This is a genomic window from Ilumatobacter fluminis (assembly GCF_004364865.1).
Classification (GTDB): Bacteria; Actinomycetota; Acidimicrobiia; order Acidimicrobiales; family Ilumatobacteraceae; genus Ilumatobacter; species Ilumatobacter fluminis.
The window spans coordinates 2,195,701-2,253,371 of the sequence record NZ_SOAU01000001.1 but is presented as its reverse complement, the minus strand read 5'-3'; the positions used below and the strand labels follow the sequence as shown (position 1 = coordinate 2,253,371).

Sequence of the window (57,671 nt, the reverse complement as noted above, 5' to 3'; positions counted from 1 at the left end):
TCACCAACATCCGTGCCAGCCAGAACCGCCGCATGGGTGACCCTGGTCCGGAGGGCTCGATCGGAAAGATGGAGTCGGCCAACCTCAACAAGGCCGTGTACGAGGCGATGATCGACCTGATGGGCGCCGAGGGCATGCTGTACGGCGAGTACGCGATGACCCGACCGGAAACGGCCATGGGCGGCTCGAGCCGTCAGCAGCGCTTCCTGCGGTCACGCGCCAACTCGATCGAGGGCGGCACGACCGAGGTCATGCTCAACATCCTCGGCGAGCGCGTGCTGGGCCTGCCGGGCGACGTCCGCGTCGACCGCGACGTCCCCTGGAGCGAAGTCCCCCGCAACTGACCTGCGAAGGCGTGAACAAACTGCGGAATAGTTCCGCAGTTTGTTCACGCATTCGGCGTTTTGGGGTGTCAGCGGCCGGTGGTGAGGATGAAGCCGACGTACATGGCGGCGAGGGCGGCGAGGAAGCCGACGGCGCCACCGACGGCGAGCGCCACCTTGGAGCGGCCGAACTGGTGGACGGCGACGGCCACGCCCGACGTGGCCACGAGCATGATCTTCACGCCGAGGGTGACCTGGTAGGCGGCCCAGCCGCCGGCGTCGACCTCGAACATGTTCCAGATGCCGGTCACCACGGCGACGACGAACGCCGGCCAGGCGATCTTGCCGAAGCCATTGGCGATCGCCTTGACGGCGTCGGGGTTCGTCTTGCGGATCTGGGGCACGAGCCCCACCATCACGACCTGCCCGCCGACCCAGACGGATGCGGCGATGACGTGCAGGAACAGGCGGATGGTCTCAGCGGTGGGGGAGAGCACGGTGATTCTTTCTCGTGGGGGCGCGGCGGACGACCGCAGGGTGATGACTCGGGGATGACTATTCGGTGAGGGCGGCGAGCACGTCGCTCGCCGGGAGGCTGCGATCGTCCATCGCCGGCCGCTCGAGCAGCGCACCGCCGAGCAGGGCCGTGCTGGCCATCTCGATCGAGCCCTGGAGCTCCCGGATCGCCCGTGGCGGCGGGAAGTACTCGTCCTCGTCAGTGATCGAGACGACGTCGATGCCGTTCTGCGGGGCCAGCCGGGCCAACACGGCCTCGACGAGTTCCTCCGGGGCCGACGCGCCGGCGGTCACGCCGACGATGCCCTCGAGATCGTCGGGCACCTGATCGGCGACGTTGATGCGGTACACGCGCTCGCACCCGGCCTCACGGGCCAGCTTCTCGAGCGCCCGGGTGTTCGACGAGTTCGACGACCCGATCACGACGATCGCGTCGCACTCGGGGGCCATCGCCAGCAGCGACGACTGTCGATTGGTGGTGGCGAAGCAGAGGTCGGAGCGCCCGGGCGTCCAGACGTCGGGGAATCGCTCGCGCACCCGCACGGCGACACCTTCCCAGTCGCGGTGGGAGAGGGTGGTCTGGGCGAGCAGGGCGACCGGCTGGTCGAACTCGGGCAGGGCGTCGACCTCGGCCACGCTCTCGACCCGGTTGATCGAGTCGGGGGCGACCGCCATCGTGCCGACCGCTTCCTCATGTCCGTCGTGGCCGACGTAGACGATGCGGTAGCCCTTGCCGGAACGGACCTTCACCTCGTGGTGCACCTTGGTCACCAGCGGGCACACCGAGTCGACGACGAAGCTGCCGCGCTCGGCGGCGGCCGACACGACTTCGGGCGCAGAACCGTGGGCCGACAGCATGATCGGGCGTCCCTCGGGCACCTCGGCGATGTCGTCGACGAAGACGACGCCCTGGCGCTCGAAGCGCTCCACCACGATCTTGTTGTGGACGATCTCGTGGTAGCAGTACACGGGCGGTTCGAACGTGCGAACCATCCACGCCAAGGCCTTGATCGCCATCTCGACGCCGGCGCAGAAGCCCCTCGGCTCGGCCAGCAGTACCCGGTCGACATTCATCGTGCCGGTCAGCGTACCGAGCACGGGTCGCCGGACGGGCTCACACGGCGGCGGGAGGTGTCCGACCCGTCGGCTCGTAGCCTGGTACAGCCATGTCCGCACCTGTCGTCGTCTCGATCGCGCCCGATTCTCCGGCCGCTCGCGCCGGGCTCCAGCCCGGCGACGAGATCGCGCGCGTCGACGGCATCGCACCGCGCGACGTGATCGAGTGGCAGATGGCGACCGACGTCGCCGACCCCGCCCTCGAGGTGATGCGCCACGGGATCGAAGTCGATCTCGTCGTCGACAAGCGTGAGGGCGAACCGCTGGGGGTCGAGGTGCAGTCCGCCGTGTTCGATCGGGTTCGCACCTGCGACAATCACTGCGAGTTCTGCTTCATCTACCAGTTGCCGAAGGGCATGCGCCGCAGCCTGTATCTGAAGGACGACGACTACCGACTCTCGTTCCTGTACGGCAACTTCACGACACTGACCCGCTTCACCGAATCGGATCTCGAGCGGGTCGTCACCGAGCGGTTGTCGCCGCTCCACGTGTCGATCCACGCCACCGATCCCGACGTCCGCAACCGGATGCTCAAGAACCAGCGCGGGGCGATGAGCCTGCGTTGGTTGCGGGCGCTGCTCGATCACGGCATCCAGGTGCGCGGCCAGATCGTCGTCTGCCCCGGACTGAACGACGGTGACGTGCTCGACGACACTCTCGCCGGCGTCCTCGATCGGTTCCCCGAACTCGAATCGGTCGCCGTCGTCCCGCTCGGCCTGTCGAAGTTCAACAAGGAGGACGCCATGCGCCTCCACACCCTCGACGAGGCCAACCGGGTGGTCGACCTGATCGACGAGTGGCAGCAGATCTTCCATTCCGTCCTCGGACGCCGGATGGTGTTCGCCGCCGACGAGTACTACCTGATGGCGAACCGCCCGTTCCCGGCCGCGGAGACCTACGAGGGATTCCCGATGCACGAGGACGGCATCGGGATGGCCCGCACTTTCGAAGCGGAGTTCCACGGCGAGGCAGAGGAGGCGACCGGCGTGCGCAGCGGCTTCTTCGCCGCTGTCGACCTGCCTGCCAACCCCGCCGCCTACACGGGCCTGCGCCAGCGCGATCACCACGCCGACCACACGGGGCAGCCCGAGCCGGTGCCCGTCACCCTCGGTGCCCGACGGACCAAGCAGGTTCCTACGGCCGTGTTGAGCGGCGAGTTCGGCGCCAGGGTGATCACCCCACTGATCGACGAGCTCGGACGCGACGACGTCCGGGTCGTGCCGGTCGCCAACGAGTTCTTCGGCGGCAACACCGGCGTGACCGGCTTGATGACCGGCGCCGACCTCACCCGCGTCCTGTCCGACCAGCCGGTCGGACACCGCTACCTCGTGCCCGACGTGTGCCTCTCCGACGACGGCCGCTTCCTCGACGGGGTCACCGTCGACGAGCTGCCGCGCCCCGTCGAGATCATCGCCACCGACGGCATCGCCCTGCGAACCGCATTGGAGACGGCATCATGAGTGCCATGGAAACCCAGCTCCCCACCCTCGTCATCGTGGGTCGCCCCAACGTGGGCAAGAGCACCCTGTTCAACCGAGTGCTCGGCGAGCAGCAGGCCATCGTCGAAGACCGACCCGGCGTCACCCGTGACCGCAAGGAACTCGAAGCCGAGTGGCTCGGTGTCCCGTTCCGGGTGATCGACACCGGCGGCTGGATGCCGCGGGGCAGCGACCTCGACGACAAGGTCAGCCGGCAGGTCGAGGCGGCGGTCCAGGAAGCCGACCTCGTGCTGTTCGTCGTCGATGCCAGCGTCGGCATCCTCGAGGAGGACGAGGCGGTCGCCAACTGGCTGCGTCGTGGCGACCACGAGGTGATCGTCGTCGCGAACAAGGCCGACAACAACCAGCGCGAAGAGCAGCTCTGGCAGTTCCTGTCGCTCGGTCTCGGCGAAGCGATCCCGGTCAGCGCACTGCACGGCCGTCGGGCCGGCGATCTGCTCGACGTCGTGCTCGAGCGTTTCGGCGACAAGGCCGTCGCCAACGAGCCGACCGAGGGCGCCTGGACGGGCGACGTCGAGATCGAGGCACCCGACGCGCCACGTGTCGCGATCGTCGGTCGCCCGAACGTCGGCAAGAGCACCCTGTTCAACCGGCTGGTCGGCGAAGACCGTTCGGTCGTCCACGACATGGCCGGCACGACCCGCGACGCGATCGACACGATCGTCGAGACCGAGGACGGCCCGATCGTCTTCGTCGACACCGCAGGCATGCGCCGCCGGTCTCGCATCGACGACTCGGCCGAGTACTACTCGATGGTCCGTGCCCTGCGCGCGATCGACGACGCCGACGTGGCGCTCCTCGTGATCGACGCCACCGAAGGCGTCACCGGTCAGGACCAGCGCCTCGCCGAACGCGTCGACGCGTCGGGTTGCCCGATCGTGGTCCTGCTCAACAAGTGGGAGCTGATCGACGATCCCGATCACCGGATCGAGATCGAGGCCGGCGTGAAGCGCAAGCTCGCCTTCCTCGGCGACGTGCCGGTGCTCAAGATCTCGGCGCTCACCGGCAAGAACGTGCACAAGCTGCGGCCACGGCTGCAGGAGGCGATCACCCAGTACCACCGCCGGGTGCCGACGAAAGACGTCAACAAGGTCATCGCCGACGCCCAGCAGCAGTCACCCGCCGGCGGTGGCGCCAAGGTGCTGTTCGCGGTGCAGGGTGCCACCGATCCGCCGACGTTCACGCTCTTCGTGAACCGTGAGCTCCCGCAACATCACGTGCGGTACCTGGAGCGGCGCATCCGCGAGGAGTTCGAGTTCGGCTCGACGCCGATCAAGCTCCGCATCCGCAAGAAGAGCGATTGACCAATCCACGAGCGGCGGCGGTACCGTGCCTCGCCGTGCCGTGGTGCGAAGACTGCTCGAAGTACCTGACGCCGTCTTCGCTGAACGACGACGGCTCGTGCCCGACGTGCGGCCGTCAGGTCGGTGAGATCGAGGCCCGTGCCGCCGACGAGTCGGTCGACGAGAGCACCCCGTGGCACTTCAAGCTCTTGGTGGTCGGCCTCGTCGTCTATCTCGGCTGGCGCTTCGTCGAGATCTTCGTCTGAGCCCACCGGGTCGTCCGCCTGAGGTGGCTGTTACCCCGCTGTTACCGCGGGTTGCGAAGGTCGCCGGATGTTCCTGCGACGAATCACGGCGGCCGTCGCCTTGACGGCCACCCTCTCACTCGCCGCCGACAACGCCTCGGCGGGCATCCAACCGATCGACGACCCACCCACGTTCGTCACGACGACCTCGTTCGAGGCGGTGTGGCACGCCACGGGCGCCTACAACCCCGATCGTGACGAGTTCCTGTACGTCGCCTCGAACAACGCGCTCATCTCGGCGGTGATCTTCCGCGCTGACGGCACGGTCCGGGTGCCCGAGTTCCCGATCGTCACCACCGTCTTCGGTTCGACGAGCGGCCTCGACGCGACCGGGCTCCAACTCCACGCCGTGTACAACGAGACCGAGCAGGAGTATCTCGTCACCTATCAACGCTTCGGACCACGATCGGCAGCGGTCCCCACGACCGGACGCGTCTACGGCCAGACGGTCGACGCGACGAGTGGCGCCGTCGGCGCCGCCGCAGCGCTCGACCGTGTGAACAGCGGCGACGCCCGGTGCGACGCAAGGAGCCACGACGTCACCTACGACCCGGCGACCGGCGGCTACGTGCTGGCCTATTCGATCGGGATGCTGTTCGCCACGACCGATGCGTGCGAGAACCTCAGCGGAGGTCACAAGACGACGGTCGTGCCGGTGAGCGCTGCGCTCGCGCCGGGCGCACGCGTCGACCTGCCGGGCACGATGCCGAACAGCAACGACACCTTCGCCAGCATCGACCGGCACCCCGACACCGGCCAGTTCCTGGTCGGTCGCCTCGGTGACGACGGTGGCCGCTACACCTTGATCACGCCGTCGTTCGACGTCGTGCGTGAGCATCACGTCGACAACCGGAACGTCACCAACGGTAGTTTCCCGGCGTACGTCTTCGTCGACGTCGACCCGGTCACCCGAAACTGGGTCGCCGTCACGCGAGGCTCGCAACGCGCCCAGATCATGACCCTGGCCCCGAACGGTTCAGTCGTGACACCGTCGGCGATCAGGTTCGACACCACGTTCCTCGGCATCGGGATCACCGATGACGGCGCCATCTTGGGCACGGAGTACACCAACATCGGGGAGTACACCATGTCCGGCACCAAGGTGTCGACCTACGGGCCCCTCGTCTCGTCTCTCGGCACGTTCCGGTCGTACGACGTCGTTCCGGGCGCCGACGGCCGGGTCATGGTCGCCGGGAAGCACCTCAACGGCAACTCGACCGCCGGCGCAGCGACGTTTCTCGACGTGTCCCGCACCCGGAGCATCGAGTCGTTCGCACCCGCCCGCTTCCTCGAGACCCGCCCCGGCCAGCCCGACTTCGACGGCCAGGGAAGGCCCGGTCGCCGTCTCGCCGCCGGCGAGATCCTCCGGTTGAACGTCGCCGGTCGTGGCAACGTGCCGACGGGAGCGGCGGGCGTCGTGGCCAACATCACCGCCGTCGCACCGTCGGGTCCCGGTCACGTCACCGTGTGGGACTGCATCGGTGGGGCACCGACGGCCTCGAGCCTCAACTACACCGCCGGCGCCGTGATCGCCAACGAGGTCATCGCAAAGCTGTCGGCGTCGGGCCAGTTGTGCATCCAGTCGTTCGCCGAGACACATCTGATCGTCGACGTGGTGGGCGCGATCCCGAGTGGTTCCCCGGTCGAGTCGCTCGCCCCGGCGCGGTTCTACGAGTCGCGCCCCGGCCAGCCCGACTTCGACGGGCAGGGTCGTCCCGGCGCTCGGGTCAAGGCGGGTGCGACCGTGCGGGTGAAGATCGCAGGCCGTGGTGACGTCCCGTCCGACGCCAAGGGCGTGATCGCCAACGTGACTGCGATCAACCCGTCGGGTCCCGGCCACGTCACGGTGTGGGATTGCGCCGGCAAGGCGCCGACTGCGTCGAGCCTCAACTACGCAGCGGGCACGGTCGTGCCGAACGAGATCATCGCCAAGCTGTCGTCCAAGGGTGAGATCTGCCTGACCTCGTTCGCCGACACCCACCTCGCGATCGACGTCGTCGGGGCGATCCCCGACGGTTCCGACGTCGAATCGCTCGTGCCCGCCCGCTTCTTCGAGTCGAGGCCGGGCCAGCCCGACTTCGACGGCAAGGGCCGCCCCGGTGCTCGCCTACAGGCCGGCAAGACCGTGCGGGTCCAGATCGGTGGTCGAGGTGACGTGCCCGCCGACGCAGCCGGCGTCGTCGTCAACGTGACGGCGATCGCGCCGGCGGGTGCCGGCCACGTCACCATCTGGGACTGCGCCGGCAAGGCCCCCACCGCGTCGAGCCTCAACTATGCGGCCGGTGCCGTCGTCGCCAACGAGGTGATCGTAAAGCTCTCGGCGAAGGGCGAGATCTGCCTGGTGTCGTTCGCCGACACACACCTCGCCGTCGACGTCGTCGGCGCCATCGAATAGACCCGCCCGGCAACGTCGGCGTCGTCCTGCGGTGCCGATGTTGCCGGCCGACCGGGGGTCGATATCGAGACCCTTCAGGCTGTCATTCTGTGCTCGCGATCCGGTAGCGTGATCCGCCGTCACGGGCTGTGGCGCAGTTTGGTTAGCGCACTTGTCTGGGGGACAAGGGGCCGGAGGTTCAAATCCTCTCAGCCCGACACGAAGCGGAGGCCTCGGCAGCACTGCCGGGGCCTTCGTCGTTTTCCGGTGACCGCGTCCCCGACGGCCGAAACGCCTAACAGCCGATGGTCTGGATGCCACCGGCACCGACGAGGTGGGCGATGTCGCCGTCGTTGTTCCAGACATTCTGGCGTTTCCAGACGACACGGCTCTCGGCCTCGCTCGCCTGATCACCCGTGACGATCGTCAGGGTGGCGCCCGGCTGGAGCGGCCCCCACTGTCCGAGCGGGGTCGAGTGCTTGTCGCCCTCGTCGTGCAGGCGGTAGCCCGACAGGTCACCCGGTTGGCCGCCCCGGTTGGCGATCGTGACCGTCTCGTCGTACCGGTCGCACCGGACGAGCACGATCTCGGCCGGGCCGGCGACGGGGACGATCGTGGTGGTGGTCGTCGTGGTGGGCACGGTGACGTTCACGCTCGCCGGCTGAGAGAACGGAGCGCTCGGCGCCGTTTCTGCGGTGCACGAAGCAACGACGAACCGGAGCGCGTCGTGCTCGGCCCTGGTCACCGTCAGTCCCCAGCGTGCCTTCTTGTCGATCCAGTTGATGGCGTACCCGCAGCGCGACGCCTCGAGTGGAGGCATCCATTGATCCGGCGCCTTGTCGGCCTTGCTCTGATTGGTGGCGCCCGACACGACGACGAGCGCACCGGGGGAGAGGTCGTTCGTGAAGCGGACCTTCGAGTCGATGTCCCAGGCCCATGCGCCCGCCCGATGGCCTTCGGCGAGCGGGATGAGGTGGTCGATCGTCGCCTCGTCAGCGGTGGTGAGGACTTCGCCCGAGTACGGGTCGGTCCACTGCCCGGTCTCGACGAAGCAGCCGTCGGCGCTCCAGGTCACCGCCACGGCCGACTGCTCGGCGAGGACCTGGTGCCTGGTCGAGACGCAGTCGCCGTCGAGATCGGGCCAGCCGCCCGGCTGGTACTCGTCGCGGATGTACGGCGGCCGCGCCGGGTCGGGGTCGCCGATCGGCACGGTGTCGAGCAGCGCAATCGCCTCGACCGCCACGGCCGGCGGACCGCTCACGACCGTGGTCACTGGTGGTGGGTCCGTCACCGGCGAGCCCATCGGTGGCTCCGTCGAGGGCGGCAGGGTGACGACGATGACGGTGTTCGCATCGGTGGTGGCCACGACGTCGTCACCAGTGCCGGTCGGCGGTTCGTCGCTCACTGAGACGTTCGTTGTCGTGTCGGTCACCACGTCGCCGGCAGTGTCGGTCGCCACCTCTGCTGCGTCGTCGGCCTCGGTGCAGCCGGAGCCGATGATCACTCCGACGATCACCGCCGTTGCAGCGACTCGCCGGCGCCGTTGCTCGCGGCGCGGCGAAGCGCCTCCCGTCCTCGAGGTTCCCACCATGCGCGCATCGTCGCGCACGGCGTGGCACCCGTCCAGCCGGACGAGGTGCGCTCGGGTACACCTGCCTGCTCGGCGCCTCGTCAGGGATCGAGGCCGACGGCGGCGTCGTACAGCTCGGCGACGGACTCGGCGGGGACGGCGTCGGGGATCTCGATCGTGCGCTCACCGTGAGCGAACAGGTCCGCGACGAGCGGGCGGTCGTTCGAGAGGCTCTCGAAGCGCCACATGGTGGTGCCGTCCTGCTCGAGCCACAGGATCGTCCCGGTTCCGTACCGGAACACGTCGACGGCGACGCCCTGGCTCGCCACCTCGTCGGTGCGGAGATGCGCCGTGCCGGGTTCCTGCTGGATGAGCACTGCGTTGTCGACGTCCTGAGCCGACAGCCCCAGCAGCACCTCGATCATGGCGTCGATGTCACGACCGTCAGGGTCGGGTCGCCTCGACACCCAGTCGATGTCGTCGCCCACCTGCGCGGCGAGATCGGTCAAATCGGGAATCCGCTCGTAGACGTCGGTCTCGGTCCAGACCACCTCGGCGACCGCCGCCGGGCCGGCCGAGGTGGTCACGGTCCCCCGACCCGACAGGTCGGCCCAGTCGACCTCACCCTCGAGCGTGGCCGTGTCGCCGTTCGGCAACCGGGAGGTGATCTGGAAGTCGGCACCGCCGAGCTCGCGGTTGGTCACGAGCGTCTCGGCCAACCGCGCCGCCTCGTCGTCGGTGATCTCGCGCTCGTCGTCGTCGAGCTCGATCTGGTCCTCGGGCTGATCGCCACCACAGGCGGCGAGCACGACCAGCGTCGCAGCGGCGAGCCAGCGTCTCACGGTGCCCCCGGAACGGTGATGGCAGTGAGGTCGGGCAACTCGGGGCTCGCAGCTGCCGCTACCGGTACTGCCATGACGTCGCCCGGCATCGAGGGCTGAGCCAGCGGCAGCGGGATCGTCCGGTGGTCGACGTCGGGTGCGGGGTCGGCGATGTCGAGCTCCGTCGCGTCGAACGCGATGGCGTCGCCGTCGCAGGGGAGTACCGACTCGATCGACGATGGCCGTGACGTACCGAAGGTGTTGCCGCTGAAGCAGTTGTCGTACGTGGCGACGTCGCCGCTGCCGAACTCGAAGTACAGGTCGACGCCGTTGCCGGACAGCACGTTTCCCTCCACACGGTTCCCGATCGGGTCGAACCCGTTGAGCTGCACGAGACCGATGCCGTATACGTCGTGGCCCTCGACACGATTGCGCAGCACCAGGTTCTGCGTGCCGCCGCCGATCGCGATGCCGCCGCCGGAGAAGCCGGACGTGATCGCCGGGGCCGCCGGGTCGTCGTTGTCGTGCACCAGGTTGCCGGCGAGCACCGTCTCGACCTGGGGTGCGAGCAGTTCCATGTCCTGCGAGTTCGGAGCCATCCCGAGACGATTGTGCCGGAAGACGCTGTCGACCACGTACACGTCGCCGCTGGCGTTGGTGCCGTAGTAGCCGATCGCGTTGTACTCGGCCACCGAGTCCCGGATCACGACGTTGCACGGCTTGCACTGGCCGACATAGATCCCGGAGTCGGGGCTGCCCGACGCGAGCGAGTGCTCGATCAGGCCGCCACGGGACGCGAACGCGTAGATGCCGTACAGACCGTTGTTCGCCGTGGTCACGTACGAGACGCGGTAACCGACGAGGGCGTCGTCACCGGCGCCGTACGCGCCTCCGTCGGCCGGATCGTCGCCGGTCGCCCCGTTGACGAGCACTCCGTTCTGTCGGTACGAGTGCACCGTGAGGTTCTCGACCGCGACACCGTCACTGCGCACCGATACGCCGTTGACGAGTTCGTGCTCACCGTCGAGGACGACCGCGTTGCGGTCGACACCGCGGATCGTGATGCCGTCCGTCGCCACGGTCACCGCCTCGTGGTAGGTGCCCTCGTCGATCAGCACGACATCACCCGAGCGAGCGGCGTCGACCGCCGCCTGGATCGTGGCGTGGTCGCCCGGCACCCGCAGCACATCGCCACCCGCCCCGTCATCGGCGCATCCGACGACGGCACACGCGGCGAGCAGGGCCAGCGGTGCGAGCGGTCGACGGGTCACGAATCCGTACTCTGGCACGCCTCGCCCGAGTGGTCCGGGACCACGCATCGGCGTTGCTACGGTGACGGCACCACAGGCCCGACCACCGTCACGAGGAGCACCATGGCCGGCAAGTTCGAGATCTTCCAGGACCAGGGCGGCAAGTACCGCTTCCGGCTCAAGGCCGGCAACGGTCAGGTGATCGCCACGAGCCAGGGGTACTCGACGAAGAAGGCGTGCAACAACGGCATCGAGTCGGTGCGCAAGAACGCTCCGGTCGCACCGGTCGACGACGCGACCACGAATCCGGCCTGATCATGTGCGGCCGGTTCGTCTCGTCGTCGTCGCCTGAACGGATCGCCGCCTACTTCGGCGCGGACACCGCCGTCGAGACCCTCGGCCAGAACTTCAACGTCGCGCCCACGAACGACATCTACGGCGTCGTCGACACGCCGGACGGACGCGAGGTGCAGGCGTTCATGTGGGGTCTCCTGCCGGTCTGGGCGAAGGAACGCAAGCTCGGCCAGAAGATGATCAACGCCCGCTCGGAGACGATCGCCGAGAAGCCGGCGTTCAAGGGTGTGTTCAAGAAGCATCGCTGCATCATCCCGATGGACGGCTTCTACGAATGGGCGCCCGGCGTCGAGGGAGGACCGGTCACCAAGGCCGGCAAGCTCGCCAAGCGGCCGTACTTCATCCACCGCCAGGACGACGAACCACTGGCCGTCGCGGGCTTGTGGTCGGCGTGGCGCGACAAGGCCGAGGGGTCGGACGCTCCCTGGCTCCACACCGCCAGCGTGATCACGACGAGCGCCAACGCGACGATGGAGCCGATCCACAACCGGATGCCGGTCATCCTTCCCAAGGCGATGTGGGATCAGTGGCTCGACCCGACGAACCAGAACATCGACATGCTGGCGAGCCTGCTGGTGCCGGCGCCCGACAACCTGCTGACCATGCACGAGGTGTCGACCGACGTGAACAACGTCCGCAACAAGGGCGACCACCTCGTCACCCCGGTCTGACCCGGGTCGGGTGATCTCCGGAATTGTCGACTCCGTCGCCGTTCCCTGCGACACCCGACCCGTTGGTGGCGTCGCCGTCCTTCCGTCAGTCGACGAGGGCTTGGTAGACGAGTTGCTTGAGTTGGGTGCGGATGGGGTGGGTGCTGCTCGGGAGGAGCTGGGTGAGGAACACGACCGAGATGTCCTCGACCGGGTCGCACCAGAACGCCGTGCTCGCAGCGCCGCCCCAGGCGTACTCGCCGGGTGAACCGAGCACCTTGTTCGCCACCGGGTCGAGCGACACCGAGAAGCCCAGACCGAACCCGACACCGTCGAACTGGGTCTCGGCGAACAGGGGGCGACCGTACGCCTCGAGGTCGACACCGCCGGGCAGGTGGTTCTGGGTCATGTAGTCGACGGTGCGGGTCCCGAGCAGGCGCACGCCGTCGAGCTCACCCTTGTTCAGCAGGAACCGGGTGAAGCGGACATAGTCGGCAGCCGTGCCGACCAGACCACCACCGCCCGACAGGAACATGCGCGCACCGGCCGCAGCCTCGAGCGGGCTGATGACCGCCCGACCGTTGGCGGGGTTGGGGGAGTAGAGGCGGGCGAACCGGTCACGCTGCTCGTCGGTCGGGGCGAACCCCGTCTCGGTCATCTTCAGCGGCTGGAAGATCCGCTGCTCGAAGAACTCGTCGAGCGCCATGCCCGACGCGACCTCGACGACCCGGCCGAGCACGTCGGTCGACACGCTGTAGTTCCATTCGGCGCCCGGCTGGAAGGCGAGCGGCATCGCCGCCCAGCGATCGCAGGTCTCGGCGAGATCGATGCCGTCAGGGGCACCCCACTCGAAACCACGAGCTCGGTAGATCGCGTCGGTGACGTGCTGATGGTGGAAGCCGTAGGTCAGGCCCGACGTGTGGGTGAGGAGGTGCCAGATCTTCATCTCCTCGGCGAGCCCCTCGGTGACCGGCTTCATGTGGTTGCCGCTGCGGTACACCCTCGACTCACCGAACGACGGGATGAACTTCGAGACCGGGTCCTTCAGCTCGAATGCGCCCTCCTCGTAGAGCATCATCGCGGCGACCGAGGTGATCGGCTTCGTCATCGAGTACATCCGCACGACCGTGTCGTCCGACCAGCCGATGTCGGCCTCGACGTCGCGGCGGCCATAAGTGGAGGCGTGGACGGTCTCGCCGCCGCGGTTCACGACCACCTGCCAGCCCGGCAGACGGCCGTCGTCGACGTAGTGGGCGAAGTGCCGGTCGATCCGTGCCAGACGGTCGGCGTCGAACCCCAGTGCGGACGGATCAGCGGTCTGCATGCTCATGGCCGCCAGTGTTGCAAACCGGTGCGACTCGATCCGGGTCGGGTGATCTCCCGACACACCTCGGCTGCGCCTCGGCGTTCCGTACGACACCCGACCCGGGGCTCGACTACTCGGCGGGGGTGTGGCCCATGTCGCGGAGGGCTCGGCGGATCGACGCTGCGGCGGCGGTCAACTCGTCGCGGTCGAAGGTCGCGGCGGCGTTGGCGAACGACAGTTCACTCATCTCGTTGGTGGGCACGACGTGGATGTGGGTGTGGGGCACCTCGTAGCCGGCGATGATCACGCCCACCCGTTCGGGTGAAAACGCCCGACGTTGCGCCTCGCCGATGATGCGGGTCACCTCGAACAGGTGCGCCGTCAACTCGGGCGAGGCATCGACCCAGTGGTCGACCTCCTCGATCGGGACCACCAGCGTGTGGCCGGTCGCCATCGGGTTGATCGACATGAACGCCACGCACCGATCGTCCCGCCACACGAAGGTGCCGGGAATCTCGCCGTCGATGATGCGGGTGAAGATCGTCGCCATGAGCCTCACAGTACCGACGGCCAGCTCCTAGGCTCGACCCGATGAGCGAGGGACTCCCCGACGCGAAGGCCGACACGATCGAGGTGCGCGAGGTCGACACCTTGTGGACGATCCCGAACCTGTTCACCCTGCTGCGCCTGCTCTGCCTCCCGCTGTTCGTCTGGTTGCTCTTCGGCCCGGAGAACCGTCAGGCGGCTGCCTGGTTGCTCGGCGCACTGGGAGCGACCGACTGGGTCGACGGCTACCTCGCCCGGCGCCTCGGCCAGACGAGCGAGTTCGGCAAGAAGTTCGACCCGACCGTCGACCGGCTCCTGTTCCTCGTCGCGATCGTCGCGATCATGATCGACGGGTCGATGCCGATCTGGTTCGGCGTCGCCGTGCTGTTCCGCGAGATCCTCGTCGGTGGTGCGGTCGCGATCGCGACCGTGTTCTTCGGGATGGAACGATTCGACGTCACCTGGTGGGGCAAGACCGCCACGTTCCTGCTGATGTTCGCCGTACCCGGCTTCTTGATGGGGCAGAGCTCGATCCCGATCGCCGATGCGTTCACCGTGGCGGCGTGGGTCCTCGGCATTCCGGGGCTGATCCTGAGCTACTACACCGGCGTCATGTACATCCCGATGATCCGCGACAGCATCGCATCCGGGCGCGCCAAGCGAACGTGACGATTCGCCGCCGGTCGCTGTCGTGGCGAGGGGTCCCGAAGCGGTACGGTTACGGGCCATGAACGTCCCCGAGGATCTTCGCTACAGCGCCGAGCACGAGTGGGCCCGACGTCTCGACCAGTCGTCGAGGGTGAGGGTTGGGGTCACCGACTTCGCACAAGATGCGCTGGGCGACGTGGTGTTCGTCGATCTGCCCGACGTCGGTGCCACCGTCTCCTCGGGCGACTCGGTCGGCGAACTCGAATCGACCAAGTCGGTGTCGGAGATGTACGCCCCCGTCGGTGGGACGGTCGCCGCCGTGAACGAGGCGCTCGCCGATTCACCGGGGCTGATCAACGAAGATCCCTACGGCGACGGCTGGCTGATCGAGGTCGACATCGCCGACGAGTCGGCGCTCGACGCCCTCATGGACGCCGCTGCCTATCGCGAACTCACGGAGGGCTGAACGTGTCGTACACCTTCTGCAACCAGTGCGGGCATCGCAACCCGCCCGAGAGCAACTTCTGCTCGAGCTGTGGTTCACCGCTCGACGTGCTCGACGATCGCACGATCACCCTGACCGCCGTCGATCCGCTGCAGGACGCGCCCGGCCCCGACGACGACATCATCGTTCCGGTCAACGAACTCCAGCACGGCATCGGCACCCTCATCGTCCGGGCCGGTGGCCAGGCAGGGGAGCGGTACGCGCTCGACACCGATCTGACCCGTCTCGGTCGTCACCCCGAGAGCGAGATCATGCTCGACGACATCACGGTCTCGCGCCGCCACGCAGAGATCCAGCGCACGGCCGAGGGCTACATGGTGGCCGACTCCGGATCGCTCAACGGCACCTACGTCAACCAGGAACGCGTCGAGCGCGCCCAGCTCCGCCACGGCGACGAGCTCCAGGTCGGCAAGTTCCGCCTGGTCTTCTTCGAGCGCGCCGATGGCTGACACCAGCGGCGAGGGCTATCTCTCCATCGGTGAAGTGCTCGGGCTGCTGCTCGAGGAGTTCCCCGATGTCACGATCTCCAAGATCCGCTTCCTCGAGAGCCAGGGACTGATCTCGCCGGAGCGCACGCCGTCGGGCTACCGGAAGTTCTACGACGACGACGTCGAGTTGCTGCGCGTGATCCTCACCGAGCAGCGCGAGAACTTCCTGCCGCTGCGGGTCATCAAGAACCGGCTCGAGACCGGCGAGATCGATCCGACGGGCGAGCACCTCCGACCCGACGACGATCAGCTGCCGCCCGACCCGGATGCGGCGAGCCCGTCTCACGACTCGTCCTCGGACGCCGACGAGTACGCCGACCCCGACCCCACACCGGCAGAGGTGCCGGCGTCGGCGGTGTCGTCGCACCCGGCCGCCCGCCATCAGCCCGCCCCCGAGCCGACCCGAGCAGAGCCGGCAGCCGACGTCGTCGAGCACGACGATGCAGCGGCTGACGCTCCCGAGGCCGACGACGATGCGAACGAACCGGCACCGGCCCAGCTGTTGCCGGGTGTCCTGCTCGACCGGACGGAGCTGTGCGCGATGATCGGCATGACCGACGCCGAGCTCGAGCAACTGGAGAGCTTCGGCATCGTGCAGCGCCAGGAAGGCGCCGGCGGTGTCGCCGTCTACGGCGACGACGCGGTCGAGATCGCCGCACCGGCCTGTGCGTTCCTGCGCGCCGGCGTCGATGCCCGCCACCTGCGCACGTTCCGGACGGCAGCGGAGCGTGAGGCATCGCTCTACGAGCAGCTCGTCACGCCCCGTTTCCGACAGCGGAACCCCGAGGCCCGCGCCGAGGCGCTCAGCCAGCTCCGGCAGCTCGACGCCCTGGGCAGCAAGCTCCGCTCAGCGCTCACGAAGCACGCACTGAGCCACCATTTCCGCCCCTGACCGACATCGGCGCCGACACGGGCTGACGCGTTCGGACTTCGCGGGTACGCTCGCGGTATGACGCCTCTGGAGCTCGTGGGAGTACGGATCGAAGTCCCGGCCAACACCCCGATGATGCTGCTCCAGGAGTCGAGCGGCGACCGCCGGCTCCTGCCGATCTACATCGGTACGCCCGAGGCGCAGTCGATCCACACCGCCATCGAAGGCATCGAACCGCTGCGTCCGCTCACCCACGATCTGTTCGTGACGGTGCTCGGCCAGATCGGGGCGACGCTCGACCGGGTGATCATCACCGAGGTCCGTGAGCACACGTTCTACGCCGAGCTGCAGTACACCCTGGGCGACGACGAACACACAGTCTCGGCTCGGCCGTCCGACGCGGTCGCACTCGCCGTGCGCTCGGGCACCCCGATCTTCGCCAACGAAGCGTTGCTCGACGAGGCCGGCCAGCCTGCCGAAGTCGTCGAGGACGACGAGGAAGAAGAGGCCGAGATCATCGACGAGTTCAAGGACTTCATCGAACACGTCAATCCCGACGATTTCGCCACCTGAGCCGTCGTCGCCCGTCCTTCAATTCACCGCTCTGACCGGTGCGCGTCCGGTTGACCGCGCTACGCGGTCGGGTGTTGACGCGTCGCGCGACGATCGGTAGGGTTGCAAGTCCGTAGTTACACGGCTGTGCAACGACGGGCTGGTTGGGGCAGACCGGCGCCCTGCTCGCACAGGCGCCGCGAACGAGACGGAGACAGCACGAACATGAGCGAAGGATTCAGCGGCACGCAGGCGGCCAAGGTCGTCGGCATCACCTATCGACAGCTCGACTATTGGGCACGCACCGACCTCATCAGGCCGTCGCTGTCCGACGCCGCCGGCAGCGGCAGTCGCCGTCGCTACAGCTACACCGACCTGCTCGAACTGCGCGTCATCAAGACGCTGCTCGATGCGGGCCTCAAGCTCGAGTCGGTGCGTGAGGTCTTCGAGTACCTCCGCGAGCACGTCGAGGGCGACATCTCGTCGGCTCACCTCGTGATCAACGGCAGCTCGGTCGTGCTCGCCAAGGGCGACGAACTGATCGACGTGCTGCAGAAGGGACAGGGCGTCCTGAACGTGCTGTCGCTCGCCGGCGTCAAGGACGAGGTCGACTCGCAGCTCGTCCCGCTCGGCGACGAGGGCCTCGACGACAGCCCGATCGCCGCCGCACGCTGACCCGATGAAGCGGTCACCGCTCGACGCCGTCCATCGCGAACTCGGCGCCAAGATGGTGCCGTTCGGCGGCTGGGAGATGCCGCTCGAGTACACCGGCACGATCGACGAGCACCTGGTCTGCCGCAACGGCAGCGTCGTGTTCGACGTGTCGCACCTCGGCACGATGCGAGTGTCCGGACCGCAGGCGTTCGACGCACTCCAAGCGGCGCTGTCGAACGACCTCGGCAAGGTGGCTCCGGGCAAGGCCCAGTACACCCATCTCCTCGACGACGCCGACGGTTCGGTGCTCGACGACATCATCGTCTGGTGGCACCCCGACGACGAGCAGACGTTCGACGTGATGCCGAATGCCTCGAACACCGAGCGGGTCGTCGACGCGATCGGAGGCATCGACGTCACCGAGACACGAGCGGTGCTCGCCGTCCAAGGCCCGGAAGCCAACCAGCGCGTCGCCGACATCTGGCCCGAGGCCGGTGCGGTCGGACGCTTCCGCGTGATCCGGTGCGACTGGAACGGCACCTCGTGCCTCGTCGCCGGCACCGGATACACAGGGGAGCCCGGCCTCGAGATCGCCGTCCCCGTCGACGCGGCCGCCGACCTGTGGCGTGCGATCACCGATGCGGGCGTCCGACCCGCCGGACTCGGTGCCCGAGACACCCTCCGCCTCGAGGCCGGTCTGCCGCTGCACGGCAACGAGCTCGGCCCCGGTATCACCCCGCTCCAGGCCGGTCTCGGCTGGGTCGTCGGCTGGGACAAGCCGACGTTCCGCGGCAAGCAGGCGCTCGAACAAGAACGCGAGCGAGGCGTCAGCCGAGCGCTCGTCGGGATCTCGACCGAGGGTCGTCGTCCACCCCGGGCGGCGAGCGCCGTGCTCGTCGGTGACGACGTCGTCGGTGCCGTCACGTCGGGCAACTACTCACCGGTGCTCGAACACGGGGTGGCGATGGCCTACGTCCGCCCCGATCTCGCCGTCGACAGCGAGGTCGAGATCGACGTCCGCGGCAAGCGTCTCGCCGGCCGCGTCGTCGACATGCCCTTCGTCCGCTGACGAGAACCCAACCCGTTCGTCGGGTTACGAGGTCTTCTTGGCGGCGGACTTCTTCGCCGCCGACTTCTTGGCGGCTCGCTTCTTGGCCGGCGCCTTCTTGGTGCTGACCTTCTTCGCCGCCCGCTTCTTGACGGCCGGCTTGGTGTCCGCCGGTTCCGGTGACGGCGCCGCCGCCTTGGCCGGAGCATCGGCCGGCTTCGGAGCGCCCGGCATACCGGGGAGCCGCAGGCCGCCGAACAGCCCGCCGGCGTTCTCGGCGAAGGCGGTGAGGGGAGCGAGACGCTTCGAGACGTCACCGACCGAGGTGAGCACCTCGCTCAGCTGCGCCGGCAGGTTCGCGAACCCGGGAGCGCTCAACGTCTGCGCGATCTGTTCGATGTTGGGCGCCGCTGCCCGAACGGGGCCCTCGAGCTTCTGGGTAATCTCGTCGGCGGTCTTGATGGTGCGGGTGAGCTGCGGGATCATCGCCCGGATCGGCTCCTCGAGTTCTTCGAGCAGCACATTGATGCGGGTCGCTGTCTCGTTGAGACTCTCCATCGTCGTGTTGAGATTGTCGACCGCACGCCACATCTCGTCGACACCACGCTTCATCTGCTCGACCTGACGGATACCGCCTGCGACCGGGGCCGCCAGCAGGTTGATGATCTCGGCGAACGGGTCGGAGTCGCGGGCGTCACTCATGTCTGCCGACGTTACCCCTCGTCGGCCGCCGGTGGGGCGCTGGTCGTCGTCGTCGAACTGGTCGTCGTGGGCGGCACCGTCGTGGTCGTGGTCGCCGGACGCGTGGTCGTCGTGGGCGGCACCGTCGTGGTCGTGGTCGTCGTCGGACGAGTCGTCGTGGTCGTGGTCGCGGGACGAGTCGTCGTGGTCGCCGGACGAGTCGTCGTGGTGGGCGCCACCGTGGTCGTCGTCGCCGGACGGGTGGTCGTCGTGGTGGAAGTGGTCGTCGGCACCACCGTCGTGGTGGTGGTCGTGGACGTCGTGGTCGTGGTCGGCACCGGCGTGTAGGCGTAGTGGACGAACGTCGGACGGTAGCGATGGGGGCTGTACCAGGCGTCTCGCAGCATGTTGCGAGCATTGTTCGACACCGACACGAGCACCGACCCGTACCCGTCGCGCCACGGCAGGACGTGGGCGTGGTACGTGTTCATCTTCGGGTCGCGACCACGGGGATACAGCGGGGTGTAGTGCACCGTGTACCACGGACCCCACGGCTGCTCGGCGACGTCGATCGCGATCTGCTCACCCCAGTATCCGTCGACCGCCGTCGCGCTGACCCACTGGCCGTCGAGGTAGCGGGGCTGCATCGGGTTCTCGACGTAGAACCGGTCGACGACGGGTACGGCCTCCGCGCGGTCGAACGACCATCCGTCGGCCGTGCGGTACTCGGGATCCGCCCACACGAGGCCGCGTGGGACCCGAGCGAGCCACATCGCCGTGGCCGAGTGACTGCCCGACCAGAAGCCGCCCTCACGGACGAGGTTCTGCTCGAAGGTGTTCCCGAACAGGTAGGTGTGCGTCTCGTCGGAGCTGACGGCGTAGCCGTAGATGGGAGTCGCGCCCTCGTTCGGCGCTGGAGCGAATGACCGTCGCTCCATCGTGTCGGCGTCGTAGCTCGCCAGCCAGGTTCGCACCGGGTGCCACCCGAGGCCGTCCGGCGGCTCCGGGTCGTACGGGTCTTTGAGCATCTCGACCCAGAAGACGAACAGCTCGTCGCCGACGAGTTCGCCACCCATCGGCCACCACCAGGTCTTGCGCGTCTCCGATCGGCCGTCGCCGATCTCGAACGGTTGCGGCCTGTTGGTGGTGCCACGGTGGAGGAGCCGGAAGCAGGTGCCTTCCTGGATCAGCGCCGCGTTGTGGACGAACCGAGACGAGGCAAGGGAGTTCACTGTGCCCGTGTGGTCGAGGAAGGCATCCTGGAACAACCACAGGTAGCGGTCGCCGCCGAGCGGGTACACGTGCTGGTAGTCCCACCCGGTCACGGGCCCGACCCGCTGGGCGAAGAACTGGTCGAGCGCCTGCACGCCGTCGTTGGCGGCGCAGCCGACATCGGTGCTGACATGGCCGCCGTCGGTCACGTAGGTCGACGCCGCCCACGGTGGGGGAGCGATCGTCGACGGCGGCGGTTCGTCCTCGTCGGGCTCCTCGGGAATCGGGCGCGCAGCAACCGGCGGGTTGTCCTCGTCGATCTCGATCGTGTCGTCGTACTCGTCCTCGAGATCGACCGTCACGAACGGCACGGTCGAGAGCACCGACGTGGTCGACCGCTGGATCGTCGTCGACGACGACGTGGCGGGGACGTCGTCGGTCGAGGTGGTGACCGACGTTCCCGTCGGGGGTGTGGTCGAGGTGAGATCGACCCGGTCGATCGAGTCGTCGGAGGCCACCCCGTCGCCGCCACCACCCGACACGGCGACGAGCACGAGCACGACGACCACGAGCACGGCCACGCCGCCGACGCCCCACCACAGGCGCGGCACGGCAGGCCCCGCCTGGGTGTCCGGCTTCTCGGTGTCCGGCATCTCCGCCGACTCGCTCTCGGACATCACGACGAGGCTACGGCCCCGAGGGCCGGCCGCGGCGGCACCGTCACCGCGAGGTCGGGGTCAGGAGCAGGTCGGACGCGTACGACTCGAGCGGTTCGCAGCTGCAGACGAGATGGCGGTCGCCGTAGGCGCCGTCGATCCGTGACACCGGCGGGAAGTACTTCGTCTGGCGCAGCGACGGGAGGGGATAGGCCGCGCTCTCGCGTGAGTACGGGCGCTCCCATTCGCCGATCAGGTCGTCGGCGGTGTGCGGCGCCATCCGCAGTGCGCTCGATTCGAGCTGTTCGGCTCCGTCGGCGATGCGGTCGATCTCACCGCGAATGGCGACCATGGCGTCGCAGAACCGATCGAGTTCGACCCGCTCCTCGCTCTCGGTCGGCTCGATCATGAGCGTGCCGGCCACCGGGAAGCTCATCGTCGGCGCATGGAACCCATAGTCGATCAGGCGCTTCGCGACGTCGTCGACGGTGACCCCGGTCGTCTTGGTGATCTCCCGTAGGTCGATGATGCACTCGTGGGCGACACGGCCGGACGCACCGGTGTAGAGCACCGGGAAGTGGGCGTCGAGTCGGGTGGCGACGTAGTTCGCAGCGACGATCGCGTGCTCGGTCGCCCGTCGGAGACCGTCGGCGCCCATCATGGCGATGTACATCCACGGGATCGGCAGGATGCCGGCCGACCCGAATCGAGCCGCCGAGACCGGTCCGACCGCGCCGGCACCGTCGCCGAGCGGATCGCCGGGAAGGAACGGCACCAGGTGTTCACGCACCCCGACCGGCCCGACGCCCGGTCCACCGCCACCGTGGGGGATGCAGAAGGTCTTGTGCAGATTGAGATGCGACACGTCGGCCCCGAACCGCCCCGGCCGGGCGAGGCCGACCATGGCGTTGAGGTTCGCGCCGTCGACGTACACCTGGCCGCCGGCGTCGTGGACCTTGGCGCAGATCGCCTGCACCTCGGTTTCGAACACGCCGTGCGTCGACGGGTAGGTGATCATGATCCCGGCGAGCCGGTCGCCGGATGCGTCGATCTTGGCGTCGAGATCGGCGAGGTCGACGTTGCCGTCGGCGTCGCAGGCGACCACCACGACGTCGAGCCCGGCCATCACCGCGCTCGCTGCGTTCGTGCCGTGGGCGCTCGACGGGATCAGGCAGATCGTGCGCTGGTCATCGCCTCGGTCTCGGTGGTAGGCCCGGATCGCGAGGAGGCCGGCGAACTCGCCCTGGCTCCCGGCGTTGGGCTGCACCGACACCGCTGCGTAGCCGGTGATCTCGGCGAGCCAGGCCTCGAGTTCGGCGATCATCTCCCGATAGCCGACGGTCTGGTCGTCCGGAGCAGCCGGATGGATCGACCCGAACTCGGGCCACGTGATCGGCTCCATCTCGCTCGTGGCGTTCAGCTTCATCGTGCACGACCCCAGCGGGATCATCGTGCGGTCGAGGGCCAGGTCGCGGTCGGCGAGACGACGGAGGTAGCGGAGCATCTCGTGCTCGCTGTGGTACGAGTTGAACGCCGCCTGGGGGAGCAGGGGAGCGGTGCGCTCCAGTCCGGCCGGAACGGCGCCGGCGAGATCGGCGGTGGCGACGTCGGCGCGGTCGACGCCGAACGACACCAGCAGTCGCTCGACGACATCGGGCGTGGTCGTCTCGTCGAGCGTGAAGCCGACCGACGAGCCGTCGACGCGTCGGAGATTCAGGCCGTGGTCGAGCGCAGCGGCGACGACGGCGTCCGCGGCGCACTCGTCGGCGAGGTCGACGGTGACGGTGTCGAACCACGTGCCGTGACGCACCGACCGGCCGGCGTCACGCAGTGCCTCGGCGGCGACGACGGTGAGACCGTGGACGCGGGTGGCGATGCGACGCAGACCGTCGGGGCCGTGCCACGACGCATACAGCCCCGCCATGTTCGCGAGGAGTACCTGTGCGGTGCAGATGTTGGAAGTGGCCTTCTCACGGCGGATGTGCTGCTCGCGTGTCTGGAGCGCCAGTCGGAGGGCCGGACGGCCACCGGTGTCGGTGCTGACGCCGACGAGTCGGCCGGGCAACGCCCGGGCTGCCGACGTCTTGACCGCCATGAAGCCGGCGTGCGGTCCGCCGAACCCGAGCGGTACGCCGAACCGCTGGGCCGAGCCGATGGCGACGTCGGCGCCGAGCTCGCCGGGGGAGCGGAGGAGCACGCACGCGAGGAGGTCGGTGGCCACGACGGCGAGCGCGCCGAGTTCGTGCACCCGCTCGATCGACGCCGACCAGTCGGTGACCGCGCCGGTGGAGGTCGGGTAGCTGAACAGGGCACCGAACAGATCGCCGGCGAGATCGACATCCTGATCGTCGCGTTCGAGGTCGTCGAGGTCGCCGACGAGCAGCCGGATCCCTGTCGGCTCTGCACGGGTTCGCAGAACCGCCAGTGTCTGGGGGTGGACGTCGTGGTGGACGAAGAAGGTGCTCCGGTCGCCTCGAACCGTTCGGCGCGCCAGCGCCATGGCCTCGGCGGCGGCTGTGGCCTCGTCGAGCAGCGACGAGTTCGCCAGATCGAGTCCGGTGAGGTCGCACACCATCGTCTGGTAGTTGACGAGCGTCTCCAGGCGTCCCTGGCTGATCTCGGGCTGGTACGGCGTGTACGCCGTGTACCACGCCGGGTTCTCGAGCACGTTGCGGAGCACGACGGGCGGCACGACGGTGTCGGCGTACCCGAGCCCGATCAGGCTGGTGACGACCTGGTTGCGATCGGCGTACGAGCGGAGCCGCTCGAGAGCGGCGCCTTCTCCGAGGGCATCGGGCAGGTCGAGGGCGTCGTCACGGATGGACGCCGGGATCGTCTCGTCGATCAGTTGCTCGACGCTGTCGACGCCGATCGCGTCGAGCATCGCCGCCAGGTCGTCGGGTCGCGGACCGATGTGGCGGTCGGCGAACTGCTCGGTGAGGTCGTGGAAGGTCGACATGGGGCTCCTCGTCGTCGGATTGTCGACCCCACGCTGTCATCGTGCCTGAGAGCTTCACCCGGGGGGCTTGCACCTTCGGCGAGGTGGCGAACACCTGCTTTCCAGCGTCGTCTCGCCCCTCCGGTCCGTTTGCCTGAGAGATTCCGGGGCGGTTGCTCCTTCGGCGCCGGCACCGCCGGCTGCGGTGACGACTCTCCCGGTGGGGGTCAGCGACAGGGTGCACGCTACACCGCGCGCTCCCGCCGGGGTGGACGGTGGGGATCAGGCTCAGCCGACCGGGACGGTGTCGTCGGCGAGGAACGCCTCCACACCGTCGAGCACGGCGAGCACGATCCGGTCGAAGCCGTGCTCGGCCATCCGTCGCCGGTCGGGGTGTTCGGGATCGAGGAGTTCGGGGGAGTAGGTGGTGTAGACGGTGCGCAGGAACGGACGGTCGCCGATCGCCGCCTCGTAGGCGGCGATGAACTCCTCCTTGCGCGGGTGGTACCACAGCACGTTCACGCCGTCGGCCCGACGCGCGGCGAGTTCGGCCAGTTCCGGGCTGTTGACGCCCAGGAGGGTGGTGGGCCGGGGACGGGGGAGGGGAAAGGTGGCCCAGCGCTCGTCTCGGTCGGCCGACCACTGCTCGTCGATCAGGTCGAGCACCTGCTCGACGCGGGCGTGGCGGTCGGCCAGGTCGGCGGCGAGCTCGGTGCCGACGAGTTCCTGCTCGACGGCCCAGGTCGTGCCCGGCGCAGCGCCGGCTCCGAGGCCGAGGTGCACCTGCCGATCGGCCACCGCGGCCACGCTGGCCATCGCCGTCACGAGCGTGCCAGGCTGCCGACTCCACGCGTTGGCGACCATCGTGCCGAGTTCGATCCGCTCGGTTGCCTGCGACAAGGCGCCGAGCAGAGTGAACGCCTCGAGCATGGTCGTCCCGCCGAGGGGGAGCCCGGCCAGGTGATCGAGCACCCAGATCGCGCCGTACCCACGCTGCTCGGCTTCGCGAGCCGCTGCCCGCAGCGTGGGCCAATCGGTCGTGGCCGGACTCAGCTGGACGTCGATGATCGGCATGCCGGCAGGGTACGTCCTGCTCGGCCGATCATGGGATGTGTGCCGTTCCCGGGCGGACGACCCGGCGGCTCAGCCGCGCGATGCGGTGATGCTGCAGCCGTCGATCGCCTTCAGCGCCTGGTACGGGTTGACCGCGGCGCCACCGTTCGGGTGCGCCTCGAAGTGGAGGTGCGGGGTGCCCGAGTTGCCGGTGTTACCGATGTAGCCGACAAGCTGTCCTGCCTTGACCGGCACCCCGAGTTCGATGCCGTCGGCGAGCTCACTCATGTGGGCGTAGAAGTAGTACGTGCCCGAGCCGTCGCTGCGAGTGAGGCGGATGCCGTTTCCGGCGAGCGACCCGGGGTAGTCGGAGTACACCTTGGTGACCTTGCCATCGGCGACCGCATACAACTCGTTGCCCTCCGAGGCGATGATGTCGATGCCCTCGTGAGTGCGGCCGCCGCTGCGGGGATAGCCGTAGCTGTCACCGAAGCCGCACGGGCCCTGCACCGGGAACGCGTCGAGCTTCACGGTCGCCGGGTCGGGCGTGGTGGGCTTCGGCGCAGCGGTCAGACCGAGCGCCTTGGCGGTCGCGTCGTCGAGCTTGCCCGTCACCGACAGCCCGTTGGCCCGCTGGAACGACATGATGGCGCCGGCCGTGGCGCTGCCGAATGCACCGTCGGCGCCACCGACGAAGGAGATGCCGGCAGCGAGCAGCGCGTTCTGCAGGTCGACGACACGTGAGCCACGCTCTCCGTAGACCGCGTACCCGTCGGTCGAGCCGGTGCTGGGGGAGGAGGGGGCCTTGGGGTCCTTGAGCGCCTCGGCGGTCGCCTGGTCGACGACGCCGGTCGCCGGGAGCCCCTGTGAGGTCTGGAACGACTTGAGCGCTTCGGTCGTCGCCGGGCCGAAGATGCCGTCGGCGCCGCCACGAACGGTGACGCCGGCGTCGATCATGGCCTGCTGGAGCTGCTTGACCGTGTTGCCGAGCGCACCCGACTTGAGGCCGACGATCGAGGCCGTGTCGGTCCCTCCACTCGGATTGCGCGAGGCCAGTGCATTCGCGGTGTCCTGGTCGACCTTGCCGGTCTTCGACAGGCCGTGCTTGCCTTGGAACTCCTTGACGGCGGTGACCGTGTGGGTGCCGTAGACACCGTCGGCGCCGCCGTACACCGTGACGCCGGCGTCGATCAGGGCCTGCTGCAGGCCCTTCACGTCGGCGCCGATCGAGCCGTACTGCAGACCGACGAAGGGGGAGGAGGCGCTCGGGTCATGGTCGTCACCGTCGTCACCGTCGTCGGTGCCGCCGTTGCCGCCACTCGTGGCGGCGGTGAAGGCCTGTGCGGTCGCCTTGTCGACCGAGCCGCTCGTGGAGAGACCGTTGGCGTTCTGGAACGACTTCACGGCGTTCGCCGTGAGCACGCCGTAGATCCCGTCGGCGCCTCCGACGACGGTGAAGCCGAGGTTCATGAGCCCCTGCTGCAGTTGCTTCACGGCATCGCCACGGCTGCCGATCTTCAAGCCCTGGACCGAGCCCCTCGAGCTCGACGGCTGGGACGCGGGTTCGGCTGCGGGCTCAGCCGCGGCGCCGCCCGACACCGCGGCGAGCGCCGCTGCCGTCGGCGCGTTGACATCGCCCGACTGTGCCAGCCCCTTGGCCTTCTGGAAGGCCTTGAGTGCCGTCACCGTCGCCGGGCCGAAGATGCCGTCGGCGCCGCCCGCCGGACGATGTCCGGCGGCGATCAGTGTGTTCTGGAGTTCGACGACCTTGTTGCCGCTCGCGCCCTGCGTCAGCCCGAAGACGCTGTTCGACACGAGCCCGAGGGCGATCGCCGTGGCCGTGTCGACGGTGCCGGTCTGGGAGAAGCCGCGCTTTGCCTGGAACTGCTTGAGGGCGCTCTCGGTACCGGGGCCGAACACGCCGTCGACACCGCCGTCGACCGGCACGCCCTGGTTCAGGAGCGCCTGCTGCAGCTGCTTCACGGCGTCGCCCCGAGCGCCGAGCGCCAATCCGGTCACCGCGGTCGCCGGGGCGTTCGCGTGCACGGTCGCACCGAAGGGGAGCGGCAGCAGCGTGAACGTGACCCCCGCAGCGACGAGGGTGGTGATCCGGCGGAGTGGACGTGTGGTGCGAGTCGAAGGCATGGGCGGTTCCTTTGCAACTGGGACTCTTGGCTATCGGTGCGCCCGCACATCTCACTGAGTGGGGTATTACCGCCACGCGCCGTGCCACGGCGTCACGTCGACTCTTTCCCCTGCTCAGTGGCCCGGACCCATTCTTGACCATTTCCAGAACACATGTCGATCGCGTCACGACGACTTGACATAACGTCGATTATGGGCGACCGGTCCAGAAGGGGCGAGCAGCTGATCGTTGCTCGATTCGCGCTGGAGGGTCAGCCTCGACCACAGGTCGACGTCATCCTCGACGACAGCTCTACACCGCCTTCAGAGGCCTCAACGCGATGCCGCCGTGCCGACGAGCACACGAGCCAGTCATCTGTCGGCCAGGCAGGGACGCCGTCACGACACCCTCCACCTCGACGCACCGGCATTCGGGACGACCCGACTGCCGGGAGCCAGTTATTTCGTCATGACGCTATTCAGGATGGACCCGAGGGTGCGGAGATCTGCGCCTCACGGAGGGGCTTCGCGGCGTCGAGCAGCCAGTCGAGCATCTCGCGCAGCTCCTTCGCAGTCGCACGGGTTCCGGTGTCGGCGAGATCGCGTTCGGTGTCGTCGACTGCGCACGCCAGCATGTACAGCTGATCGTGGAGTTCGTCGAGTTCGCGCCGGGCGATGATCAGCTCGCCGTCGCTGATCTCGAGGTCAGCTGCACGTTGACGGCTGACCCAGTCCCACTGCCGGCATCGCTGGGAGCAGAACTCCTTCGGCCGACCCCGACCGGTTCGAACCGGCAGCGCCCGGCGGCACCATCGACACCGCCGCTCCTCCCCGCCCGCCGTCGCCACCTCGGTTTTCGTCATGACGAAAATAGTAGTGGACCTTGGTCCCGACTTCGTGGTTTCGTCACGGGCCGCGCGACATGGGAACTAGCGTCAGCGGCCGTGGCCTCCGTCCATGTCCCCCTGAACCGGATCGGGATCGGCGTGGCGCTCGTGTGGTTCGTCGGGGTGCTCGCCATCGGACCGACGGGCGACCTCTCCTCCCCCGCCAGTCGCATGCTCGCGATCTTCGGCGCGGCCGTCGTGCTCTGGATCACCGAGGCGATCCCGCTGTCGGCGACATCGATCCTCGTGATCCTGGCCGAGATCCTCCTGGTGTCCGATCAGGCCCTCGTGTCGATCGACGACTTCGAGGGGCGTCCGTACGCCGACTACTTCGCCACCCTCGCCCACCCGGTCCTGATGCTGTTTCTCGGCGGTTTCGTCCTCGCCGAGTGCGCGGCGAAGTACCGACTCGACCGGAATCTGGCCGGTGTCCTGCTCCGACCCTTCGGCACGTCCCCGAAGGCGATCGTCGCCGGGCTGATGGCGATCACCGCCGTGTTGTCGATGTTCATGTCGAACACCGCCACCACCGCCGCCATGATGGCCGTCGTCCTTCCCGTGGCTGCGTCACTCGATCCGGCCGACCGAGTCCGAACCGGCCTGATCCTCAGCATCCCGATCGCCGCGAACATCGGCGGCCTCGGCACACCCGTAGGATCGCCACCCAACGCGATCGCCCTCGGTCGGCTCGCCGACGAAGGGATCCGCGTCGACTTCGTCCGCTGGATGGGGCTCGCCGTGCCGATCGTCCTGATCGTGCTGGCGGCGGCCTGGTTCCTGATCGTTCGTCGCTACCCAGCGCAGGCGACGTCGATCGACGTCCGCATCGGCGGAAGCTTCGACCGCAGCCGCGAAGCGGTGATCCTGTACGTCACCTTCGCCGCCACCATCCTCGGGTGGGTGAGCGAACCGCTCCACGGCGTCCCGTCCGCCGTGATCGGGTTCCTGCCGGTCGTCGTCCTCCTCGCCACCAAGGTGTTCGGCGTCGACGACCTGAAGCGCATCAACTGGCACGTCCTCTGGTTGGTCGGCGGCGGCATCGCGCTCGGCCTCGGTGTCTCCGACACCGGTCTCGACGACTGGCTGGTGGGTCTCGTCGACTGGGGTTCGCTGTCGACCGTACTGCTCGCCACGACGCTCGCCGTCGTCGCACTCGTGATGTCGACGATCATCTCCAACTCGGCGACGGCCAACCTGGTGGTGCCGATCGGCGTCTCGCTCGCCACCTCGGCGGCCGTCGATCTCGACCCGCTGCTGGCCGGCGTGATCATCGCGCTGTCGTGCTCGCTCGCCATGGCGCTCCCGATCAGCACACCGCCGAACGCCATCGCCTACGCCTCCGGTCACGTCGAAACCAAGGATCTGGCCGTCGTCGGTGCCGTGGTCGGCGTGATCGGCCTCGTGCTGGTGCTCTACGTGGCGCCCCCGATCTGGGAGGCGGTCGGCCTCCTGTGAGTGGCGATCCGATCGCGTTGATCGTCGGCGGCACCGAGCAGCGCGTCCGGGCCGTCGCGGACGAACTCGTCGCACTCGTCGGCGACCGCGTGAGTGTCGAGCGGGTTCCCGACGCCGAGTCGGCCACGAGCTTCGCTGGTGACGCAGCCGGCGGCGGATCGATGGTGCCGCTGGCACTCGCCTGCTGTGGCGAGGGACTCGGTCCGCCCGAGGTGGTCGAGCTCCGCGCCGGGCTCCGGGCATTCGACACGCGGATCGTCGCCGTCACCGAGTCGGCCTCACTGGTCGGCCTCGCTCCCCTGCTCGGCTCCGACGCGGTCGACGCGTTCATGGCCGAGCCGTGGACTCGTTCGGGCTTCGCCAAGGTGGTCGTGGCGCAACTCGCGACCTACCTCGTCGCCCACTCCCCCGACGATCTCGATCGTTTCGGCGACCTCATCGCCGACGACGAACGCACGCGCGCCGAGCTGCGAATCGAACGCCGCCGCACCGCGCCCACGCACGACGTCGATCGCAGGCATCCACTCCTCGACGTCTCGAGCGAGGACGCCGAACTCGAAGCCCAACTCGTCGAGTCACTCGACGTGGCCCTCGGCCATCCACCCCGCATCCGGATGGCGCCCGGCACGGTGCTGATCGAGATCGGCGCCGACGTCGGTGGCATCTTCGTCGTCCTCGACGGCGTTGTCCGGCTGACCTCCCGAGCTCCCGGCGGCGACCAGATCCTGCACGAGCAATCGACCGGATCGATCATCGGCCTGCTGTCGCTCGCGTCGAAGCGACGAGCGATGCTCGACTGCGTCGCCGTGACCGAAGTGCGAGCGATCCCGGTCACCGTCGAACAGCTCGCACGAGCGCTCGACGTCGACCCCGAGCTGTCGAGCCTGCTCAATCGCGTCCTGATCGGCTCGCTCGCCCGACGCCTGCGGCGCTCCGACGAGCTCCAGGTCGAACTCGACCAGAGCCTGTCGGCGCTGTCGGCTGCCCGGGCCGAACTCGTCGCCCAAGCGAAGATGGCGACGCTCGGCGACATCTCGGCCGGGCTCGCCCACGAGCTGAACAACCCGACCGCAGCGCTCGGACGAGCGATCGCCAACATCACCGACGACATCACGGCCGAGGGCCTGCTCCCCGCCGACCTCACTGCGATCGTGCGCGACCGGGCGGTCGCGGAGCCGCTGTCGTCCGCCGACGTCCGGTCACTCCGTCGCGAGCTCGTCGGCGTGGTGGGCGATCGGCGGCTCGCCGGGCGGCTCGTCGACATGGGCGTCAGCGATCACGCCGAGGCTCGACGGCTTGCCGCCCTGCCGTCGAGCGAACTCGACCGGCTCGAGGCCGCGGCCCGACTCGGGTCGCAGCTGCACCATGCCGGAACGGCGGCCCGTCGGGTGCAAGCGCTGGTCGACAGCCTTCGCGCCTACGTCCGAGGTGAGGACGGGTCCGGCACGTGGGTCCCCGACGTCGACGTGCTCCGCACGATCGAGAGTGCGCTCCGACTCCTGAGCCATCGGACCGACGAGGCGACGATCGAGTTGTCGGCCGAGTCGGTCCCGGCCGTCCCCGGTCGACCGGGCGCACTGCAGGTGGTGTGGAGCAACCTCGTGACCAACGCGCTCGACGCCCTCGCCGACTCCGACGACGGACGGATCGAGATCACCGTCACGCCGACCGACGACCGGCGAGTGCGCGTCACCGTGGCCGACAACGGTCCCGGGATCGAGCCACCGCTCGCCGACCGCATCTTCGAACCACGCTTCACGACCAAGGGAGGACGGGTCCGGTTCGGGCTCGGTCTCGGGTTGTCGATCTGCCGTCAGATCGTGACGGAGCACGGCGGCACGATCGACGTCGAGAGCCGCCCCGGCCGTACCGTGTTCGACGTCCGACTTCCCGTGGAGGAACCCGATGAGTGAGCTCGTCGTCCTGGTCATCGAAGACGAACCCGAGGTGCGAGCAGCGATCGTGCGCGACCTCGAGGGTGCGCTGACCACCGTGCGGATCGATCAGGCGTCCGATGTCGACGACGCACTGGCCGCCATGGACGAGGCGTCCGAGGCGGGCGACCGCGTCGGGTTGATCCTGGCCGATCACCGGTTGCCGGGCCGCGACGGTGTCGACCTGCTCGTCGATCTCCATCGGCAGTCGGCGACGGCGGCGATCAAGAAGGTGCTCGTCACCGGCCAAGCCGACCAGCAGGACACGATCCGGGCGGTCAACGAGGCCGACCTCGACCACTACATCGCAAAGCCCTGGGATCGCGACGAACTCGTCCGGGTCACGGTCGACCTGCTGACCGACTATGTCATCGAGTCCGGGATCGACCCGCTCGCCCACATGCGCGATCTCGACGGCGCTCGGCTCGCCGAGGCGTTCGCCGACCGAGGACGACCCGAATAGCGCTCGTTCAGCCGGCGATGATGTGGTCGAGCGTCAGGTCGGGCTCGTCGCCCTCGATGCGCTGGAGCCGGTAGCGGCTCTCGAACAGCGCAACGAGATGACCGTCGCCCCGTTCCATGATGCGGATGCCGCCGATCTCACGGAGACGCTTGGCCGACTCTGCGTCGGTCAGACGGATCGCCTCGTACGGTGCGGACAAGATCTCGATCGGCGCGTTGAACTCGGCGTCGAGTCGGTCGGCGAATACGTCGAACTGCAGCTGACCGACCGCAGCGAGGATCGGCGCGCTGTCGCCCATGTCGGGGTCGCGCAGCACCTGCACGACGCCTTCCTCGTCGAGTTGGGCCAGTCCCTTGCGGAACTGCTTGACCTTGCCCGTGTCGAGGGGTCGGGCCGAGGCGAACACCTCGGGCGAGAACCTCGGGATCGGCGGGAACGAGACCGGCGTCGACTCGTACAGCGAGTCGCCGATGTTGAGCCCCTGGGCGTTGACGAGTCCGACGACGTCGCCCGGGTAGGCCTCCTCGATCGTCGTCCGCTCGGCGCCGAACACCGTGGAGGCGTACTTGGTCGCAAATGGCTTCTCGGTGCGGTCGCACGTGAGCACCATGCCCCGCTCGAACCGGCCGGAGCAGATGCGGACGAAGGCGATCCGGTCGCGGTGTGAGCGATCCATGTTCGCCTGCACCTTGAAGACGAAGGCCGAGCAGTCGGCGTCGAGCTCACGCCGGTTGTCCTTGGCGTCGACTCGAGCCTCTGCTGCGGGAGCGAGATCGACGATCGCGTCGAGCACGTGGCGGACACCGAAGTTGGTCAGCGCCGAGCCGACGAACACGGGCGTGCTCTCACCCGCCCGGAACGACTCGAGATCGACGTCGGCTTCGATCGCGTCGAGCAGACCGCTCTCGTCGAGCGCATGCTCCCAGGCACTCCCCTCCTCGGCGGCGGCCGTGTCGGGGTCGACCAACTCTTCGGGGGCGATCGCAGAGCCGCGCACGGTACGGGTGAAACGGGTGAACTCGCCGGTGCGTCGGTCGATCACGCCACGGAAGTCGCCAGAGATGCCGACGGGCCACGTGGCCGGCGTCGGCCGGAGGCCGATCTGCTCCTCGATCTCGTCGAGCAGTTCGAGCGGCTCACGTCCGGGACGGTCGTACTTGTTGAGGAACGTGATGACGGGCAGGTTGCGCGACCGACACACCTCGAACAGCTTGAGTGTCTGCGGCTCGATGCCCTTGGCGCTGTCGAGCACCATCACCACGGCGTCGACCGCGGACAGGACGCGGTAGGTGTCCTCGGAGAAGTCGCGGTGTCCCGGGGTGTCGAGCAGGTTGAGCTGGAATCCTCGATACTCGAACGACAGCGCGGTCGAACTGATCGAGATGCCGCGCTTCTGCTCCATCTCCATCCAGTCGGACGTCGCCGACCGACGGCCGGAACGGGCCTTGACCGCTCCCGCCTCCGCGAGCGCGCCGGAGTAGAGGAGGAACTTCTCGGTGAGCGTCGTCTTGCCCGCGTCGGGGTGGCTGATGATCGCGAAAGTTCGGCGGCGTTGCGCCTCGGCGACGACGGACATTCGGCGAACGATACCGGCGACGGGTCAGGCGCCGTCGGTGAGTGCGCCGGCGTCGCCCCAGGCGGCTTCGATCGCGCCGAGCCGATCGGCGGCAGTGACGCGCAGCGCATCGGCCACGCTGTTCGTGATCAGGTTCAACACCGCCAGCGTGCCGACGTGGCTGTCGAACGGGCCGACCGATCCGGCCGTGACGATGAAGGTCGCGTCGGCCCGCTGGGCGAGCGGTGACAGCACACCGTCGGTGAGCACCGCCGACCAGATCGATCGGTCGGCGAGCGCGGCATGTGCGTCGAGGACCCAGCGTTCGTATCGGCGGAGATCGATGACGAGCGCGGTCGATCTCGCGTCGGCCAAGGCGATCGCCCGACGGACGGCGACCTCGCTGCCTTGGACGCAGTCGACGCCGCTGCGCAGCTGGGCGAGCTGATCCGCGAAGAGTCGACCGACCCCGGCGGTCGCCTCGCCGGACACGATGAGCACCGGCCGTTCGGGATCGGCGAGTCGCTCGACGAGCGCCGTCAGGGCCTCGTCGCCGACGGAGCCGAGCGTGGCTCGGACGTTCGCGAGTTCGGCTTCGGCGTGAGCGGCCACCGACTGGTTCGACGAGTCGTGGATCCGCTCGGCAGCCGGCCGCAACTGTGCCGACAGTTCGCCCTGGATGCAGTGCTGCAGCTCCGAGTAGCCGTCGAAGCCGAGCTTGTTCGCCAACCGGACCACCGACGCCGCTCCGACCTCGGCGGTGCGGGCGAGATCGGCGACCGTGCCGAACGCGACGAGTTGCGGCGATGCGAGGATCGTGGTGGCCACTCGACGTTCGGCTGCAGTGAGACGGGCGCCCTCGGCGCGGATCCGTTCGGCGACCTCCATCGGCCGAGAATCTACACCGTCGATCCGAACCCGACGTCGACCCGCTCGGACAGGCCGGTCAGCAACCCTTGATGTCGAGTGAAGGTCGAGGGTCGAGAAGAAGTCGAGACTTTGGAAAGCCCGGCCGGCCGAAGGTGCGGCGAACGTAAAGTTTCCTCACGATGTTTGACCCAGAGGATGGTAACGACCACTCTGCGTCGACAAGACCGAAGAAAATCACCCGTACTGTCGCTAAATCCTTGGACGAACCGGGGCGCCTCGGAGTTGACTAGGTGGTGCTCAACGAAGACGCGACGCGGCGGGACTGCGTCGAACGATGCAGAGGTGATCAGACATGAGTGCAGCGGCGGAACGCGGTGGCCTTCGGGGTCGACTGCGGCTTCTCCTTTCGATGGCGATGGTGACGGCGACAGCCGTCGTCATCTCGCCGTTCTCGCCGACCCCGGTGGCCACGGCTGCCGGCCCGGTGAGCGAGGACTTCAGCAACGGCTACGCCACCAACAGCGGCAGCGGCTGGCCGAACGGGTCCGCCTGGGACGAGTCGGGCGACAACGACTCACCCAACAGCGGCACCATGTCGATCGTGTCCGGAGCGCTCGAGTTCGACGATCTCGACAGCGACTCGATCAGCCGTGATCTCGACCTGACCGGTTTCGCCCCGGGCGCGACCTTCAGCTTCGAGCTCGTCGACGAGCAGGCCGAGGGTTCGAGCGAGTCGCTCGTGTTCGAGTTCAACCCGGACGGCCCGGTCGGCTGGCAGACGATTGCGTCCACCCCGAACTCGCCCGACGGCACACGGTTGTCGTACGTGTTGCCGTCGGCTGTGCTGACGGACGGCGTGTTCCGCATCCGTGGCGGCGACACCGGTTGGCAAGGCGGCGACGAGATCACCATCGACGACCTCCTGTTCGCCGACTACGTCGCCAACCCCGACCTCGACGCCTCGTGCGGCATCGACGTCGAGATCATCCTCGACGAGTCCGGCTCGATCGACTCCGAGGGTGCGATTCCCGAAGTCGAGGGCGCGGTCCGCGCGTTCGCCCAGGGCCTCGCCGGCACCACGTCGTCGCTCCGGTTCATGGAGTTCTCCACCACCGGGCGTGACGCCACGATCGGTGGCACGAATGCACTTCAAGAAGTCGACGCGGCACTGCTCGGCGACATCGACGCCTACCTGAACGGCACCGGCCCGACCGGTGACGTCACCACCTACTCGCCCGGCGACAACACCTCCGACAACCTCAACTTCACCAACTGGGAAGCCGGCCTCGACCGAGCCCAGCCGAACAACGCCGACCTCGTCGTGTTCATCACCGACGGTGTGCCGAACACCGTCGGCACCGTGAGCCCCTCCAACAACAACGGTGGCGGTTCCGATGCCTCGGCAGCCGCCGCCTTCGAAGAAGCGGCCGCCGTGCGCGCCGCCGGCACCAAGCTGCTCGGCGTCGGTGTGGGCCAGGTGACCAACACCGGCAACCTCGAGCGCCTCGAAGAGCTCGTCGAGCCGAACGGCGCCCAGACCTGGGAGGGCACCGGCACGCTCGACATCAGCACCGTCGACGTGATCTCCGTCGAGAACTTCGAAGATCTCGACGACGCGCTCCGGCAGGTCGTGTTCGCGCTCTGCTCGCCGTCGGTCTCGATCACCAAGGTCGACCAGAACGGTGACGCCGTCGCCGGACTCGACTTCACCGGCACCGTGAACATCGCCGAAACCGGCGAAGCGATCGACGAGTTCGAGTGGGTCAGCCCCGTCACAGGCCTCGCCTCCTCCGTCGGTGTCACCCAGACCGACACGACGACCGGCTCCGGCTCCACCCTCTTCCAATGGGTGCCCGGTACCGTCGCCGATCCCGAACCGTGGGCGTCGACGTTCACGTTCACCGAGAGCCTGACCGGCGACTTCGCCGGCTGGACGCTGCCCGCCCAGCAAGACGCCTGCTCCGTCGACCGCCTGCTGTCGACGCCGGCACCCGACGGTTCGATCTCCGAAACCATCGAGGTCGACCTGATCGCCTCCGGACCCGACGGCAACGGCCTCGTCACGTTCTCGCTCCAGGAGAACGGCCAGACCTTCGAGATCGGCAAGGGCGACATCGTCCGCTGCGAAGTCCAGAACCTCGAGCCTGCGACCATCACGATCGCCAAGGCGGTCGACAACGACGGCACCGACAACGACACGTTCGGCTTCACCGGCGACCTCGGTGCCTTCGACCTCGACGACACCGGCACCGACACCGAGAGCTTCACGGTGGCCCCCGGCACCTACACCGTCACCGAGTCGGACCCGACCTCGCAGTCGTACGAACTGACGGGCATCGCGTGCGGCAACGTCACCGGCACCGCCGGCGGCACCGCCGACCTCGCCAACCGCAGCGTCGAGATCGACGTCGAAGCCGGCTCGGCGATCACCTGTACCTTCACCAACACCGAGGTGCCGGCAGCCGACCTGCAGATCACGAAGAACCCGTCGCCCGACACGTTCCCCGAACAGGACGGCTCGGTCACCTACACGGTGACGATCACCAACCCCAACGGCGCGGACAACCCGATCGACATCACCGCGATCACCGACAGCGCCACCCTCAACGGTGGATCCGCGGTCGGCGTGAACCTCCTCGGAGCGTTCCCGCAGCCCTACCCGGGCGGTTCGGTCACCGCCAGCACCTGCCCGGCGCTGAGCGGCACCACCGTCGGCGACGCATCGGTCGACTGCGAGTTCACGGTGGCCTTCACCGACCGCAACGCCGGAGACGACATCGACGACACCGTCACGGTCGCCGGTACCGACACGCTCGGCAACCCGATCCAGCGGACGGCGTCGGCCGAAGTCGACGTCACGCCGGTCCCGCCGTCGATCCTCGTCGACAAGCAGAACAAGGCCGGCGAGGCGGTCGTCGCCCCGGGCGGCACCGCCACCTACACCGTGACGGTCACCAACAACGGCACCGTCGAGGACGTCACCCTGACCGGCGTCTCCGATGTCGTGACCGTCGGCGGTTCGACGATCGCCACCCCCGACCTGACATCGAACGCCGCTCCCCTGGTGTCCAACACGTGCACCGACCTGGTCGGCACCGTGCTCGCTCCGACGGAGTCGTACTCCTGTGAGTTCGCGATCACGGTGTCCGGCCTCGCACAGGGTGACGTGCTGCTCAACACCGTCACGGTGACGGGCGAGGACGACGACCCGACGCCACAGACGACCGAGGACGACGACCCCGCCGAGCGCACCGTGCTCGGTGAGCCGCCCGCCATCACCGTCGACAAGTCCGACAACGACGAGACGATCGCCGAGCCCGGCGAGAGCATCGTCTACGACATCGACATCACCAACGAGAGCACGACCGAAGCGGTCACGATCACCGAGATCACCGACGAGGTGTACTTCACCCCCGATGGGGGCAGCCGTGCACTCGCCGGCACCGTCACGATCACCTCGGGTTCGGTGAGCTTCGTCGAGGCCAACGCCAGCGGCGTGACCCTGGTCGGCACGACCTGCGACGCGGACGATGCCGACGGCGGCATCGGCTCGGTCCTCGCGATCAGCGGCGACGCCGGCGACAGCACGTCGTGCAGCATCACGCTGAACCTGCCCGGCAACGCCGGCGACGACTACGACGACAAGGTGGTCGTCAAGGGCGTCGACGAGACCCAGGACCCGGTCGAGGCGGAGAACACCGCTGAGACCCCGGTCGTCGACGTCGAGCCGACGATCCTGGTCGACAAGTCGGCCAACCCGACCAGCGTCCCCGAATACGGCCCCGAGGCTGCTCGCACGGTGACCTTCACCGTCGTCGTCACCAACGACAGCGTCAGCACCGATCCGTTGACGATCACCTCGCTCGAGGACAGCGACTTCGGCGACCTGTTCGACGCCGGCAACACCGCCGTGACCTCCAACACTTGCGGTGCGCTGCAGGGCACGGTCCTCGCTCCCGGTGCCTCCAGCGCCCCGTGCACGTTCACGGCGGTTCTTTCGGGCACCGTTGCCACGCCGCACCAGAACACGGTGACCGTCCAGGGCACCGACGACGAGGGCAACACGGCGGTCGACGACGACGACGCACAAGTCGACTTCACGAACGTCGACCCGACCATCGACGTCACCAAGACCGCCATCGACCCCGTGTCGAAGACCGTGCCCGAGTTCGGCGACGACGTCATCTACGAGGTCACGGTGACCAACACCTCCGGTGAACCCGTCACCATCACGAGCCTCGTCGACGACAAGTTCGGCGACCTCGACGGCCAGAACGACTGCGCCATCGGCACCGAACTCGCCCCGACCGAGACCTACACCTGCACCTTCACGGGCTTCGTCGCCCAGGACCAGGTGAACACTCCCCCGACGTCGACGAGCCACGTCAACGTCGTGACGGCGAAGGCCGTCGACGACGAAGGCACCGAGGTGACCGACTTCGACGACGAGACCATCACCTTCACGCCGGAGCCGCCGCAGATCGAGGTCACCAAGACCGACGACGACGCCACGGTCCCCGAGCCCGGCGGCCCGGTCGAGTACGACATCACGATCACCAACCCGGCCGACGCGCTCGAGAACATCGTCGACATCACGACGCTGACCGATCAGGTCACCATCGTCGAACCGGCGGCGATCCTCACCTACGACCTGCTCGGCGCGACGCCCGACGGCCGACTGACCGCCAGCGACTGCGCGACCCAGATCGACGCTGCGCTGCCGCTCGTGCCTGGCGAGAGCGTGAGCTGCACGTTCACGCTCGACCTGTCCGACCTGACCGCGCAGTCGGTGTCCGACATCGTCACCGTGGTCGGCGTCGACAACGACGGGCAATCCGACGACGACACCGACACCGAGGAGACGCCGATCACCGACGTCGCGCCGGCGGTCCAGATCGTCAAGACGGCGAACCCGATCGTCATCGACGCAGGCGACTCGACGACCTACTCGTTCGAGATCACCAACCTGTCGAGCATCGAACCGCTCTTCATCGTCGATCTCGACGACGACATGTTCGGCTCGCTGAACGGTCTCGACGCCAACTGCGGTTTCAGCGTCGAGACGCCCGTCGAACTCGCCCCGAACGGGGAGGCGGGTGACTCGATCACGTGCGTGATCGAGCTGACCCCCGACTTCGTCAACGACGGTGTCGACGGCGTCCACACCAACGTGGCCACCGTCACCGCCGCCGACGACGAGATCCTGAAGAGCCTCGACGGTGAGGATCCGATGGACTTCGTCACCGACGACGACGACGCGCAGGTGTACGCCAACGCCGACATCGTCTTCGACAAGGTCGTGAACGACGACGACACCTCGTTCGTCGACGGCGTCTGGACGATCGCCTACGACATCGCCGTCGAGAACATCGGCCTCAGCCCCGCCGACTACGACATCGTCGACGAACTGAACTTCGGCGACGGCGTCACCGTCACCTCGACCCAGGCGACGGGTCCGGTCACCGTCAACACCGACTTCGATCCCGACCCGGATTCGCCCTCGTTCGACAACGAGCTCGTCTCCGACGTCGAGCTCGCGGCCGGAGTGACCCACACCTACCGAGTGACCGTCACCGCGACGGTCGCCGACGCACCGGCCGGCGCCGGGGCGTGCAACCCGGACGGCACCACCGCCGGCGGCTTCCTCAACATCGCGACGGTCTCCGTCAACGATGAAGCACAGCCCCCGGTCTCGGACTGTGAACCGTTCAGCACCCTGACCCTGAACAAGGTCCTCGTCAACGACGACGGCGGCAACGCCGGCTACGACGCCTTCTCGATGACCGCTACCCCGTCGCAGGGCGGCGCGGCGATCCTGGACGGCACGACGAGCGTCACCGGCGCCATCCCCGCCGGCGACTACGACCTCGCCGAGCCGGCCCTGGCCGGCTACAGCTCGAGCGGGTGGACCTGCTCGACCGTCGAGGGAGCGGTCACCGTCGAGAACGGCACCGCGACGACCGGTTCGATCTCGATCGCCGACGGCGACGACGTCACGTGTGAGATCACGAACGACGACGACCCTGTCGACCTCGAGCTCACCAAGAGCGACGGCGGAGCCACCGCCGTCGCCGGCGGCGACCCGTTCCCCTACACGATCACCATCGAGAACATCGGCACCCGCGCCGTCGACACCGACGAAGACGTCGTGGTCGTCGATGCGCTGCCGAGCGGCTTCGAGTGGGTGTCGTTCCCCGACGACGCCCTCGAGTTGCCGGTGTGCGCCGTCGACGGCACCGATCCCAGCGTCCTGCGCTGCGACGTCGACCCCGCCGACCTCGGCGTCGGCGAGCAGGTCGTCATCCAGACGACGGTGCGGGCGCTGCCCGACACCCCGGGCGGCACCTACACCAACGTTGCCTGGGTCACCACCGACGACGATCCGGTCTGCGACCCGCAGGCCCAGGATTGCGACCCGACGTGTGAAGAATCGTGCACGCCGCCGCCGTGCCCCGATGGCGACGTGCCCGGCAGCAACGTCGGCTGTGACGACACCCCGGTCGTGCACGAAGGCGAACTCGAGATCGTCAAGGTCGACGACGTCGACTTCACGGTGATCAACGGCGACACCTTCAGCTACGACCTCTCGGTGAGCAACACGGGCCCCTCGCCCATCACCGACGTCGTCGTGACCGACGATCTGCCCGACGGCCTCACGCTCGAGAGCGTCTCGGCGAACCCGGCCCATTGGACGTGCAACGACACCGACCCGATCTCGTGCACGTACAACACGCCGCTCGCCGCCGGCCCTGCGGCCTCGTCGATCACCGTCACGGTGACCGTCGACGATGATGCGATCTTCGCCGACGACACGATCGTCAACGTCGCCGTGGCCAACGGCGATCTCGACGACGAGCCGTTGCCGCCGGTCGACGACGACGAGGAGACACCGCTCGAGCGGACGCTCGACGTCAAGCTGCTGACCACCGACTGCCTGAACGACGCACCGTTCATCACCTACGAGATCGACGCCGTCGGTTTCGTCCCGACCGGTGACGTCACCTTCCGTCTGTACGACGCCGACGACAACCTCGTCGACACGATCGTGCAGTCGGGGCTGTCAGGTCGGTTCGTCTACCCGGGCGCCGCCGTGGACGGAGCGGGCAACGGCATCGACTGGCCGGGCTGGAAGCTGGAAGACGGCGTGTGGGTCCTCGACGACTCCGACGCCATCCTCCGTGACGGCCTCCGGGTCGAGGTCGAGGTCAACCCCTCGGTCACGACCTCGGTCGAGTACCCGCCGGCCAGCTCGGCCTGCGCCGACCCGACGCAGACGTCGGCCGACCTCTCGATCGAGAAGACGGCCAGCGTGGCGATCGTCGCCGTGGGTGACGGCACCGGCGCCGAGGCGTTCGACTGGACACTCGACGTCGCCAACGCCGGCCCCGACCCGGCGGTCGACGTGGTGGTGCAGGACATCATTCCGTCGGTCCTCACCATCACCGGTGTGTCGTCCGACTACTTCGACTGCTCGACGAGCGGCCAGACCGTGACGTGCACGCGTGGCACGATGCCGGTCGGCGGCGCCGGCTCGATCACGATCTCGGTGTCGCTGCCCGACAGCGCCGTCGCGGGCCCGATCGAGAACGTCGGCAGTGTCGAGTCGAACGTGCCCGATCCCGACCTGTCGAACAACAGCGACGATGCCGTGGTCGACGTGGTGTCGCAGGAGCCGCCGGTCACGCAGGCGCCGCCTCCCGTGACCCTCCCGCCGACGGGTTCGAACGGCACCAGCCCGATGATCCAGATCGGCCTGCTGCTGCTCGCGGTCGGAGCGATCGGTGTCGTCGGCGCACGTCGCCGACGGGGCATCGCCGGCTGAGCCGAGCTGGCCCAACCGAGCCGGCTGAACCGACAGAAGGGGTCGATTTCCGTGAGGAATCGGCCCCTTCGTCGCGTCCGGACGTGCCCGTCACACGGCTTCACCACCTCTTTGCAGAGTGCAATTGACTGCCCGATCAGTTGCCCGTATCGTGCCCCTTGCTGCCGGGCTCGCCCGGCCGATCGGTAACCATCGAGGTGAAACGTGGGGGCACGTTCGTGGCATCAATCGACATCATCAGCACCCGGGAACAGACCGACGACGCCTGGATGGCGACGGCGGCGTGCAAGGGGCTGACGCACCTGTTCTTCCCGACGCCGGCCGAGCGGCCGCAAGCTCGGGAACGACGTGAGGCAGCCGCCCGTGAAGTGTGTGCCGGCTGTCAGGTCCGGGCGACGTGCCGCGACTTCGCTCGCGACGAGCACGAGTACGGATTCTGGGGTGGCGAGTCAGAGGACGAACGGCACGCTGCCGGGTTCCGCCTGATCGCCCCGATCGGCGTCCGAGCCCGCTCAGCCAGCTGACGAGTCGGTCGCTCCGGCGACCAACTCCACCGCAGCCCAGGCGTCGACGACGTCGGTTCGGGTCACCACGAGTGGAGCGAGCGCCTCGATCACGTGGTCGTGCCGCTCCGCGAGAATGCCGCTGATCACCAGCCGGCCCGCGGGTGCCAGCACCCGGCGCAGGTCGGGCGCCAACGCAACGAGTGTCGGTGCCAGGATGTTCGCGACGACCAGGTCGAACGGTCCGTCGATCTCGGCAAGCGGCGTACACGACGCATCGATCCGGCTGCCGACACCGTGTCGAGCGGCGTTGTGATCGGTGGCTTCGCGTGCGGCCTCGGCGACGTCGATCGCCACCACACTGCTCGCTCCGCGCTCGACCGCCACGATCGACAGCACGCCGGTGCCGCAACCGACGTCGAGCACTCGATCGCCGGGGCGCACGGCTCGCCAGACGGCGTCGGCCGACAGTCGCGTCGTCGGGTGATCACCCAGCCCGAACGACCCGGCCGGCTCGATCTCGATGACGGTCCGACCCGGACGGAGCGGGGCATCCGACCACGCCGGTCGGATCTCCAACTCGTCGTTGACCTCGATCGGCACGGCGAACTCGCGCCACGTTTCTGCCGGCGTGTCGTCGACGTCGACGAATGCGACGTTCCAACCGGCCGGCAGTGACCCGAGACGCTCGGTCGACACCTGATCGTCGGCCGCCAGCACCGTCCGGAAGACGACACGATCACCGTCGTCGCGCTCCTCGATCGCCGACGCGCCGGCGGCCCACAGCCGGTCGGTGGCGAGATCGGCGTCGTGCGCGGGCACGACGAGTTCGACCACCCGCATCAGTCGAGGCGCCGAAGTTCGTTCCGGAAGCGCTCGGCACGCTGCACGTACGCCTCGACGCCCATCGTGATCACCTCACGGCGAGCCCGCCCCTCCTTGATCGTGGCCGGTGACCCGACCGCGATCGCACCCGACGGAACGTGCGTGCCGTTGAGCAGCACACTGTTCGCGGCGACGATCGCCCACGACTCGACCTCGACCTCGTGGAGCACGATCGAACCGTTCCCGACGAGCACGTCGTCGTGGATGTGGCACGCCTCGAGATGCACGATGTGGCCGACGACGCACCGATCACCGACGACCGTCGGGATCTGCGGTGTGGTGTGGAGCACCGACCCGTCCTGAACACTCGACTCGGCCCCGATCCGGATCTCGCCCTCGTCGCCTCGCAGGACCGCGCACGGCCACACCGAACTCCGTGACCCGATCGTGACCGAGCCGATGATCACCGCGTCGGGGTGCACGAAGGCGTCGCCGGCGATGGAGGGTTCCTGGTTGCCGAGTGCGTAGATGGGCATCGCGGCGAGGGTACCGGACGACGTCGTTCTGCCTGCATCCGATGCCCATCTCAATGGTGCGGAGCGGTCTGGAGGCGATACCGTTGCACCCCATGTCCCGACGGATCGATATCGAACTCACCAGCGCGCTCGACGACGGCGCCTGGACGTGGCGCGCCGCTGGCGCGAAGCAGCCCAAGGGCACGCTCGACGGATCGATCCTGCCCGACGGCGCGAAGGTCGGCGACGAGCTCAAGGTCGAGGTCGAGCAGCACATGGACGGCCTCAGCATCTTGTCCGTCGTCCAGGGCCGCCAGAAGTCCGACAAGGGCGACGTGCTCGAGATCCTGCCGTCGGAGCGCGAGTTCCAACCGGTCGTCGAGACGCGCGCCAAGCGCGAGCGTGGTGAGCGGCGTGGCGGCGACGGCCGTGGACGTCGACCCCGCCGCGATCGCGACGATCGCGGCGGCCGCGACGGCGACAACCGTCGTGGTGACGGCGAACGGCGCGGTGGCGGCCGCAACCGTCGCGGCCCGTCGTTCACGCCGCCGCCCGAAGTCCCGCAGCGTCCGAAGCCGAAGCGCCTCCGCCCCGGCAAGGCGCACCGTAACGAGGTCCTCCAGGAGCTGCCCGAGGAGCAGCGCCCGATCGCCGAGCTCGCCCTGCAGGGCATGCCGGCGGTCCGTCAGCGCCTCCGCGAAGAGAACGAACGTGCGACCAAGGACGGTCGCGCTCCGATGCCCGAAGCGTCGGTGCTGAAGCTCGCCGAGGAACTGCTGCCGCGCCTGCGCGTCGCCGAGTGGCTCGATCGCGCCGAGGCTGCCAAGCAGCAGATGGCCGAGCTCGATCTTCGCGACCTGCGCAGCGTCGTCGCCGCGGCGAACGACCCCATGGTCGCCCGTGACGATTCGACCAAGGAACTCATCGACGAGATGCGCGCCGCACTCGTCACCAAGCAGGAGCAGGAACTGCAGCTGTGGTTCGGCGACGTCGATGCCGCGCTCGCCGTGGGTCGGGTCGTGCGTGCGTTGCGCCTGTCGTCGCAGCCGCCCAAGGCCGGTGTGGTCTTCCCCACCGAGATCTCGCAGCGTCTCGTCGACAGCACGAACGCCTCGCTCGCACCGATGGACAGCCCCGATCGTTGGATCGCGATGCTCGAGGCCGCCGCGTTCTCGCCGATCCGGAGCCAGGTCCGTCCCGCCCGCAAGCCCGACACCGTGAACGACGACCTGTTGGCCACGGTCAAGCGGCTCGCGCCGGCGCTGCCGCAGGTCGCCGAGCTGTTCGAGATCGAGGTCGACCCGAAGGCTCCGATGCCGAAGCCGCTGCGCCCCGGCCCGAACCGCAAGGGCAAGAAGCAGGCGGCCAAGCAATCGGCTCGCCCCGCGAAGCAGTCCGCCAAGGGTGACCAGCAGAAGGGCCGTGCGCCGAAGGCCGATCAGCCCGAGCAGACCGCGCCGGCACCGACCGCGCCCGAGGCCGAGGAGCCGACAACCGACGCACCCGCACCGGCTGCCGAGGCGCCGGCTGCCGAGGCTCCCGTCGAAGCAGCCGCCGAGGCTCCTGCTGCTGACGAGCCGGCTGCCGAGGCGCCGGCGGCCGAGGCTCCTGCGGCCGACGCTGCTGACGAGCCGGCTGTCGAGTCCCCTGCGGCCGACGCTGCTGCCGAGGAGCCGACCGAGGGCTGACGCTCCGGTTGGGCTCGCCCGACCGCTGCTCAATACGATCGTCGCCCATGAGCGACGTCGTCACTTTCGAGGCCCGTGAGCGGGTCGGCATCATCACCCTCAACCGTCCCGAGGCCCGCAACGCCGTCAACGGCGACGTGGCTCGCGGGGTGGAGGCCGCCATCGACCAGTTGGAGGACGACGACTCGCTCTGGGTCGGCATCATCACCGCCAACACCGAGGGTCAGGAGCGTCCGGTGTTCTGCGCCGGCGCCGACCTGAAGGCGATCAACAGCGGACAGGCAGGCGACCTCGCCACCGCCAAGGGCGGCTTCGGCGGGTTCGTCTACCGCGAGCGCAAGAAGCCGATCATCGTGGCGGTCGACGGCCTCGCCACCGCGGGCGGCTGTGAGATCGTCCTGGCGGCCGACCTGGTCGTTGCGAGCGAGCGTTCGGCGTTCGGGCTCGCCGAGGCCAAGCGCAACCTGGTGGCCGGCGCCGGCGGGCTCTTCCGCCTCCCCCGTGCGATCGGGCAGGCAGCGGCGATGGAGGCCATCCTCACGGGTGAACCGATCCCTGCCAAACGCGCCTACGACCTCGGCCTCGTGTCGCGGCTCACACCGGCAGGCGAGGCGCTGGCGGAGGCGGAGCGGCTCGCCGGCCAGATCACGGCGTGCGCTCCCCTCGCCGTCTGGGAGTCACGCAAGGTCGTGCTCGCCGCCTTCACCAAGGACGACGACGAGCTGATCGACATGACGAACAAGGCGTTCGGGGTGGTGCTCGGCTCCGAGGACACCAAGGAGGGCCTCGAGGCCTTCATCGAGAAGCGCCAACCGAACTGGAAGGGTCGCTGACCCGTCAGTCGACGTCGCCGATCGCGGCCGAGAGGGTGATCCGCTTGGCCGTGATCGCGGCGCGTTCGTACAGGTTCTTCGTGTCGCGATCGCCGGGCAGGGCTTCGGCCTCGATGCGACGTGCCCCGCGCGCCACGCCCCGATCGATGGCTGCGGCGAGCAAGGCGTCGCCGAAGCCGACCTCGCGCGCTCCCGGGTGCACGAACACGTCGTCGATGTAGAGGACGTCGACGTCGACGTGGAATCGGAGGTAACCGATGCTGACGTCGTCGATCACGCCGACCACGACATCGCCGGCATCGACCGACGGCCACGCCGGCGACTGCGCCGGGTGACGCGCGAGCCACAGGTCGCCGCCGCGCTGGCCGGGCAGGTGCTCCCGGGCCGTCGACTCGAGCCAGACGAGTTCGGGGACGTCACGGGGTATGGCGTCGCGGACGACAGGATCGATCACGGTCGGGATCCCCTGATCGACGGTCGGCCCGTCAGGTGAAGATCGGGCAGTCGTCGTCCTCGATCGGGCACCCCGGCGCGTTCGCACGCACGAGGAGGAAGCAGTTGGTGCAGAGCTGCTCGTCGGCCCGCTTGGGCTGCAGCCCGTCGGGGCCCTCGGAGCGATCGTTGCCGGTGCTCGGACGAGGATCGTCGTCATCGTCGTCGTCATCGTCGTCGTCGTCGGACGCGACCATCCGGTCTTTCAGGATCGCATCGAGATCGGCCTCGACATCGTCGGGGGCGAGCATCTCGTCGTCGTCATCGTCATCGTCGTCGCTGCCCTTGCGCTTGCGGGCACGTGACGTCTTCTCCGATTCCTCGTCGTCCTCGTCCTCGTCATCGTCGTCGTCGCTCGATTCGTCATCGTCGCCGTCGAAGTCGTCGCCGTCTTCGTCGTCGTCCATGTCGTCATCGTCGTCGCCGTCGAAGTCGTCGTCTTCGAGCTCGTCGTCGTTGTCGTCGGTGGTCTCGTCGAGCTCTTCGTCGTCAGCCATCTTGGTCCCTCAGGTCGTGGTACGCGGCCGGATACTAGGCCTCATGGGCCGAAACCCACGCATACCATAGTGTGACAGGCGTCACATCGAGCGCCGCGACTCGGCACGCCGTTCTGCGGCGAGCCGTTCGAGCTCGGGCGCTTCGTGTGTCATGTGCGTCATCGCGGCGGCGACGGCGTGGTGGCCGGCCTGCTCGGCGATCGCCCGATGCATCGCCAATGCGACACGGCGGTACGACGGATGTCCCTGCGGGGCCGAACGCAGCTCGAGCAGGTGGAACGCCTCGCGAGCGTTGAACTGCATCATGTACCGCAGCCGGTACGCCATCGAGACGGCGTACGACGCCTGCTCGGGGAACTGCGCCTTGATGTCGTCGTACAGGCGTGCCGAACGATCCATCGTCTCGTCGAACAGGCCGCCGACGCCCGCCTGCTCGACGAGCTCCGGTCGGGCGTAGCCGTGGTTCGGCGTCAGCGCCTGCCATTCGATCGTGAGCATGCGGTGGCGCTGGAGGTCGCGGAACGCGCCGTAGTCGGACAAGATGTCGAAGCGGTAGTCGACCCGCTCGAACGCCCGGCCCGGCTTGTGGCGTCGGTTCGCTCGGTCACCGACGTAGGCGCGCAGGATCGCCGCCCGCTCGTCGACACCGAGGTTGCGGACCCGTTCGAGCAACACCGTCTCCGGAAGGTGGCTGTGGCTGTAACAGATGGCGGCGAGCAGTTTGTCTTCCGCCTCCGGGTCGAAGTCGACCAGGGAGACCTCCGGCACCGATTCGTTCGGCACCTCGCCGAACAGCCGGCCGACGAGTTCGGCCGTGTCACCACGGGTCGATGCGAGGTAGTCGGACCACTGGCCACCGCGGTCGGGCAGGTCGACGCGCCGCAGGAAGCTCGGGATCACCTTCCGGAGCTCGTGGAGCATCAGATCGGCGTACTGCTGCGCCTCCGGGAGCGGGTGCGACCGCATCCGGAGGAGCAACGCCTCGAACGCCTGCCCCGTGCCGTAGATGCCGACGTTCGACAACGAGGCGGCGGGCAGCATGCCACGGACGGCATCGAGCGCTTTCGCACGCGTCGCCGTCCGGTACACGAAGTCGCTGTCGTCGGGGTCTTGCGGGACCGTGTCGCGGACGTGTTCGGTGACCGTGTTGACCGCCGTCGAGTAGGCGTCGAACATGCGGTCCATGTCGCCGACGTACCGCGTGCCGAGCGAACTCGACAGGAGCGCCGGGTCGCGGTAGAACCGGTATCGCCCACCGAGGCGAGCGTCGTAGCCGATGTAGCGCGTGCTCTGCTCGAGGTAGCTCATCAGCCGACCCCACTCGAGGATCTTGGTCAGGATGTTCGACGCCTGCTCGCACGCCAGGTGGACGCCACCGAGCTGGGCGACGGAGTCGTCGCCGTACTCGAAGAACACCCGCTCGTACAGCTGCTCGGCCCGATCGAGTCCGATCGTCGCGTCGATCGTCTCGTCGCCGTCGATTACGAGATCGTTCACGAACTCGTCGAGGAAGAGACGACGCAGACTCTTCGGGCTCCGGCTGTACCGAGCGAACAGGGCACCCTTGACGACCTCGGGCAGATTGACCAAGGCGAACACCGGTCCGTCGAGATTCGTGAAGTAGCGCCGAAGGACGTCGGACTCGTCGCTGGTGAACTCCTCGGGCACGTACACGGTCACGGGACGACATGGTAGGAGCCGAGCACCCCGCTCCGGAGGATCTTCGTCCAGCCCCTGGTGAGGGGCTCAGAACAGCACGGTGAAACGGTCGGCCAGGCACCGAACCGTCAGGGTTCGCGTCGAGCCGACGTGCTCGCCGTCGACCCAGACCCGGTGGGCGCGATCGAACTCCCACCGTCGGTCGGTGATGCGACCGACCTCGATGTCGGGGTGTGGGACGTGGGTCCCTGCCGGCAACCGACTCCGTGCAGCCCAACGGGCCCGCACGGACATCCCCGCCGCACACTCGACGACGTCGAGGCGCCCGTCGTTCGGGTGCGCTCGGGGCGCCACGTTCCACTCGCCGAGGTGATCGACGTTCATGCACGCGACCACTCGCCCACGCCACCACGACCGCCGGGCGACGACGTGGGCGACACCCAGCAACGGTTGCCCGTCGTCGAGCACGACCTCGATCGCGTCGAGTTCGACCTGCTGCACCGGATCGCGTGGCGGCGGCGACCCGAGGCTCCGGAACACGTCACCGCCGGCGAGCCCGATCGGTCCGTCGGCAGCGGCGAGCGCACGGTCGGACGCAGCGACGGACAGATCGGCCGGTCGCGGCACCTCACTCCCCCACGGCTCGCCTCGCCGGATGGTCACGGGCCGACCACCGACGAGTCGGCGACGACGCCACGGCGAGCCGCCTCGACCGCTCGTCGCGCCGCCGACCGTGTACCGGAGTCGGTGGCGACGTATCCCAGCTGGCCGAGCAGGTCGACGAGCTGCTTCGTGGTGCGCACGAAGTCACCGCCCGTCAGGTCTTCCTCGGCGACGATGTCGGCGAATCCCTCACCGCCGACCCAGGCGTACGCGATCGCCAGGAAGCCCGGATCGGGCGCCCGGTGCTCCGAGAGGCCGTGGCGGCGCTCGTCGGCCGCCAACCGGTCGCTGATCTCGGCGAGCTGTTCCCACCGCCGTCGTACCTCGTCGTTGGGGAACCACGGCCGAGGCGGGTCGTCGGGCGACCGGTGCTCGTACACGATGCACGACACGAGACCGGCGAGCGATGCGTCGTCGAGCCCGTCGAACACCCCGGCGAACATCGCCTCGCTCACCAGCAGATCGGACTCGTGGAACAGGTTCGACAACGCGTCGCCGCGCTCGGTGAGGTGCCAGGCTGCGGCGTCGACGTAGCCACGTTGTTCGAGGATGTCGAGCACGGCGTCGAACTCACGGCCGAGCGAGGAGTTGCGTTGCTCGACCCGCTGCTCGAGCGAGTCGATCTCGGCGGCGGTCTTGTCGGCGCGTTGCGCCGCCTCGAGCCGCTGCCGGAGTTCGGGATCGTCCTCGACCGGATGACGAGCGGGTCCGGTGGTGCCGGCACGCCGCCGGCCACCGCGCAGCTTCGCTCGCTTCAGGCGCTTGCCGACCTCGTCGCGGTAGTCCTTGCGGTTCGGCGAGTAATGACCCGGGAGCACGATCGTGCCCATCGGATCGACCGGAGCGTCGAAGTCGTCGGCCGACAGTCCGATCGAGTGGCCGCTCGGCGTGATGACCGTGACCTTGATGCCGCCCGACCGGTGAGCGGTGGCGACCACCGCCGCCGGGCCGAAGTGCTTGCCCTTGTCGACGTGGATGACCTCGCCCGGGCGCAGTGCGGCCAGCGACTCGTCGATCGGGCCGCGCACGGTGCCGTCGGCGGTGTGCGTGCGGCGATACTCGTCGATGTCGCCGAACGGGCTCGCCGCCTGGTCGCGCAGCTCGGTCAGCCGCTCGCGCTGACGCTGCAGCCGTCGTTCGATGCGGACGATGTCGCGGTCGGCCTGGTGCTGGGCGAACGAGAGGGTGAGCAGCTGGCGGGCCCGATCGCGATCGTAAGTGCGCACCAGGTTGGCGACCATGTTGAACGTCGGGCGGAACGCCGAACGCAGATGGAAGCTCCGGCTGAGCGCCAACTCGGCGACGTCGTCGAATCGGACGAACGGGCTCCACAGCACCACGGCGGCGCCGCGGTCGTCGATGCCCCGCCGCCCGGCGCGCCCGGTCAGCTGCGTGAACTGGCCCGGCGACAACGTCTCGTGCCGGTCGCCGGTGTACTTCGTGAGCTTCTCGATGACGACGGTACGTGCCGGCATGTTGACCCCGACCGCCAACGTCTCGGTCGCGAACACGACCTGGAGGAGACCTTCGACGAACGCCTGCTCCACGACCTCCTTGAACGGTGGCACGAGACCGGCATGGTGCGAGGCGACGCCGGCGTCGAGCTGACGGAGGAACTGCTCGTACCCCAACACGTCGAGGTCGTCGTCGTGCAGGCCGGCCAGACGGTCCGCCGCGATCTCCCGGATGCGCTCCTGGTGCTCGGGCTCGCTGAACGACATCCCACTGTCGACGAGGTTCTGAGCCGCGGCGTCGCACTGGGCACGGCTGAAGATGAAGTAGATCGCCGGGAGCAGGTTGCGGTCGGCGAGGGTGGCCACGACCTCTTCGCGAGACGGTGTCGCCAGTTTCCGTTCGCCGCTCCCGCGCGGCGTGCGGTCGCGACGGCGCCGACCTCCGAAGCGGACGCCGCTGGCATCGATCCGGATCGCGTCGCGGTTGGGTTGCCCATCGACGATCGTCGGCATGAAGCGGAGACGGCCGTTGGTGCGATCGGCGACGAAGTAGAACTGGTCGAGCTCGACCGGCCGGCGCTGCTCGACCACCACATGGGTGGGTCCTCGAACCGTGGTGATCCACTCACCGAGGTCGCGGGCGTTGCTCACCGTCGCCGACAAGCACACCAGCTGCACGTGCGCCGGCAAGTGGATGATGACCTCCTCCCACACCGGCCCCCGGTACTCGTCCTGGAGGAAGTGGACCTCGTCGAGGACGACGACGCCGAGCGTGGTGAGGTCACGCCCGGCGTAGATCATGTTGCGGAGCACCTCGGTCGTCATCACGACGATCGGCGCGTCGCCGTTGATCACCGTGTCGCCGGTCAGCAGGCCGACCGACTGATCGCCGTGGAGCGCACACAGATCGCGGTACTTCTGGTTCGAGAGCGCCTTGATCGGCGCCGTGTAGAACGCTCGGCGGCCCGACCGCAGCATGGTCTCGACCCCGTACTCGGCAACGACCGTCTTGCCGCTCCCGGTGGGTGCGGCGACGATCACGTGCTGGCCGTCGTCGAACGCGTCGAGCGCCTCGACCTGGAACCGGTCGAGTTCGAACGGGTAGCGCTCGACGATCGCTCGACGGAAGCTGCCCGGCACCGGACTCACTCCGGGTTCTTGCCCTGGACGATGCGACCGATCAGAACGGACAGCAGGTACAGCACCACCATCGGCACCGACAGCGCCAGCAACGAGATCGGGTCGCCGGACGGCGTGATCGCTGCGGCGAGCACGAACGTGCCGACGATCGCGTACCGCCACGCCTTGAGAAGGGTCCGCCACGACAGCACCCGCAGGAGCTGCAGGAACACGAGGAGCACCGGAATCGTGAAGCCGACACCGAACGCGACCACCATCAGCGTGACGAGCCGGATGTAGGCCTGCACCTGGAAGACCTGATCGACGTCCTCGCCCGCCCAGTCGATCAGGAACTCGAGGGCACGCTCGAGCGTCGTGAAGGCGATGAATCCGCCGAGGAGGAACAGCAGGCACGACGAGAGCACGAAGCCGAGCGCGTACTTCTTCTCGTTCTTGTGCAGCGCCGGCACGATGAACTTCCACAACTGCCAGAGCAGCACCGGAGCGGCCAGCACGATGCCCCCGTAGAAACCGACGCGCAGGCGGGTCGCGAGGCCCTCGACCGGGTCGAGGATGTTGAGCTTCACGTCGCCCGTCGACGGGTCGTAGGCGTCGCCGCAGTAGTCGGCGCCCCGGCGGGCGCACAGGTCGGCGTACGGGCCGGTCAGCACGTCGAAGACCCACTCCCAGGCGAGGACGACGATCACGACGCCGATGAGCACCGCCAGACCGGCCCGGATGATGCGCATCCGGAGCTCGGCCAGGTGCTCGACCAGCGTCATCTGTCCATCGGGGTTGGGGGCGCGCTCCTCGCCCCGGCGCAACGACACCACGGTCAGCTGGCCCCGTCGGTTCCGGTGTCGGCCGAGCGGTTGGGCGTCGGCAGGTCGCCGAACGCATCGCTGCCGGTCGGACCGGTGGGCGCGTCGGGCGGGGCGGGGCGGAACGGCATGTCGTCGGTCGGGACCGAGTCGGGATCGGCGGGGCGGAACGGCACGTCATCGGTCGGGACCGAGTCGGGATCGGCGGGCGCCAGGTTCATCGCGCCGGCCTCCGACATCTCGCCCGACTTGGGCTTCTCGTCTCGTTCGCCGTTCTGGAGCTTGGTGAAGTCGGCGGAGTCGCGGAGCAGGTCGGCGGTCTCCTTGACCTCCCGGACCGGTTCGTCGAGCACCGACCGGAACTCCGACTGGAAGCTGGAGGACATCTTCTTGAGCTCGCCGTACATCTGTCCGGCCTTGCGCATCGCCTCGGGCAGTTTCTCGGGACCGAGCACGACGAGCGCGAGCAGCAAGATGATGACGATCTCGCTGCCCTGGAAGTTGAACACGTTCGGCAGTCTAGGGACGTGGCGTCCCGGCCACCGCTCCTGGCAGACTGTCGATCTCGTGCAGCAACGTCTCCCGTCCCTGCTCCCCCACCAGATCCTGTTCGCCCACCGCGGCGCCCGCGCGCACGCGCCCGAGAACACCCTCGAGGCGTTCGAGCTCGGTTTGCGACTGGGCGCAAACGGTCTCGAGAGCGATGTCTGGGTCACCGCCGACGGCGTCCCCGTGCTCGACCACGACGGCGAGATCAAGTCGGGCTGGCTCCGCAAGCGCCCGATCGGCGAGCTGAAGCGCAGCGAGCTGCCCGAGCACATCCCGTCGCTGCTCGAGCTGTTCGACCGGTGCGGTACCGACTACGAGTTGTCGCTCGACCTCAAAGACGAGCACGCCGGCCCGGTCGTCATCGAGACGATCCGACTCCACCACCCCGACATGCTCGGCCGGACCTGGCTGTGCCACTGGGAGCTGCCGACGCTGCTGTCGCTCCGCCCCCTCGACGCCGATGTCAAGCTCGTCGACTCGACCCGTCTCCACCGGCTCGACGGCGGTCCCGAACGTCGTGCGGCGATGCTCGCCGATCACGGCATCGACGCGATCAACATGCGCGGCCCCGATTGGACGGGTGGCCTCGTCACACTCTTCCACCGCTTCGAGCGGGCGGCGTTCTCGTGGGACCTCCAACACGACCACGAGCTCGACAACGCGCTCCGCATGGGTGTCGACGGCGTCTACAGCGACCACGTCGATCGGATGTCGGACGCCGCTGCCCGGCTCGCCTGAGCCCGCTCAGCGGGTCGACACGCAGCGGCTCAGAGCCACTGCCAGTCGGCGCGTGGCCAGAACACCACGAAGGCCCGACCGACGAGGTCGTCGTAGGAGACGGCACCCAGCGCACGGCTGTCGTGGGAACCGGGCCGGTTGTCGCCCATGACGTACACGGCGTCGTCGGGGATGACGATCGGTTCGATCGCCGAACCACAGTTGCCGGGCGTCACCACCGTCGGGTCGAGGTAGGGCTCGTCGAGGCGTTGGGCCGGGACGTCGTCGGACGGATCGGTGTCGATCCAGACGACACAGTTCTCCATCCTTATCTCTTCCCCCGGGAGGGCGATGACCCGCTTGATCAGGTCGCGTTCGATCGCTCCGCTGATCTCGTGGAGCACGACGACGTCACCGCGACCCGGCTCGTGGAGCTGGTACGACATCTTGTTGACGAACACCCGGTCGCCGGGCGACAACGTCGAGTACATCGACTGTCCGTCGACCACGAAGTGCGCGAGCAGGAAGGTCCGCACGAGAATCGCCACGAGGAGCGCGACACCGACCACGACGACCCAGTCGAAGAAGGCGCGAGCGCCGGACGAGAGGCCGGTGCCGTCATCGGGCGCAGGCGGCTCGACGAGGGTGTCGGGCTCGGCGTCGTCGGAGTCGGCCCTGTCGGCGTCGTAGGTCTCGGTCACAGCGTCAGCAACGGTATCGGACGGTGTCCCGGGACGGGGCGCAGCGCCTCACAATGATTCGATGAGCTTTTCGACCCGTTCGTCACGGCTCTTGAACGGATCCTTGCAGAGCACCGTTCGCTGGGCCTGGTCGTTGAGCTTCAGGTGCACCCAATCGACGGTGTAGTCACGGCGACGTTCCTTGGCCCTTTTCACGAACTCGCCGCGGAGGCGGGCACGGGTGGTCTGGGGTGGGGTGTCGATCGCGGCCTCGATGTCGTCATCGCTGCAGACCCGCTCGACGAGCCCGCGATCCTGCAGCTTCGTGAACGGGCTGCGACCGCGGGTGACGTCGTGGTACTGCAGGTCGAGCAGCTGGACCCGTGCGTGGCCGAGCGGCAGGTCGTGGCGCTCCCGGAACGCCTCGAGCAGCTTGTACTTGATCACCCAGTCGACCTCGCGGTCGAGCTTGAGGGGGTCGTTCTCGAGCTGGGTCACGCAGTGCTCCCACATCTCGAGCGCCCGCTGTTCGAGCGGCGGGAAGCCCTGACTGTCGGCGTAGCGCAGGGCCCGGTCGAGGTACTCGCGCTGGATGTCGAGCGCACTCACCTCGCGACCGTTGGCCAGGCGGACCGTGCGGCGACAGGTGATGTCGTGGCTGATCTCGCGGATCGCTCGGATCGGGTTCTCGAGCGTCATGTCTCGCAGCACGACGTTCTGGTCCTCGAGCATCCGCAGCATGCAGGCCGCGGCGCCGACTTTCAGGAACGTGGCGTACTCGCTCATGTTCGAGTCGCCCACGATCACGTGGAGCCGCCGGTACTGCTCGGCGTCGGCGTGGGGCTCGTCGCGGGTGTTGATGATCGGTCGGCTGCGCGTCGTCGCCGAGCTGACGCCCTCCCAGATGTGCTCGGCGCGCTGGGCGATCGAGAACGTGGCGCCGCGGGCGGTCTGCAGCACCTTGCCGGCACCGGCGTAGATCTGACGGCTCACGAAGAACGGGATCAGGACCTCGGCGTAGTGGGCGATGTCGTCGCTGCGTCGGGTCAGGTAGTTCTCGTGGCACCCGTAGCTGTTGCCGGCCGAGTCGGTGTTGTTCTTGAACAGGTAGATCGTGCCGCGGATCGACTCTTCTTCGAGTCGCTGCTCGGCCGACTCGACGAGCGATTCGAGGATCCGCTCCCCTGCTTTGTCGTGGACCACGAGGTCGTACAGCGAGTCGCACTCGGGCGTCGCGTACTCGGGATGCGATCCGACGTCGAGATACAGACGGGCGCCGTTCTGCAGGAACACGTTCGAGGACCGGCCCCACGACACGACCCGGCGGAACAGATATCGGGCGACCTCGTCGGGGCTCAGCCGACGCTGCCCTCTGAGCGTGCACGTGACGCCGTACTCGCTCTCGAGTCCGAAGATCCGACGCTCCATGACCGCACCGTAACAGGAGCCGGTCGGCCCCGGTCCTCACGTGGCGCGGGTGAAGCGGACGGTGGTGCCGGCGGCGGCCTGGGCGACGACGGCGACGTCGTCGGGATGGACCACCGCCACGACCGGGTAGCCACCCGTGGTCGGATGGTCGGCCAGCATCATGATCGGGTCACCGTCGGGCGGCACCTGGATCGCGCCGCGGACCAGGCCTTCGCTCGGCAGCTCCGCACCCACGGTGCGGCGCAGCGAACCACCCGTCAGTCGGACGCCGACCCGGCTCGACGACGTCACCCGCCACGCAACGTGCGTCATCGACCGCACGACGTCGCCGTCGAACCAGTCGGCACGGGGACCCGGCAGCAGTCGGGCCCGCGACTCTCCGTGGCGGGTCGGGACGGTCTCGCCGTGTGGCGCCGACCGGGGTTCGGGACCGACTGCCAGCCGATCTCCCACTCGCAGTGCTGCGGGCCCGAGATGGCTCAGCGTGTCGGTCGAGCACGACCCCAGCACCGGCTCGACGTCGATCCCCCCACGAACCGCCAGGTAGTGCCACTGTCGCCCGCCGGCCGGCACCCGAACGGTCTCGCCGACGCCGAGGGTCCGGGCGACCGGCTCGAGGTCGCTCGCGATCGTCGCCGCCGTCACGGCCCGGACGACCAACCCGCCGACGGTCTCGAGCGCCGGGGCGTCGCCCTCGTTGCCCACGAGACGATTCACCACGGCCATCAGCGCCGGGTCGACGGCGCCGCTACGCGGCACACCGATGTGGGCCCAGCCGGCGCGTCCGCGATCCTGCACCGTCGTCAGCAGTCCGGCGTCGACCACCTCGATCATCGCGGCACGAACCTCACCGACGTACCCGGCGTGAGACGAGCCGGTGGTTCGGCGTGCACGTCGAA

General features: G+C 68.5%; 50 protein-coding genes, 1 tRNA gene and 1 riboswitch (2 of these 52 only partly in view). Of the genes, 23 read left to right on the top strand and 28 right to left on the bottom strand.

Features of this window, described 5'->3' with window-relative positions:
* A protein-coding gene (locus tag BDK89_RS10250) for an acyl-CoA dehydrogenase family protein (protein WP_133868859.1) crosses the window boundary here: on the top strand, nucleotides 1-344 show its end. 841 nt of this gene lie to the left of the window's left edge; the window shows 344 of its 1,185 coding nt (coding positions 842-1,185); its start codon lies beyond the left edge, outside the window; its stop codon occupies nucleotides 342-344.
* A 68-nt stretch (nucleotides 345-412) separates the two neighbouring features.
* On the opposite strand, the gene BDK89_RS10245 is transcribed toward BDK89_RS10250, so the two are convergent.
* Both BDK89_RS10245 and ispH read right to left on the bottom strand, forming a co-directional pair.
* Nucleotides 413-820, bottom strand: a complete 408-nt coding sequence (locus tag BDK89_RS10245; protein ID WP_133868858.1) for a hypothetical protein — start codon at nucleotides 818-820, stop codon at nucleotides 413-415.
* A 58-nt stretch (nucleotides 821-878) separates the two neighbouring features.
* On the bottom strand, nucleotides 879-1,913 hold the full coding sequence (gene ispH / locus BDK89_RS10240; RefSeq protein WP_133868857.1) for a 4-hydroxy-3-methylbut-2-enyl diphosphate reductase: 1,035 nt from the start codon (nucleotides 1,911-1,913) through the stop codon (nucleotides 879-881).
* 92 nt (nucleotides 1,914-2,005) lie between these two features.
* Between ispH and BDK89_RS10235 the strand changes: the two genes are divergently transcribed.
* The 5 genes from BDK89_RS10235 to BDK89_RS10215 all read left to right on the top strand — a co-directional run bounded on the left by BDK89_RS10235 (nucleotide 2,006) and on the right by BDK89_RS10215 (nucleotide 7,634).
* Nucleotides 2,006-3,415 carry a DUF512 domain-containing protein gene (locus BDK89_RS10235; protein ID WP_133868856.1) on the top strand — a complete coding sequence of 470 codons (1,410 nt, stop codon included), beginning with the start codon at nucleotides 2,006-2,008 and terminating at the stop codon, nucleotides 3,413-3,415.
* 5 nt (nucleotides 3,416-3,420) lie between these two features.
* Nucleotides 3,421-4,758, top strand: a complete 1,338-nt coding sequence (gene der, locus BDK89_RS10230) for a ribosome biogenesis GTPase Der (RefSeq protein WP_243839139.1) — start codon at nucleotides 3,421-3,423, stop codon at nucleotides 4,756-4,758.
* Nucleotides 4,759-4,793: 35 nt separating this feature from the next.
* Nucleotides 4,794-5,003, top strand: coding sequence for a hypothetical protein (locus tag BDK89_RS10225; protein ID WP_133868854.1), 210 nt, complete (start codon nucleotides 4,794-4,796; stop codon nucleotides 5,001-5,003).
* 67 nt (nucleotides 5,004-5,070) lie between these two features.
* On the top strand, nucleotides 5,071-7,437 hold the full coding sequence (locus tag BDK89_RS10220; RefSeq protein ID WP_133868853.1) for a hypothetical protein: 2,367 nt from the start codon (nucleotides 5,071-5,073) through the stop codon (nucleotides 7,435-7,437).
* A gap of 122 nt (nucleotides 7,438-7,559) precedes the next feature.
* Nucleotides 7,560-7,634, top strand: a tRNA-Pro gene (locus tag BDK89_RS10215).
* Between the two features lie 77 nt (nucleotides 7,635-7,711).
* On the opposite strand, the gene BDK89_RS10210 is transcribed toward BDK89_RS10215, so the two are convergent.
* From BDK89_RS10210 to BDK89_RS10200, 3 genes are all read right to left on the bottom strand, one after another.
* Nucleotides 7,712-8,932, bottom strand: coding sequence for a lamin tail domain-containing protein (locus BDK89_RS10210; RefSeq protein WP_166657505.1), 1,221 nt, complete (start codon nucleotides 8,930-8,932; stop codon nucleotides 7,712-7,714).
* A gap of 155 nt (nucleotides 8,933-9,087) precedes the next feature.
* Complete coding sequence (locus BDK89_RS10205; RefSeq protein WP_133868851.1) at nucleotides 9,088-9,828, bottom strand: hypothetical protein; 741 nt, start codon at nucleotides 9,826-9,828, stop codon at nucleotides 9,088-9,090.
* Nucleotides 9,825-11,078: a right-handed parallel beta-helix repeat-containing protein gene (locus tag BDK89_RS10200; protein WP_133868850.1), complete on the bottom strand. Its 1,254-nt coding sequence runs from the start codon at nucleotides 11,076-11,078 to the stop codon at nucleotides 9,825-9,827. The genes BDK89_RS10205 and BDK89_RS10200 overlap by 4 nt, the downstream gene beginning before the upstream one ends.
* A gap of 102 nt (nucleotides 11,079-11,180) precedes the next feature.
* On the opposite strand from BDK89_RS10200, the gene BDK89_RS10195 reads away from it, so the two are divergent.
* Both BDK89_RS10195 and BDK89_RS10190 read left to right on the top strand, forming a co-directional pair.
* Complete coding sequence (locus BDK89_RS10195; RefSeq protein WP_133868849.1) at nucleotides 11,181-11,372, top strand: YegP family protein; 192 nt, start codon at nucleotides 11,181-11,183, stop codon at nucleotides 11,370-11,372.
* Nucleotides 11,294-12,082, top strand: a complete 789-nt coding sequence (locus tag BDK89_RS10190; protein WP_133868848.1) for an SOS response-associated peptidase — start codon at nucleotides 11,294-11,296, stop codon at nucleotides 12,080-12,082. The genes BDK89_RS10195 and BDK89_RS10190 overlap by 79 nt, the downstream gene beginning before the upstream one ends.
* An 85-nt stretch (nucleotides 12,083-12,167) precedes the next feature.
* Here BDK89_RS10190 and BDK89_RS10185 read toward each other — a convergent pair whose 3' ends face one another.
* Nucleotides 12,168-13,391 (bottom strand): serine hydrolase domain-containing protein, encoded by a 1,224-nt coding sequence (locus BDK89_RS10185; protein ID WP_133868847.1) that lies wholly within the window; start codon nucleotides 13,389-13,391, stop codon nucleotides 12,168-12,170.
* A 106-nt stretch (nucleotides 13,392-13,497) separates the two neighbouring features.
* Nucleotides 13,498-13,917 (bottom strand): HIT family protein, encoded by a 420-nt coding sequence (locus BDK89_RS10180; RefSeq protein WP_133868846.1) that lies wholly within the window; start codon nucleotides 13,915-13,917, stop codon nucleotides 13,498-13,500.
* A 41-nt stretch (nucleotides 13,918-13,958) separates the two neighbouring features.
* On the opposite strand from BDK89_RS10180, the gene BDK89_RS10175 reads away from it, so the two are divergent.
* The 7 genes from BDK89_RS10175 (at nucleotide 13,959) to gcvT (ending at nucleotide 18,700) form a co-directional block, all read left to right on the top strand.
* Nucleotides 13,959-14,582: a CDP-alcohol phosphatidyltransferase family protein gene (locus BDK89_RS10175; protein ID WP_133868845.1), complete on the top strand. Its 624-nt coding sequence runs from the start codon at nucleotides 13,959-13,961 to the stop codon at nucleotides 14,580-14,582.
* A gap of 58 nt (nucleotides 14,583-14,640) precedes the next feature.
* Nucleotides 14,641-15,027, top strand: a complete 387-nt coding sequence (gene gcvH, locus BDK89_RS10170; protein WP_133868844.1) for a glycine cleavage system protein GcvH — start codon at nucleotides 14,641-14,643, stop codon at nucleotides 15,025-15,027.
* 2 nt (nucleotides 15,028-15,029) lie between these two features.
* A complete protein-coding gene (locus tag BDK89_RS10165; protein ID WP_133868843.1) occupies nucleotides 15,030-15,515 on the top strand; it encodes an FHA domain-containing protein in 486 nt (161 codons plus the stop codon).
* Nucleotides 15,508-16,446, top strand: coding sequence for a MerR family transcriptional regulator (locus tag BDK89_RS22130; protein WP_208294026.1), 939 nt, complete (start codon nucleotides 15,508-15,510; stop codon nucleotides 16,444-16,446). The genes BDK89_RS10165 and BDK89_RS22130 overlap by 8 nt, the downstream gene beginning before the upstream one ends.
* A 57-nt stretch (nucleotides 16,447-16,503) precedes the next feature.
* Nucleotides 16,504-16,998 carry a bifunctional nuclease family protein gene (locus BDK89_RS10155; RefSeq protein ID WP_133868842.1) on the top strand — a complete coding sequence of 165 codons (495 nt, stop codon included), beginning with the start codon at nucleotides 16,504-16,506 and terminating at the stop codon, nucleotides 16,996-16,998.
* 204 nt (nucleotides 16,999-17,202) lie between these two features.
* Nucleotides 17,203-17,652, top strand: coding sequence for a MerR family transcriptional regulator (locus tag BDK89_RS10150; protein ID WP_133868841.1), 450 nt, complete (start codon nucleotides 17,203-17,205; stop codon nucleotides 17,650-17,652).
* Nucleotides 17,653-17,656: 4 nt separating this feature from the next.
* Nucleotides 17,657-18,700, top strand: a complete 1,044-nt coding sequence (gcvT, locus tag BDK89_RS10145) for a glycine cleavage system aminomethyltransferase GcvT (RefSeq protein WP_133868840.1) — start codon at nucleotides 17,657-17,659, stop codon at nucleotides 18,698-18,700.
* Between the two features lie 24 nt (nucleotides 18,701-18,724).
* Here gcvT and BDK89_RS22125 read toward each other — a convergent pair whose 3' ends face one another.
* The 6 genes from BDK89_RS22125 to BDK89_RS10115 all read right to left on the bottom strand — a co-directional run bounded on the left by BDK89_RS22125 (nucleotide 18,725) and on the right by BDK89_RS10115 (nucleotide 28,206).
* The gene (locus BDK89_RS22125) at nucleotides 18,725-19,381 is read right to left on the bottom strand and encodes a hypothetical protein (protein WP_133868839.1); all 657 of its coding nucleotides are present in this window, start codon (nucleotides 19,379-19,381) and stop codon (nucleotides 18,725-18,727) included.
* Between the two features lie 11 nt (nucleotides 19,382-19,392).
* Nucleotides 19,393-21,249 (bottom strand): hypothetical protein, encoded by a 1,857-nt coding sequence (locus BDK89_RS22120; RefSeq protein WP_208294025.1) that lies wholly within the window; start codon nucleotides 21,247-21,249, stop codon nucleotides 19,393-19,395.
* A gap of 43 nt (nucleotides 21,250-21,292) precedes the next feature.
* Nucleotides 21,293-24,187 carry an aminomethyl-transferring glycine dehydrogenase gene (gene gcvP / locus BDK89_RS10130; RefSeq protein WP_133868838.1) on the bottom strand — a complete coding sequence of 965 codons (2,895 nt, stop codon included), beginning with the start codon at nucleotides 24,185-24,187 and terminating at the stop codon, nucleotides 21,293-21,295.
* 23 nt (nucleotides 24,188-24,210) lie between these two features.
* Nucleotides 24,211-24,302, bottom strand: a riboswitch (glycine riboswitch).
* A gap of 152 nt (nucleotides 24,303-24,454) precedes the next feature.
* Entirely contained in the window at nucleotides 24,455-25,240 is a 786-nt protein-coding gene (locus BDK89_RS10125; RefSeq protein WP_133868837.1) for an LLM class flavin-dependent oxidoreductase, read from the bottom strand.
* Between the two features lie 69 nt (nucleotides 25,241-25,309).
* Nucleotides 25,310-27,364, bottom strand: coding sequence for a peptidoglycan-binding protein (locus BDK89_RS10120; protein WP_133868836.1), 2,055 nt, complete (start codon nucleotides 27,362-27,364; stop codon nucleotides 25,310-25,312).
* A gap of 458 nt (nucleotides 27,365-27,822) precedes the next feature.
* On the bottom strand, nucleotides 27,823-28,206 hold the full coding sequence (locus tag BDK89_RS10115; protein WP_133868835.1) for a hypothetical protein: 384 nt from the start codon (nucleotides 28,204-28,206) through the stop codon (nucleotides 27,823-27,825).
* A gap of 81 nt (nucleotides 28,207-28,287) precedes the next feature.
* Between BDK89_RS10115 and BDK89_RS10110 the strand changes: the two genes are divergently transcribed.
* The 3 genes from BDK89_RS10110 to BDK89_RS10100 are packed head-to-tail and all read left to right on the top strand — an operon-like array spanning nucleotide 28,288 to nucleotide 32,082.
* A complete protein-coding gene (locus tag BDK89_RS10110) occupies nucleotides 28,288-29,685 on the top strand; it encodes an SLC13 family permease (protein WP_133868834.1) in 1,398 nt (465 codons plus the stop codon).
* Complete coding sequence (locus tag BDK89_RS10105) at nucleotides 29,682-31,598, top strand: sensor histidine kinase (protein WP_133868833.1); 1,917 nt, start codon at nucleotides 29,682-29,684, stop codon at nucleotides 31,596-31,598. Before BDK89_RS10110 ends, BDK89_RS10105 begins: the two co-directional genes overlap by 4 nt.
* Nucleotides 31,591-32,082 (top strand): response regulator, encoded by a 492-nt coding sequence (locus tag BDK89_RS10100; protein WP_133868832.1) that lies wholly within the window; start codon nucleotides 31,591-31,593, stop codon nucleotides 32,080-32,082. The genes BDK89_RS10105 and BDK89_RS10100 overlap by 8 nt, the downstream gene beginning before the upstream one ends.
* A 7-nt stretch (nucleotides 32,083-32,089) precedes the next feature.
* On the opposite strand, the gene BDK89_RS10095 is transcribed toward BDK89_RS10100, so the two are convergent.
* Both BDK89_RS10095 and BDK89_RS10090 read right to left on the bottom strand, forming a co-directional pair.
* Nucleotides 32,090-33,658, bottom strand: a complete 1,569-nt coding sequence (locus BDK89_RS10095) for a peptide chain release factor 3 (protein ID WP_133868831.1) — start codon at nucleotides 33,656-33,658, stop codon at nucleotides 32,090-32,092.
* Between the two features lie 24 nt (nucleotides 33,659-33,682).
* Entirely contained in the window at nucleotides 33,683-34,525 is an 843-nt protein-coding gene (locus tag BDK89_RS10090; protein ID WP_133868830.1) for a MurR/RpiR family transcriptional regulator, read from the bottom strand.
* A 400-nt stretch (nucleotides 34,526-34,925) separates the two neighbouring features.
* Here BDK89_RS10090 and BDK89_RS10085 point away from each other — a divergent pair, with 400 nt between their 5' ends.
* Together BDK89_RS10085 and BDK89_RS10080 are read left to right on the top strand one after the other, a co-directional pair.
* Complete coding sequence (locus tag BDK89_RS10085) at nucleotides 34,926-42,329, top strand: prealbumin-like fold domain-containing protein (protein ID WP_133868829.1); 7,404 nt, start codon at nucleotides 34,926-34,928, stop codon at nucleotides 42,327-42,329.
* Nucleotides 42,330-42,547: 218 nt separating this feature from the next.
* Nucleotides 42,548-42,853 (top strand): WhiB family transcriptional regulator, encoded by a 306-nt coding sequence (locus BDK89_RS10080; protein ID WP_243839138.1) that lies wholly within the window; start codon nucleotides 42,548-42,550, stop codon nucleotides 42,851-42,853.
* Here the strand turns inward: BDK89_RS10080 and BDK89_RS10075 are convergent.
* Both BDK89_RS10075 and BDK89_RS10070 read right to left on the bottom strand, forming a co-directional pair.
* The gene (locus BDK89_RS10075; protein ID WP_133868828.1) at nucleotides 42,842-43,675 is read right to left on the bottom strand and encodes a 50S ribosomal protein L11 methyltransferase; all 834 of its coding nucleotides are present in this window, start codon (nucleotides 43,673-43,675) and stop codon (nucleotides 42,842-42,844) included. The two genes, BDK89_RS10080 and BDK89_RS10075, sit on opposite strands and share 12 nt — an antisense overlap.
* Nucleotides 43,675-44,193, bottom strand: a complete 519-nt coding sequence (locus tag BDK89_RS10070) for a gamma carbonic anhydrase family protein (RefSeq protein WP_133868827.1) — start codon at nucleotides 44,191-44,193, stop codon at nucleotides 43,675-43,677. Before BDK89_RS10070 ends, BDK89_RS10075 begins: the two co-directional genes overlap by 1 nt.
* A gap of 92 nt (nucleotides 44,194-44,285) precedes the next feature.
* Here BDK89_RS10070 and BDK89_RS22115 point away from each other — a divergent pair, with 92 nt between their 5' ends.
* Together BDK89_RS22115 and BDK89_RS10060 are read left to right on the top strand one after the other, a co-directional pair.
* The gene (locus tag BDK89_RS22115; RefSeq protein ID WP_208294024.1) at nucleotides 44,286-45,860 is read left to right on the top strand and encodes a hypothetical protein; all 1,575 of its coding nucleotides are present in this window, start codon (nucleotides 44,286-44,288) and stop codon (nucleotides 45,858-45,860) included.
* A gap of 47 nt (nucleotides 45,861-45,907) precedes the next feature.
* Nucleotides 45,908-46,693 carry an enoyl-CoA hydratase-related protein gene (locus tag BDK89_RS10060; protein WP_133868826.1) on the top strand — a complete coding sequence of 262 codons (786 nt, stop codon included), beginning with the start codon at nucleotides 45,908-45,910 and terminating at the stop codon, nucleotides 46,691-46,693.
* A gap of 4 nt (nucleotides 46,694-46,697) precedes the next feature.
* Here the strand turns inward: BDK89_RS10060 and BDK89_RS10055 are convergent, their stop codons facing one another.
* The 7 genes from BDK89_RS10055 to BDK89_RS10025 all read right to left on the bottom strand — a co-directional run bounded on the left by BDK89_RS10055 (nucleotide 46,698) and on the right by BDK89_RS10025 (nucleotide 53,907).
* Nucleotides 46,698-47,147 carry a GNAT family N-acetyltransferase gene (locus BDK89_RS10055; protein WP_166657504.1) on the bottom strand — a complete coding sequence of 150 codons (450 nt, stop codon included), beginning with the start codon at nucleotides 47,145-47,147 and terminating at the stop codon, nucleotides 46,698-46,700.
* Nucleotides 47,148-47,178: 31 nt separating this feature from the next.
* Nucleotides 47,179-47,682, bottom strand: a complete 504-nt coding sequence (locus BDK89_RS21750; RefSeq protein ID WP_166657503.1) for a hypothetical protein — start codon at nucleotides 47,680-47,682, stop codon at nucleotides 47,179-47,181.
* Nucleotides 47,683-47,763: 81 nt separating this feature from the next.
* Nucleotides 47,764-49,362 (bottom strand): FAD-dependent thymidylate synthase, encoded by a 1,599-nt coding sequence (locus BDK89_RS10045; protein ID WP_243839137.1) that lies wholly within the window; start codon nucleotides 49,360-49,362, stop codon nucleotides 47,764-47,766.
* A 66-nt stretch (nucleotides 49,363-49,428) separates the two neighbouring features.
* Nucleotides 49,429-50,004 carry a diacylglycerol kinase family protein gene (locus BDK89_RS10040; RefSeq protein ID WP_133868823.1) on the bottom strand — a complete coding sequence of 192 codons (576 nt, stop codon included), beginning with the start codon at nucleotides 50,002-50,004 and terminating at the stop codon, nucleotides 49,429-49,431.
* On the bottom strand, nucleotides 50,001-52,607 hold the full coding sequence (locus tag BDK89_RS10035; RefSeq protein ID WP_166657502.1) for a DEAD/DEAH box helicase: 2,607 nt from the start codon (nucleotides 52,605-52,607) through the stop codon (nucleotides 50,001-50,003). The genes BDK89_RS10040 and BDK89_RS10035 overlap by 4 nt, the downstream gene beginning before the upstream one ends.
* A complete protein-coding gene (gene tatC / locus BDK89_RS10030) occupies nucleotides 52,604-53,407 on the bottom strand; it encodes a twin-arginine translocase subunit TatC (protein ID WP_133868821.1) in 804 nt (267 codons plus the stop codon). The genes BDK89_RS10035 and tatC overlap by 4 nt, the downstream gene beginning before the upstream one ends.
* A 5-nt stretch (nucleotides 53,408-53,412) precedes the next feature.
* Complete coding sequence (locus tag BDK89_RS10025) at nucleotides 53,413-53,907, bottom strand: Sec-independent protein translocase subunit TatA/TatB (RefSeq protein ID WP_166657501.1); 495 nt, start codon at nucleotides 53,905-53,907, stop codon at nucleotides 53,413-53,415.
* 58 nt (nucleotides 53,908-53,965) lie between these two features.
* Between BDK89_RS10025 and BDK89_RS10020 the strand changes: the two genes are divergently transcribed.
* Nucleotides 53,966-54,685, top strand: a complete 720-nt coding sequence (locus tag BDK89_RS10020; RefSeq protein ID WP_166657500.1) for a glycerophosphodiester phosphodiesterase — start codon at nucleotides 53,966-53,968, stop codon at nucleotides 54,683-54,685.
* 29 nt (nucleotides 54,686-54,714) lie between these two features.
* Here the strand turns inward: BDK89_RS10020 and lepB are convergent, their stop codons facing one another.
* The 4 genes in view from lepB to pxpB are tightly spaced (at most 48 nt apart) and all read right to left on the bottom strand, a layout consistent with a single transcriptional unit that may run on beyond the window.
* Entirely contained in the window at nucleotides 54,715-55,365 is a 651-nt protein-coding gene (gene lepB, locus BDK89_RS10015; protein WP_133868818.1) for a signal peptidase I, read from the bottom strand.
* A gap of 48 nt (nucleotides 55,366-55,413) precedes the next feature.
* Complete coding sequence (gene pafA / locus BDK89_RS10010; protein WP_133868817.1) at nucleotides 55,414-56,772, bottom strand: Pup--protein ligase; 1,359 nt, start codon at nucleotides 56,770-56,772, stop codon at nucleotides 55,414-55,416.
* A 36-nt stretch (nucleotides 56,773-56,808) separates the two neighbouring features.
* Nucleotides 56,809-57,606, bottom strand: a complete 798-nt coding sequence (locus BDK89_RS10005; protein WP_133868816.1) for a 5-oxoprolinase subunit C family protein — start codon at nucleotides 57,604-57,606, stop codon at nucleotides 56,809-56,811.
* Nucleotides 57,603-57,671: the final stretch of a 5-oxoprolinase subunit PxpB gene (gene pxpB / locus BDK89_RS10000; RefSeq protein ID WP_133868815.1), read on the bottom strand. The gene runs 534 nt beyond the window's last position; 69 of the gene's 603 nt are visible here — the last part of the coding sequence; the start codon falls outside the window, past its right edge; its stop codon occupies nucleotides 57,603-57,605. Before pxpB ends, BDK89_RS10005 begins: the two co-directional genes overlap by 4 nt.

What these genes read in the sequence shown, in the direction of transcription:
- gcvT (WP_133868840.1), top strand. Translation starts at nt 17,657, where the DNA reads ATGAAGCGGTCACCGCTCGACGCCGTCCATCGCGAACTCGGCGCCAAG.
- BDK89_RS10090 (WP_133868830.1), bottom strand. Translation starts at nt 34,525, where the DNA reads ATGGAGGTCGCCGAACGGATCCGCGCCGAGGGCGCCCGTCTCACTGCA.
- BDK89_RS10125 (WP_133868837.1), bottom strand. Translation starts at nt 25,240, where the DNA reads ATGCCGATCATCGACGTCCAGCTGAGTCCGGCCACGACCGATTGGCCC.
- BDK89_RS10175 (WP_133868845.1), top strand. Translation starts at nt 13,959, where the DNA reads ATGAGCGAGGGACTCCCCGACGCGAAGGCCGACACGATCGAGGTGCGC.
- BDK89_RS22125 (WP_133868839.1), bottom strand. Translation starts at nt 19,381, where the DNA reads ATGAGTGACGCCCGCGACTCCGACCCGTTCGCCGAGATCATCAACCTG.
- BDK89_RS10095 (WP_133868831.1), bottom strand. Translation starts at nt 33,658, where the DNA reads ATGTCCGTCGTCGCCGAGGCGCAACGCCGCCGAACTTTCGCGATCATC.
- BDK89_RS22130 (WP_208294026.1), top strand. Translation starts at nt 15,508, where the DNA reads ATGGCTGACACCAGCGGCGAGGGCTATCTCTCCATCGGTGAAGTGCTC.
- BDK89_RS22115 (WP_208294024.1), top strand. Translation starts at nt 44,286, where the DNA reads ATGTCCCGACGGATCGATATCGAACTCACCAGCGCGCTCGACGACGGC.
- BDK89_RS10100 (WP_133868832.1), top strand. Translation starts at nt 31,591, where the DNA reads ATGAGTGAGCTCGTCGTCCTGGTCATCGAAGACGAACCCGAGGTGCGA.
- BDK89_RS22120 (WP_208294025.1), bottom strand. Translation starts at nt 21,249, where the DNA reads ATGTCCGAGAGCGAGTCGGCGGAGATGCCGGACACCGAGAAGCCGGAC.
- ispH (WP_133868857.1), bottom strand. Translation starts at nt 1,913, where the DNA reads ATGAATGTCGACCGGGTACTGCTGGCCGAGCCGAGGGGCTTCTGCGCC.
- gcvP (WP_133868838.1), bottom strand. Translation starts at nt 24,187, where the DNA reads ATGTCGACCTTCCACGACCTCACCGAGCAGTTCGCCGACCGCCACATC.
- BDK89_RS10185 (WP_133868847.1), bottom strand. Translation starts at nt 13,391, where the DNA reads ATGAGCATGCAGACCGCTGATCCGTCCGCACTGGGGTTCGACGCCGAC.
- BDK89_RS10150 (WP_133868841.1), top strand. Translation starts at nt 17,203, where the DNA reads ATGAGCGAAGGATTCAGCGGCACGCAGGCGGCCAAGGTCGTCGGCATC.
- BDK89_RS10005 (WP_133868816.1), bottom strand. Translation starts at nt 57,606, where the DNA reads ATGATCGAGGTGGTCGACGCCGGACTGCTGACGACGGTGCAGGATCGC.
- BDK89_RS10070 (WP_133868827.1), bottom strand. Translation starts at nt 44,193, where the DNA reads ATGCCCATCTACGCACTCGGCAACCAGGAACCCTCCATCGCCGGCGAC.
- BDK89_RS21750 (WP_166657503.1), bottom strand. Translation starts at nt 47,682, where the DNA reads ATGGCTGACGACGAAGAGCTCGACGAGACCACCGACGACAACGACGAC.
- BDK89_RS10195 (WP_133868849.1), top strand. Translation starts at nt 11,181, where the DNA reads ATGGCCGGCAAGTTCGAGATCTTCCAGGACCAGGGCGGCAAGTACCGC.
- der (WP_243839139.1), top strand. Translation starts at nt 3,421, where the DNA reads ATGGAAACCCAGCTCCCCACCCTCGTCATCGTGGGTCGCCCCAACGTG.
- gcvH (WP_133868844.1), top strand. Translation starts at nt 14,641, where the DNA reads ATGAACGTCCCCGAGGATCTTCGCTACAGCGCCGAGCACGAGTGGGCC.
- BDK89_RS10220 (WP_133868853.1), top strand. Translation starts at nt 5,071, where the DNA reads ATGTTCCTGCGACGAATCACGGCGGCCGTCGCCTTGACGGCCACCCTC.
- BDK89_RS10075 (WP_133868828.1), bottom strand. Translation starts at nt 43,675, where the DNA reads ATGCGGGTGGTCGAACTCGTCGTGCCCGCGCACGACGCCGATCTCGCC.
- BDK89_RS10180 (WP_133868846.1), bottom strand. Translation starts at nt 13,917, where the DNA reads ATGGCGACGATCTTCACCCGCATCATCGACGGCGAGATTCCCGGCACC.
- pafA (WP_133868817.1), bottom strand. Translation starts at nt 56,772, where the DNA reads ATGGAGCGTCGGATCTTCGGACTCGAGAGCGAGTACGGCGTCACGTGC.
- BDK89_RS10115 (WP_133868835.1), bottom strand. Translation starts at nt 28,206, where the DNA reads ATGACGAAAACCGAGGTGGCGACGGCGGGCGGGGAGGAGCGGCGGTGT.
- BDK89_RS10235 (WP_133868856.1), top strand. Translation starts at nt 2,006, where the DNA reads ATGTCCGCACCTGTCGTCGTCTCGATCGCGCCCGATTCTCCGGCCGCT.
- BDK89_RS10155 (WP_133868842.1), top strand. Translation starts at nt 16,504, where the DNA reads ATGACGCCTCTGGAGCTCGTGGGAGTACGGATCGAAGTCCCGGCCAAC.
- BDK89_RS10120 (WP_133868836.1), bottom strand. Translation starts at nt 27,364, where the DNA reads ATGCCTTCGACTCGCACCACACGTCCACTCCGCCGGATCACCACCCTC.
- BDK89_RS10060 (WP_133868826.1), top strand. Translation starts at nt 45,908, where the DNA reads ATGAGCGACGTCGTCACTTTCGAGGCCCGTGAGCGGGTCGGCATCATC.